The sequence below is a fragment of the Rhodococcus sp. A14 genome (assembly GCF_011603105.1).
Classification (GTDB): Bacteria; Actinomycetota; Actinomycetes; order Mycobacteriales; family Mycobacteriaceae; genus Rhodococcus_F; species Rhodococcus_F opacus.
Genome location: NZ_JAAOQS010000087.1, coordinates 1 through 40,378, shown reverse-complemented (window position 1 = coordinate 40,378; position 40,378 = coordinate 1). Strand labels below are relative to the sequence as shown.

Annotated in this window: 41 protein-coding genes, 1 pseudogene and 1 riboswitch; of the genes and pseudogenes, 25 read left to right on the top strand and 17 right to left on the bottom strand. The window is 68.3% G+C overall.

The features are described 5' to 3' along the window. The 5 genes from G9373_RS33200 to G9373_RS33180 all read right to left on the bottom strand — a co-directional run. Nucleotides 1-1,930 (bottom strand): condensation domain-containing protein (locus tag G9373_RS33200; protein ID WP_346842879.1); only part of this gene is annotated, 1,930 nt, incomplete at its 3' end. A 269-nt stretch (nt 1,931-2,199) separates the two neighbouring features. Next, on the bottom strand, nt 2,200-2,982 hold the full coding sequence (locus G9373_RS33195) for a polyprenol monophosphomannose synthase (RefSeq protein ID WP_133983877.1): 783 nt from the start codon (nt 2,980-2,982) through the stop codon (nt 2,200-2,202). Continuing rightward, a complete protein-coding gene (lnt, locus tag G9373_RS33190; protein ID WP_054246448.1) occupies nt 2,909-4,612 on the bottom strand; it encodes an apolipoprotein N-acyltransferase in 1,704 nt (567 codons plus the stop codon). The genes G9373_RS33195 and lnt overlap by 74 nt, the downstream gene beginning before the upstream one ends. Then, entirely contained in the window at nt 4,602-6,206 is a 1,605-nt protein-coding gene (locus tag G9373_RS33185; protein ID WP_167118976.1) for an amidohydrolase, read from the bottom strand. Before G9373_RS33185 ends, lnt begins: the two co-directional genes overlap by 11 nt. Before the next feature lie 12 nt (nt 6,207-6,218). Beyond that, nucleotides 6,219-6,725 carry an FxsA family protein gene (locus G9373_RS33180; RefSeq protein WP_005575303.1) on the bottom strand — a complete coding sequence of 169 codons (507 nt, stop codon included), beginning with the start codon at nt 6,723-6,725 and terminating at the stop codon, nt 6,219-6,221. A gap of 202 nt (nt 6,726-6,927) precedes the next feature. Here G9373_RS33180 and G9373_RS33175 point away from each other — a divergent pair, with 202 nt between their 5' ends. Continuing rightward, the gene (locus G9373_RS33175; protein ID WP_054246450.1) at nt 6,928-7,545 is read left to right on the top strand and encodes a hypothetical protein; all 618 of its coding nucleotides are present in this window, start codon (nt 6,928-6,930) and stop codon (nt 7,543-7,545) included. 27 nt (nt 7,546-7,572) lie between these two features. On the opposite strand, the gene G9373_RS33170 is transcribed toward G9373_RS33175, so the two are convergent. After that, nucleotides 7,573-8,232: a response regulator transcription factor gene (locus G9373_RS33170; RefSeq protein ID WP_005260679.1), complete on the bottom strand. Its 660-nt coding sequence runs from the start codon at nt 8,230-8,232 to the stop codon at nt 7,573-7,575. Nucleotides 8,233-8,409: 177 nt separating this feature from the next. On the opposite strand from G9373_RS33170, the gene G9373_RS33165 reads away from it, so the two are divergent. The 5 genes from G9373_RS33165 (at nt 8,410) to G9373_RS33145 (ending at nt 12,087) form a co-directional block, all read left to right on the top strand. Next, nucleotides 8,410-8,838: a CBS domain-containing protein gene (locus tag G9373_RS33165; protein ID WP_005246355.1), complete on the top strand. Its 429-nt coding sequence runs from the start codon at nt 8,410-8,412 to the stop codon at nt 8,836-8,838. Between the two features lie 11 nt (nt 8,839-8,849). After that, the gene (locus G9373_RS33160) at nt 8,850-9,134 is read left to right on the top strand and encodes a YciI family protein (protein WP_005575305.1); all 285 of its coding nucleotides are present in this window, start codon (nt 8,850-8,852) and stop codon (nt 9,132-9,134) included. Between the two features lie 123 nt (nt 9,135-9,257). Continuing rightward, nucleotides 9,258-9,929 (top strand): PAS and ANTAR domain-containing protein, encoded by a 672-nt coding sequence (locus G9373_RS33155; protein ID WP_054246451.1) that lies wholly within the window; start codon nt 9,258-9,260, stop codon nt 9,927-9,929. 237 nt (nt 9,930-10,166) lie between these two features. Next, nucleotides 10,167-11,720, top strand: a complete 1,554-nt coding sequence (locus G9373_RS33150; protein ID WP_167118971.1) for a hypothetical protein — start codon at nt 10,167-10,169, stop codon at nt 11,718-11,720. Between the two features lie 73 nt (nt 11,721-11,793). Beyond that, the gene (locus tag G9373_RS33145; RefSeq protein WP_005575311.1) at nt 11,794-12,087 is read left to right on the top strand and encodes a nitroreductase/quinone reductase family protein; all 294 of its coding nucleotides are present in this window, start codon (nt 11,794-11,796) and stop codon (nt 12,085-12,087) included. A gap of 49 nt (nt 12,088-12,136) precedes the next feature. Here the strand turns inward: G9373_RS33145 and G9373_RS33140 are convergent, their stop codons facing one another. After that, a complete protein-coding gene (locus G9373_RS33140; RefSeq protein ID WP_005575312.1) occupies nt 12,137-12,865 on the bottom strand; it encodes a TetR family transcriptional regulator in 729 nt (242 codons plus the stop codon). A 166-nt stretch (nt 12,866-13,031) separates the two neighbouring features. Between G9373_RS33140 and G9373_RS33135 the strand changes: the two genes are divergently transcribed. The 3 genes from G9373_RS33135 (at nt 13,032) to G9373_RS33125 (ending at nt 16,798) form a co-directional block, all read left to right on the top strand. Beyond that, nucleotides 13,032-14,558: an APC family permease gene (locus G9373_RS33135; RefSeq protein WP_054246453.1), complete on the top strand. Its 1,527-nt coding sequence runs from the start codon at nt 13,032-13,034 to the stop codon at nt 14,556-14,558. Between the two features lie 63 nt (nt 14,559-14,621). Further along, the gene (locus G9373_RS33130; RefSeq protein WP_120661131.1) at nt 14,622-16,277 is read left to right on the top strand and encodes an amidohydrolase; all 1,656 of its coding nucleotides are present in this window, start codon (nt 14,622-14,624) and stop codon (nt 16,275-16,277) included. A gap of 116 nt (nt 16,278-16,393) precedes the next feature. After that, nucleotides 16,394-16,798 (top strand): hypothetical protein, encoded by a 405-nt coding sequence (locus G9373_RS33125; protein WP_037205128.1) that lies wholly within the window; start codon nt 16,394-16,396, stop codon nt 16,796-16,798. 10 nt (nt 16,799-16,808) lie between these two features. Here G9373_RS33125 and G9373_RS33120 read toward each other — a convergent pair whose 3' ends face one another. Continuing rightward, nucleotides 16,809-17,972, bottom strand: a complete 1,164-nt coding sequence (locus G9373_RS33120; RefSeq protein ID WP_037205116.1) for a sensor histidine kinase — start codon at nt 17,970-17,972, stop codon at nt 16,809-16,811. A gap of 46 nt (nt 17,973-18,018) precedes the next feature. On the opposite strand from G9373_RS33120, the gene G9373_RS33115 reads away from it, so the two are divergent. The 5 genes from G9373_RS33115 (at nt 18,019) to G9373_RS33095 (ending at nt 22,456) form a co-directional block, all read left to right on the top strand. Further along, complete coding sequence (locus tag G9373_RS33115) at nt 18,019-18,786, top strand: TSUP family transporter (RefSeq protein ID WP_167118968.1); 768 nt, start codon at nt 18,019-18,021, stop codon at nt 18,784-18,786. 22 nt (nt 18,787-18,808) lie between these two features. Then, nucleotides 18,809-20,329 carry a TldD/PmbA family protein gene (locus tag G9373_RS33110; protein WP_005573636.1) on the top strand — a complete coding sequence of 507 codons (1,521 nt, stop codon included), beginning with the start codon at nt 18,809-18,811 and terminating at the stop codon, nt 20,327-20,329. After that, nucleotides 20,326-21,687: a metallopeptidase TldD-related protein gene (locus tag G9373_RS33105; protein WP_167118965.1), complete on the top strand. Its 1,362-nt coding sequence runs from the start codon at nt 20,326-20,328 to the stop codon at nt 21,685-21,687. The genes G9373_RS33110 and G9373_RS33105 overlap by 4 nt, the downstream gene beginning before the upstream one ends. Nucleotides 21,688-21,905: 218 nt before the next feature. Further along, nucleotides 21,906-22,112: a hypothetical protein gene (locus tag G9373_RS33100; protein WP_167118962.1), complete on the top strand. Its 207-nt coding sequence runs from the start codon at nt 21,906-21,908 to the stop codon at nt 22,110-22,112. Then, complete coding sequence (locus tag G9373_RS33095) at nt 22,109-22,456, top strand: ANTAR domain-containing protein (RefSeq protein ID WP_005573632.1); 348 nt, start codon at nt 22,109-22,111, stop codon at nt 22,454-22,456. Before G9373_RS33100 ends, G9373_RS33095 begins: the two co-directional genes overlap by 4 nt. Here G9373_RS33095 and G9373_RS33090 read toward each other — a convergent pair. After that, entirely contained in the window at nt 22,425-23,612 is a 1,188-nt protein-coding gene (locus G9373_RS33090; RefSeq protein WP_167118959.1) for a DUF418 domain-containing protein, read from the bottom strand. The two genes, G9373_RS33095 and G9373_RS33090, sit on opposite strands and share 32 nt — an antisense overlap. 81 nt (nt 23,613-23,693) lie before the next feature. On the opposite strand from G9373_RS33090, the gene G9373_RS33085 reads away from it, so the two are divergent. Then, nucleotides 23,694-24,278 carry a TetR/AcrR family transcriptional regulator gene (locus G9373_RS33085; RefSeq protein WP_005573628.1) on the top strand — a complete coding sequence of 195 codons (585 nt, stop codon included), beginning with the start codon at nt 23,694-23,696 and terminating at the stop codon, nt 24,276-24,278. 83 nt (nt 24,279-24,361) lie between these two features. Here the strand turns inward: G9373_RS33085 and G9373_RS33080 are convergent, their stop codons facing one another. Both G9373_RS33080 and cobN read right to left on the bottom strand, forming a co-directional pair. After that, complete coding sequence (locus G9373_RS33080; RefSeq protein WP_005260695.1) at nt 24,362-24,757, bottom strand: PPOX class F420-dependent oxidoreductase; 396 nt, start codon at nt 24,755-24,757, stop codon at nt 24,362-24,364. A 31-nt stretch (nt 24,758-24,788) separates the two neighbouring features. Then, on the bottom strand, nt 24,789-28,391 hold the full coding sequence (gene cobN, locus G9373_RS33075; protein WP_133983885.1) for a cobaltochelatase subunit CobN: 3,603 nt from the start codon (nt 28,389-28,391) through the stop codon (nt 24,789-24,791). A 55-nt stretch (nt 28,392-28,446) separates the two neighbouring features. Then, nucleotides 28,447-28,590, bottom strand: a riboswitch (cobalamin riboswitch). A gap of 6 nt (nt 28,591-28,596) precedes the next feature. On the opposite strand from cobN, the gene cobG reads away from it, so the two are divergent. Genes cobG through G9373_RS33060 form a run of 3 tightly spaced genes read left to right on the top strand, consistent with a single transcriptional unit; the run spans nt 28,597 to nt 31,880 of the window. Beyond that, on the top strand, nt 28,597-29,730 hold the full coding sequence (gene cobG, locus G9373_RS33070; RefSeq protein ID WP_133983887.1) for a precorrin-3B synthase: 1,134 nt from the start codon (nt 28,597-28,599) through the stop codon (nt 29,728-29,730). Between the two features lie 24 nt (nt 29,731-29,754). Then, nucleotides 29,755-30,381: a precorrin-8X methylmutase gene (locus tag G9373_RS33065; protein ID WP_064080971.1), complete on the top strand. Its 627-nt coding sequence runs from the start codon at nt 29,755-29,757 to the stop codon at nt 30,379-30,381. Next, nucleotides 30,378-31,880, top strand: a complete 1,503-nt coding sequence (locus G9373_RS33060) for a precorrin-2 C(20)-methyltransferase (protein WP_054246458.1) — start codon at nt 30,378-30,380, stop codon at nt 31,878-31,880. The genes G9373_RS33065 and G9373_RS33060 overlap by 4 nt, the downstream gene beginning before the upstream one ends. 5 nt (nt 31,881-31,885) lie before the next feature. Here G9373_RS33060 and G9373_RS33055 read toward each other — a convergent pair whose 3' ends face one another. Together G9373_RS33055 and G9373_RS33050 are read right to left on the bottom strand one after the other, a co-directional pair. Next, nucleotides 31,886-32,794 (bottom strand): serine hydrolase, encoded by a 909-nt coding sequence (locus G9373_RS33055; protein ID WP_054246459.1) that lies wholly within the window; start codon nt 32,792-32,794, stop codon nt 31,886-31,888. Continuing rightward, nucleotides 32,791-33,684, bottom strand: a complete 894-nt coding sequence (locus G9373_RS33050; protein WP_005562010.1) for a LysR family transcriptional regulator — start codon at nt 33,682-33,684, stop codon at nt 32,791-32,793. Before G9373_RS33050 ends, G9373_RS33055 begins: the two co-directional genes overlap by 4 nt. A gap of 147 nt (nt 33,685-33,831) precedes the next feature. Between G9373_RS33050 and bla the strand changes: the two genes are divergently transcribed. Beyond that, complete coding sequence (gene bla, locus G9373_RS33045) at nt 33,832-34,785, top strand: class A beta-lactamase (RefSeq protein WP_167118956.1); 954 nt, start codon at nt 33,832-33,834, stop codon at nt 34,783-34,785. 122 nt (nt 34,786-34,907) lie between these two features. Here bla and G9373_RS33040 read toward each other — a convergent pair whose 3' ends face one another. Further along, nucleotides 34,908-35,228 (bottom strand): serine recombinase, encoded by a 321-nt coding sequence (locus G9373_RS33040; RefSeq protein WP_167118953.1) that lies wholly within the window; start codon nt 35,226-35,228, stop codon nt 34,908-34,910. A 217-nt stretch (nt 35,229-35,445) separates the two neighbouring features. Here G9373_RS33040 and G9373_RS47845 point away from each other — a divergent pair, with 217 nt between their 5' ends. After that, nucleotides 35,446-35,568, top strand: coding sequence for a hypothetical protein (locus G9373_RS47845; RefSeq protein ID WP_005260704.1), 123 nt, complete (start codon nt 35,446-35,448; stop codon nt 35,566-35,568). Nucleotides 35,569-35,583: 15 nt separating this feature from the next. On the opposite strand, the gene G9373_RS33035 is transcribed toward G9373_RS47845, so the two are convergent. Beyond that, nucleotides 35,584-35,847: an ester cyclase gene (locus G9373_RS33035; RefSeq protein ID WP_081315351.1), complete on the bottom strand. Its 264-nt coding sequence runs from the start codon at nt 35,845-35,847 to the stop codon at nt 35,584-35,586. 14 nt (nt 35,848-35,861) lie between these two features. Here G9373_RS33035 and npcC point away from each other — a divergent pair. The 4 genes and pseudogenes from npcC to G9373_RS33015 all read left to right on the top strand — a co-directional run. Next, nucleotides 35,862-36,152: pseudogene (gene npcC / locus G9373_RS33030) on the top strand (hydroxyquinol 1,2-dioxygenase); the annotation flags it as partial. A 147-nt stretch (nt 36,153-36,299) separates the two neighbouring features. Continuing rightward, complete coding sequence (locus G9373_RS33025; protein ID WP_054246471.1) at nt 36,300-37,049, top strand: SDR family oxidoreductase; 750 nt, start codon at nt 36,300-36,302, stop codon at nt 37,047-37,049. 59 nt (nt 37,050-37,108) lie between these two features. Beyond that, the gene (locus G9373_RS33020) at nt 37,109-37,570 is read left to right on the top strand and encodes an Rrf2 family transcriptional regulator (protein WP_039950286.1); all 462 of its coding nucleotides are present in this window, start codon (nt 37,109-37,111) and stop codon (nt 37,568-37,570) included. A 68-nt stretch (nt 37,571-37,638) separates the two neighbouring features. Further along, nucleotides 37,639-37,833, top strand: coding sequence for a hypothetical protein (locus G9373_RS33015; protein ID WP_005246414.1), 195 nt, complete (start codon nt 37,639-37,641; stop codon nt 37,831-37,833). A 52-nt stretch (nt 37,834-37,885) separates the two neighbouring features. Here the strand turns inward: G9373_RS33015 and G9373_RS33010 are convergent, their stop codons facing one another. Together G9373_RS33010 and soxR are read right to left on the bottom strand one after the other, a co-directional pair. After that, nucleotides 37,886-38,188 carry a hypothetical protein gene (locus G9373_RS33010; protein WP_005565549.1) on the bottom strand — a complete coding sequence of 101 codons (303 nt, stop codon included), beginning with the start codon at nt 38,186-38,188 and terminating at the stop codon, nt 37,886-37,888. A gap of 166 nt (nt 38,189-38,354) precedes the next feature. Next, complete coding sequence (gene soxR / locus G9373_RS33005; protein WP_005565550.1) at nt 38,355-38,795, bottom strand: redox-sensitive transcriptional activator SoxR; 441 nt, start codon at nt 38,793-38,795, stop codon at nt 38,355-38,357. 50 nt (nt 38,796-38,845) lie between these two features. Between soxR and G9373_RS33000 the strand changes: the two genes are divergently transcribed. Further along, complete coding sequence (locus G9373_RS33000; protein ID WP_005565551.1) at nt 38,846-40,255, top strand: MFS transporter; 1,410 nt, start codon at nt 38,846-38,848, stop codon at nt 40,253-40,255. Nucleotides 40,256-40,378 lie beyond the last annotated feature (123 nt).

Genomic DNA, 40,378 nt, shown 5'->3' with positions numbered 1-40,378 from the left:
CACCCCGATGCGTGACCGCCACACCCTTCGGCCGACCCGTCGACCCCGAGGTGTAAATCACATACGCCGGATGATCCACCGACAACACACCCGCGCGGTCGGCGTCGGTGACCGCATCCGCCGGATAGGAGGCAACGGCAGACACAAACTCCGCGTCGTCGAGCACGATCCACTGGGTCGCGTCGGGCAAACCCTCCCGCAACGCGGCGGTCGTGATCCCGATCGGCGCCCCACAATCCTCCAGCATGAACGCGATCCGCTCGAACGGATAACCCGGATCCACCGGAACGAACGCCGCCCCCGCCTTCGCCACCGCCCACACACTCGACACCGACTCCCGCGACCGCGGCAACGCCAACGCCACCATGACCTCCGGGCCGACCTGGAGGTCGATCAGGAGTCGCGCGAGCTGGTTCGACGTCTCGTCGAGGGCGCGGTAGCTCAGGGCGGCGGACGTCCCGTGCCCGGGTGCGACGAGGGCATCGCCGTCCGGGTTGCTGCGCACGGCCCCGGCGAGTAGATCCGGCACGGTGACGGGTGCGAATCCGGCGCGCCCGGTGGCCGGCAGCAGGCTGCGGCGTTCGTCCTCGTCGAGGATGTCGAGGTCGCCGATCCGTCGTGGTCCGTCGGAGATGAGGAACGCGCCGAGGAACCGGCTGAAGCGGGCGTGATGCGCGGCGAGGGTGTCTTCGGAGTACAGGTCGGGGTTGGCCTCGAGGTCCAGGTTGAGGCTGGTGCCGGCGACCCCGTGATAGACGTTGACGGCGAGGTCGGTGATCGGTCCGGTGGACAGCAGTTCGAGCCTGCCGACGATGCTGCCGAGGGTGATCTCGTTGTGGAACAGCATGACGTTGATCAGTGGGCCGTAGAAGCCCTGATGATCGATGGCCGCGTCGCGACGGAGGTCGATGTGCGGGTACCGCTGATGCCGGAGCGCCGCGGTGACCTCCAGCCGGACCGCCGCCACCAGATCCGTGTTCGTCATGTCCGGGCGCACGTGCAGGCGCAACGGGACGACGTTGGACACCATGCCGCCCGAGCGGCGGAGCAGCGCGGTGGTGCGGGCGGTGACGGGCAGGCTGACCGCGACCTCCTCGCGTCCGGTCATCCGGGAAAGGTACGCGGCGAAGGCGGCGATGACCTCGAACGCGGTCGACGAGTCGTGGCGGTCCGTCGCAGCCTCGAGGTGGTCGACGAGGGCGTCGGGGATCTGGCCGCCCGTCGTGCGGCTCCGGGCCCGCGCGGGGGCGCTCCGGTCGACGAGGCTGTGCGGTTCGCCGATGGTGGACACCCGCTCGGACCAGTACTCCCGGTCGGCCCGGTAGCGCGCCGACGTCCGGTAGTCGTCGTCGACCCGGGCGACGTCGGTGAGTTCGGCAGCCTTGGACGGCCCGGCGGCGCGCCCCTCGACGGCTGCGGTGTAGAGCTCCGCGGTCCGGTCGACGAGGGTCACCGATCCCATGCCGTCGAGCGCGACGTGGTGGACCCTGCTGTACCAGTAGTGGCGATCCGGCCCGATGCGCAGAAGCGCCGAGGTCGTGAGCCGATCGCGGCACACGTCGAGCGGGGCGGTGTACTCCTGCCGCATCCACTCCTTGGCCGCGGCCCGCGGATCGGGCTCGTGCTGCAGGTCGACGAACCGGACCGATGCTTCCAGGGTCGGATCGACCAGCTGGTAGGGAACCCCGTCGACCTCGACGAGTCGGAGGAATGCGGAGCCGAGCTCACGGCCCGCGGTGATCATCGACTCCGACAGCAGCGGTACGTCGAGGGCACCCACCAGTTCGACGCACTGCGCGATGTTGACGGGTACGTCGGGATCGAGTTGCTGGGCGAACCACATGCCCTGCTGAGCGGCGGAGAGCGGAAATGCACCGTCCGGAAGGCGACCCTCGGTGGTCACGTCACCACTCGGCACAGCTTCGACCACCTTGTTCGTCCTCTTTCCCGCTCCGGCGGTGGGACGAACCCACCGGCCACCGAAGAAACTCATAGTGACCTGCGAACCTGGGAATTTACCGAACATTACCCGGGAGTACGCTTCAGGTTCCTATCGGACGTACGGTTCAGACCGTTTCACGGCGTCTCATAATGTGGACACCGCGCGGGTTTACCCACGTGGATCCTGTTTCCGGACCACAGATATAGCACTGCCCCACTCCTTCCCGGAAGGAGTGGGGCAGCGGTCGGTGCCGAGCCTCAGCCGGCTGTCACACCCTTGATCTTGGCGATTCGATTCCGCAGCCCCCACTGTGTGACCTTGAGGAGCGCCTCGCGGACGATCCCGCCGCTCATCTTGGATTCGCCGATCTCTCGTTCCGTGAACGTGATGGGAACTTCGCGGACGTCGAAGCCCTCCTGAATGGCCCGCCACGCCAGGTCCACCTGGAAGCAGTAGCCATGCGACTCCACCGCAGCGAGGTCGAGCTTCTCGAGCACCTCACGGCGGTACGCCCGGTATCCGCCGGTGATGTCTTTGATCTTCACGCCCAGGGCGAGCCGCGAGTAGATGTTCCCGCCGCGCGAGAGCCACTCGCGGTGCTTCGGCCAGTTGACCACCGTGCCGCCCGGCACGTACCTCGAACCGAGCACGAGGTCGGCGCCGGCGTCCACCTGGTCGAGGAGGCGATGCAACTGCTCGGGCGCGTGGCTGCCGTCCGCGTCCATTTCGACGAGGACGGTGTAGTCCCGGTCCAGGCCCCAGTGGAATCCGGCGATGTAGGCGGCTCCGAGACCGTTCTTCTCGGTGCGGTGCATCACGTGGATGCGGCCGGCGTCGTCGTTCGACGCGAGGGCGTCCGCGATGTCTCCGGTGCCGTCGGGGCTGCCGTCGTCGACAACCAGAACATGCGTCCGCGGCAGCGCCGCATGCAGGCGGCCCACGATCAGGCCGAGATTCTCCCGCTCGTTATACGTCGGAATGATCACCAGAGTCCGTGCGCTCGGTGCCCCGCTCTGCCCGGAATCGGTCTCCGATGCCATGAGGATCCTCCCTGCCGGCAACTGCCGGCGCCTTCTCGGTACTGCGTTGAATCAGTGGGCGAACTGTGCGTCGTCGTTGCACCACGGCGAACGCGACGGCAGCGACGGCGCCGACACAGAGGAGAACCTCCGGAATCGGGCCGAGCCGACTTGCCAGCGTAGTACCGGTGCGGAGCGGCACCTGCGACACCAGGGCCGCGGGTACGAAAAGTGGGGTTTCCGCCGCCGTGGACCCGTCGGGGCCGATGATCGCGCTCACACCGCTGGTCGCGGCGACGACGACGGCGCGACCGTGCTCTACGGCCCGCACCTGTGACATGGCGAGCTGCTGGTAGGTCATCTCGGTGTCGCCGAACGTGGCGTTGTTGGTGGGGACGGCGAGCAGTTCGGCGCCGCTGCGCACCGACTGCTCGAACGCCCGGTCGAACGCCACCTCGTAGCAGGTCGCGACCCCGACGGCGATTCCGTCCGCGTGGACGACCCCGTCCCCGTCCCCGGGAACGAAGTTGCCCGCCCGGTCGGCATACGAGGAGAAGTGCCGGAAGAACCCGCGGTACGGCAGGTACTCGCCGAACGGCTGGATGATCTTCTTGTCGTGCTGCTCCTGCGGTCCCGCATCGCCGTCCCACACGATCACCGAGTTGGTGGTGGTGCGGTCGGAATTCACGAGCACCGCACCCACCAGAATCGGCGCACCGATCGCCTCGGACGCCCGGGAGATGTCGGCGGCGGCGTCGGCGTTGCGCAGGGGATCGATGTCGGACGCGTTCTCCGGCCAGACGACGAGGTCGGGTTGCGGCGCCGCGCCCGACGCGACGTCGTCTGCGAGTTCGAGGGTGCGGTTCACGTGATTGTCGAGGACCCGCTTGCGTTGGTCGTTGAAGTCGAGTCCTAGTTTGGGGACGCTGCCCTGGATCGCGGCGACGGTGATCGTCCGGTCTCCCGAGTCCATGCCCGGCAGCGTCGGCCCCAGCGCGAGCGACACGACCGTCGCGGCGAGTGCGGCGACCAGACCGCCTGCGAGCGGCCGCGTCCAGTTCGTGGCGCCGCTCACCCGGGCCCGCACCGTCACGGCGACGGATGCCAGTCCGGCGCCGGTCAGCGCGACGGCGAAGCTGAGCAACGGGGCACCGCCAATGCTCGCGAGCGGTAGGAACCAGCCCTCCGACTGGCCGAACGCCAACCGCCCCCAGGGGAAGCCACCGAACGGCACGCTGGCGCGCAGCCACTCCGTGAGCGACCAGCACGCCGCGATCCACAGCGGGGCCCAGCGCAGCCGGGAGACGAGCACGGCGAGCACCCCGAACAATCCGATGTACAGCGACTCGACCGCGGCGAGGGCAAGCCATGGGAGGGCGCCGACGAACACCCCGATCCACGGGAGCAGCGGCACGAGGAAGCCGAGTCCCGCGAGGTAGCCGTAGCCGAAGCCCGCGCGCAATCTCGGTGCCGCACCCCCCGCACCGGTGAGGATCAGCGTCAGCAAGGCGATGCCGATGGGTGCGAGGAACCAGAGGGGGCGGGGCGGAAAGCCGGAGAACACGAGGAATCCCGCGGCCACCGACAGGACGGAACGTACCAGCACGCCGCGCTTTCCGGTGGTCCAGCGAGACGTGGTGCTACCGCTCATGGACGACGCTCCCCCGGTGCACCGAACGCAGCAGCACGGGTGTGGGCGCGTCGTCCTCGAGCCGCGGCAGGGCCGGGACCCGGGACCGGGGATCGGTCGACCACCGCTGCACGGAGTCCTTGGGGGCGCTGACCACGAGTTCACCGGCATCCCACACGGCGTACGACGCGGGCGCTCCGGGGTCGAGCGTCCCGGCAAGACCGTCCCGGACCCCGCCGGCCCGCCACGCGCCGCGCGTGGCAGCCGAGAACGCCGCGCGGGGGGAGATCCCGCTGCCGGGCGTGCGGTGGTGGACGGCCGCGCGCAGCATCGCCCACGGGTCGACCGGGGTGACGGGTGCGTCGGAGCTCAGTGCCAGCGACACCCCGGCGGAGGCGGCGACGGCGAACGGGTTGAGGGTGAGGGCACGCTCGGTTCCGAGGCGCTGCGCGTACAGGCCGTCGGTCCCACCCCACAGGGCGTCGAACGCGGGCTGGACGCTGGCGATCACACCCCACTGCGCAAGCCGCGCCGCGTCGTCACCGGTCAACATCTCGGCGTGTTCGAGTCGGTGCCCGGCCTTCGCAACCGCGGGACCGCCCAGTTCGTCGGCGACGACGGCGAACGCGTCGACCGCGGCCCGGACGGCGGCGTCGCCGATGACGTGGAATCCGGCCTGAATTCCGGCGATGGTGCAGGCGCGCACGTGTGCGGCGATCTCGTCGACTCCCAGGTAGCTCTTGCCGGTCCCGCCGGCCAGATCGGCATAGGGTTCGCTGAGCCACGCCGTGTGGGAGCCGAGGGATCCGTCGATGAACAGGTCGCCGCCCAGCGCGTGGGCGCCGGTGGTGTTCAACAGCTTTCTGGCCTCGTCGGCGTCGGCGACCGCCTCACCCCAGTAGCCGCGGACCTCGACACCGTGCGGGGTGGCGAGGAGTTCACGGAAATCGTCGAGTCCGGCGATGTCGGGGCCCCCGCACTCGTGCACTGCGACGATGCCGCGGGAGGCGATGGCGTCGAGGGCGGCGATGCGGGCGGCGGAACGCTGCTCGGCCGTCAGCAGCGAGCGCGCGACGGTGCGGGCGGCGTGGTGCGCCTCGAATGTCAGCGGCCCCTCCGGCGAGAAGCCGGCGGTGTCGCTCAGATCCGGGACCGACCGGCGCAGGGCCGTCGAGCAGACTGCCGAATGGACGTCGATCCGGGACAGATACACCGTGCGTCCGGGCGCGGCCTCGTCGAGTTGCGCCGTGGTGGGACCGGCGCCGTCCGGCCACGCCGATTCGTCCCAGCCGTGTCCCCAGATGACTGCGTCGCCGTGGGTGCGGGCGAAGGAGGCGAGCCGGTCCAGGCATTCGCGAAGCGATCCGACACCGACCAGGTCGAGTCCGACGATGTTCAGGCCGAGCGCTGTGACGTGCACGTGGGTGTCGACGAAAGCCGGGGTGACGAACGCGCCGCCGAGGTCGACCACGTCGGCGCCGGGGTGCAGCGCACGGGCCGCGCGGTCGTCGCCGATCCACGTCACGACGCCGTCGGTCACTGCCATCGACGTGGCGTCTGGAGCAAAGGAACTGTAGATTCGGCCGTCGACCAGCAGTTGTGTAGTCACAGGCAACCAGTCTGCCTGTTAGGGCAGAACGCGGGGATCACGGGTCGGGGTTCGGGGCTCCTCGTCGATCACTACGCCCTCGAAGACCTCGTCGACCACCTCCCCTTCGATCACTTCGCCGCCACCCCGCCGGGGTGCCCGCGCGAACGCTTCCGCCCCGGCCGCGACGGTGGCGGCACGCCTGCCTGCCAGCAGGACCACGACGGGCCGAAGTGCCCACCGGGTGGGGGGAACGAGGAAGAGCAGCCCGAGCACCGAGGTGACCAGGCCGGGGACGAACATCAGCGCGGAGCCCAACGCGACGAGTGCGCCGTCCGCGACCGCCGCACCAGGAGAGCCGTCGCCGCTCGCCGCCCGGCGCAGGCCGTCCATCACACGACGCCACTGCGACCGCATCAGCAACAGTCCGATCAGCGTTCCACCGAGCAGGAGGAGAACCGTCCACAGCACGCCGATCGCGTTACCGACCAGGACGAGAGCGGCGATCTCCACCACTACGTACAACAGGAACAGTGCGGCGTACATGACGCCCCCTTTCGGACGGCCGGGTCATCGAGGGTCTGGGTCAACCGTCTGATCGTTCAACGTTCGACGGCGCCGATTTTCTCCCGGCCGTTGATATCGAAGCGCTCACAATGCTAAACCTCAAGTTGACATTGAGAGTCTGCGCATGATGCAGTTCACTGCGATGGGGGTCTTCCGACCCCGCGCACAACGAGGAGCCGATATGACTCGTTCCACCGTCTTCCGCCGAGCCGCAATCGTTCTCGCGGCCGCAGCCGCCTTCGGCATGCTGTCTTCGGGACCGGCATCGGCAGCACCGGTCGCCGACTTCGCGAAGGGTGCCGCCGAACTGCAGGCGCTGGCCACCGAGGTCTCCCCCGCCGCGACGGCCGCCGTGGACGCTCTTCTCGGCGCCAGCGTGTTCATCCCGAAGGATGTGCTCGAGGTCGGACTCACCACACCGCAGGACTTCATGTACCCGTCCCCCACGCTCGGGTGCGGCGTCGCCGACAAGCCCGCGACGGTCACGCTGGCGAGCGCTCAGGGCGGACCGAACCTGTTCCCCCAGATCACCGCGAACCAACTCCGATTCCAGGCCATCCCCGCCTACGTGGCGATCCCGCAGTCGTCCGACCTCAGCGTCGCCTGGATCAACCTCACGACGTTCCAGGGCGGGATCGTCAAGCTCGACGACAAGCTTCCGATCATCAATACCCCGCTGCTGTCGAAGATCGTCGACACCGGCAAGGGAACCGTCCTCGCGACGATGTTCGGGACGGTCGGCTACGCCGACTCCGTCACGTGCACCGTGGTCCCGACCGTCGGCACCTTCACCGTCTAGCGGCAGTACGCTTCCCCACCCGCCGGCCTACGAGCCGGGTCGCACCAGGCCCGTCTCGTAGGCCAGCACCACTGCCTGGACCCGGTCGCGGACGTTCAACTTGGTCAGAATCCGGCCCACGTGCGATTTGATGGTCGACTCCGAGAGGAAGAGCTGACCGGCGATCTCCGTGTTCGACAAGCCGGTGGCGACCAGCTGCAGCACTTCCCGTTCACGCTCGGTCAGCACGTCGAGGACCTCCGGGTCACGAAGCGGACCGGGACCGTCGTCGAGGAACCTCGCCAGCAACCGGCGGGTCACCTTCGGCGACACCACTGCGTCCCCCGCGGCCACACTGCGGATCGCCGACACCAGGTCTTCCGACGGGGTGTCCTTGAGCAGGAAGCCGCTGGCCCCGGCCCGCAACGCACCCATGGCGTGCTCGTCGAGGTCGAAGGTGGTCATCACCAGCACGCGACTCGCGACCCCCGACTCCAGGATCTGGGCGGTCGCGCTGACCCCGTCCACCACCGGCATACGGACGTCCATCAACACCACATCGGGTTCGAGTTTGCGGACCGCGGCGACGGCCGCCGCTCCGTCGCTCGCCTCACCGACGACAGTGATGTCGTCCTGAGCGTCGAGCACCATGTTGAGGCCCATCCGCATCAGTTCCTGGTCGTCGACGAGTAGCACGGTGATCGGCACAGCGCCAACCTAACACCGCAGTCCCGGTGGGCGCCCGACCCGCACACCGGCCCGCGGGACACGGCGGTCACGAGTAGATAACCAAACCAAGACCGGCAGAAGCGCTGGCATACGCTCGAAGTCTGCCTATGATCGAATCGGCGGCCAGTCGGAGTGCCCACAGATCGGGGTGTCCAGATGCGAATCGCGGATGTGTTGCGGAACAAGGGTCCGGCCGTGGTGACGGTCGATCCGGAGATGCCGGTCAGCACACTGATCGGCGAACTCGCCAGGCACAATGTGGGCGCCCTGGTGGTAACGGAGAACGACGCCGTCGTCGGGATCGTCACCGAACGCGACGTCGTGCGCCGCATCCACGAGCGCGGCCCCGACATCCTGAATGCCCGGGTCGTGGACATCATGACGACATCGGTGTTCACCTGTCTCCCGACCGACACCGTGGACAGTCTCGCCGAAACCATGACCGAACGCCGGATCCGGCACCTGCCGGTGATCGTGGACGGGCAGCTGGTCGGCATCGTCAGCATCGGCGACGTGGTGAAGAGCCGGATCGGCGAGCTGCAGACCGAACGCGACCAGCTCGAGTCGTACATCGACCACGGCTGAGCGAGAACCTGATGGCCCTGTTCGTCGTGGAATACACGTACAGCCCCGAGACGTCGTCCCTGCGCGACGATCACCGGACGCAGCATCGTGGGTGGCTCACCGAACTCGTCCGCCGCAAGGTCATGCGTTCGACCGGCCCCCTCGCCGACGGCCACGGTGCGCTGTTCATCGTCGAGGCCGAGGACGAGGACGCCGTCGCGCGCCTGTTCGCGCAGGATCCGTTCGTACAGGAAAATCTGGTCGAGAAGGTGCAGATCCGCGAATGGACGCCCGCGATGGGCGAATTCAGCGAGTAGGACGCGCGTCACACCCAGCCGAACAGGGCTCGGCTCCGAATCCCTCTAGCGGATCGTTCTGCGCACGCCGCGACGATCGGCTGTACGAGTCGTCGTCGGGGCGAAGAATTGAAGGAAGTACGCATGTCCGGGTTCCCCCTCGCACCGACCGACAGTCTCGGCCACGACGCGTTCACCTCGCTGGTGGTCTCTCTGCCGCGCCCCGTCTGCGTGTACGACGACCGACGGCGACTGGTGTTGACGAACCCGGCCCTGGCCGACCTCGTCGGCTACCGATTGGACGAGTTCGATCGTGTGGACCTCGCCGGTTTGATGCACCCGTCGGACGCGCCGCGGTGGTTCGGCCTCGTCGGGGGTGTCCTCGATACCGGCGCCGCCCAAGCGGGCTATGCCCGCGTCCGGCACAGGAACGGGAACTGGCTGTGGGCGCACGGGGTCGCCTCCATGTTCACCTCCGCGGACGCCCGCTTCGTCGTGCTCGTGTGGCAGGACAGGACCGACGAGATCTGGGACAACCCCCGCTTGCTCGACACGGCGGAAGTCGCTTCGCTCGACATCGTCCGTTCGCGGGCAGTCATCGAACAGGCCAAGGGTGCGCTGATGCTCGTCTACTCCATCTCCGCCGACGCCGCCTTCGACCTCCTGACGTGGCGGTCACAGCAGACGAACACGAAGATCCGCGTCATCGCGGAGCAACTCGTTCTCGCATTCGGCGACGAAATCCACACGCCCACTTCGTTTCGCGACCGTTTCGACGCTCTGCTGCTCACCGCTCACGAGCGGCACCGCCGATAGGAAAGCCCGGGGCGGTCCCGCGACCTGGGGGCTCAACCCGCGGAACCTGGGCCGGCGGTGCCACCGGTGACGCTTCCGGCCCTGGGGCGTCGATTTCCCGTCTTCTCGAATGACTAAACAGTCGACAGGCACCTGCGAGTTCGCGCGGGAGGACATTTCCGGGAACCGGTGACCGTGTCGCCGCCGAGTTCGGTGGCTGCGAGCAGCGGTCCCGGCTCCACTCTCTAGGATGTCGCGGTGTCCACAGGATTGCTGAACGAACCGCTCGAGCGGTCTGCCCCGCCACCGGTACCGAGCCCGTTTCGGGCGCCGGCGATCCTCGCCGCGTCCGGCGCGGTGGTGGCGGCCGTGTTGTTCTGGATCGTCTCCGGCAGCCTGACGGACGACGCCTACATCAGTCTGTCGGCCGCCAGGAACCTCGCCGTCCACGGGGAGTGGGCGATCGTAAACGGACTGACCGCGAACACGTCGACGTCCCCGCTCAACGTGCTCGTGCTCGGGGCATTGACGTTCCTGACCCGATTGTGGGGCCCGGGCGATCCCCTGTTCGCGCTCGGAATGCTCAACGTCGCGGTCACCGCCCTGTTGGGCTGGGTGCTGGCGCGCACGTGCCGGCGCCTCGGCCTCGGGACCGTCTGGGCGGTGCTCGCCGGTGCGCTGGTGGTGTTCAACCCGTTCGTGTTGTCCGCGGTCGGACTCGAGGTGCTGCTGATCCCGGCGGCCGTCGCGGTGATGGTGTGGTTCGCGCTCGAAGGCAGGGCCGCCTGGTTCGGCGCGGCCGCGGGCATGGCGTCGCTGGTACGTCTGGACCTGCTCGTCTTCGTCGTGGTCATCGCCGCCCTGTCACCGGCGATTCGCACGCAACTGCGCCGCGCTCTCGCCGGCTTCGCCGCGATCGCCGGGCCGTGGTACCTGTTCAGCTGGATCGTCCTCGGTTCGGCTCTGCCCGACACCTTCCTGATCAAGCAGGGCCAGGCCTCCGATGTGGGCGGCTACAACTACCTCACCGGCCCGATCATGTACTTCGAGTCCAACCCGTGGCGGACTATGGCGGCATTCGGTCCCGCGGCCCTCGCACTCGTTCTGATTCTCGTCGCGCTCGCCTCGTACGCCAGGCCGGGGAAGCGACCGGTGCCTGTGCCGCTGCTCGCGCTCGGACTGTCCGGTGCTCTCTACTACGCCGCCTACGTCGTGCTCGACACCGTGCCGTACCACTGGTATTACGTGGCGCCCGCGACCACGCTGGCGATGTTCGCCGTCCTCGCCGCCGGCATCCACTGGAGCGCCGCGCGCAACGCCACGGACCGCGCTGTCGCCGGCACACTGGCCGGCCTGCTCGCCGTGCTGGGCGCCGGCGCCGTGTACTACGACGTCGAGAGCGGTCTCCCGTGGGACGCACCCCCCATCTTCGGTAACTGGGCGAGTGCGCAGGACTACGAGCGGGTCGGCCGGGCGGTCGGGACCCTCGTCGGGGAGGCACCGGTGCGATCCCCCGGTGAGATCGGGACCCTCGCGTACTTCTGTGAATGCGTCATCGTCGACGAATTCTCCGACCGCGGATTGGTGGTCGAGGACCGGTTGGTGCCCCGTCTCGCGGAGGCCACCGAACCGACGCGCACATTGCTGCGCGCGAACTACGCCTTCTTCGACTACCGGCTCGCACCCGTGAACCCCGCATTCGATCTCCGCTACCAGGAAGGCCGTGGTCCCGGCGGCCCGATGTCCTGGGACGTGTTCTCCGCCGCCCGCGGAGCCGGCCACTTCATCCTGGTGCCGCTCGCCGGCGGCTGACGTCGTCGCCCAGTCTGCCCTCGAAGACGGGGACCGTGCCTACCTGGTCTCGCTTCTGCCACCCGCGTTGGCGATGACGCGCCCGGATTTCGTCGCAGGCTGGGTGTGGAACATCCGTGGGAACCCACGGGTCCGGCTGCGGATGCCGGCGGGTTGGTGCGATGGACTCGCGCGAGAGATCACCGATCGTGCGGAGCTCGACGATGCCCGGGACGCTATCTGCGAGACGGTCAATGTGTTCGACTATGGCGAATGCGCCGTGCATCTACGCGGGTTGCCTACGCGCGCGAAGATCAAGGATCTGCACCGGTACTGGTTCGACACAGGTCGGCCACTCGTCATCGAGCTCCGGGATGCTCCCAGGTAATCCGGCGACTCCCCCGGCCCGTTCGGCCACGATTCGAGCCGAGCGCTTGTCACGACGTCGCGGATTCTCGCTTCGCGTCGAGTCGGTGAAGCAGGGTGCGAGCGCCGTCGAGGAGCAGTTCGAGTGCGTCGGGATAGGCGCTGCGGTCGGAGAGGTCGACGAGAAGACCCGCGGTCGCAGCGATGTGCGGATGCGTCTCGGCAGGCAGCTGCGCGTAGGCGGATCGCCACAGTTGCCGATCGGACTCGCGGACGTCCTCGGGTAGAGCGAGTTCGGCTCCGTCGAGGGCTGCGAAGGCCAGCATCTGGTCCACGAACGCGCGGTAGAGGCGCACTGCTGCGCCGTCGGGGAATCCCGCCTCGCGCAGTATTCCGAGGATCGTGTCGACGGCTGCTTTCTCCGAGGTACGACCGCTGACGCGGCTGGCCGACAGGACTGCCGCCTGGGGATGGTCCAGATACGCTGCATGCGAACGTATTCCGAGAGAGTGGAGGTCCCGCCACCAGTCCCCGGTGGGTTCCCACCCGTGGAACGACCGACCGATCAGCTCGTCGGCGATCGCTAACGTCAGGTCGTCGATGCCGCGGAAGTACCGGTACAGGGTGCTGGGGTCGGCCCCGAGCGCAGCCCCGAGGCGCCGGACGGACAGACCGGCACTGCCGTGGTGGCGGAGCAACCGCAGCGCCGTCTCCATGATCAGCTGCTCCGAGAGAACTGCACCCTGCTTCGTCGGCCTGCGCCTCTTCCTGGCCGAGTCCGAGACCACCTGCTTCGCCATCCCGGCTCCCTTCCGTCCACGGAAGCTTATGCCAACACCGTTGACGCTGCAATCGGCGACAGTGTTGCATGTCACAGGGAGCGAAGCCCCAGGCCGCGGACACGAGAATGCGGATCGGTGCGTGGCCTCTCATCCCTCCCATCCCTCCATCGAAAGCGACGCACACATGGCAGCAGTGAACAACGGCGCGGTCGACGCGCCGAGGGCGACCGCCCTCCGCAAATCCCTCGGCGTCATCGACGGAATTGCGATCGCCGCCTCGAGTACCGCGGCGACGACGAGCATCGGTGTCGGCTTGGGAGTCATCGCCGCCGTGGTCGGTCTCCAGATGCCGGTGGTGTTGGTACTGGCCTTCGTCCCGATTCTGGGAATTGCCAGCGGATACGCCCGGCTCAACAGGGTCGAACCCAATTGCGGCAACAGCTATGTCTGGGTAGGCCGCAGCCTCAGTCCGTGGCTGGGCTTCCTCACCGGTTGGATGGCCATCGTCGCCGTTGTCGTGTTCATGGCCTACACCACCGCGATCGCCGGGTCCGCGATCCTGCAACTCGCCGGCATGGCCGGCCTGCACAGCATCGGCGGGCTCACCCTCGATCCCGACTCCACGCTCCAGTCCACGATGCTGGGGCTGACGATCCTGGGGGCGGTGACCTTCACCGCCGTCCGCGGCGTCGCGGTCGCGGCCCGGCTGCAGAAGTATCTCCTCGTCTTCGAGTACGTCGTGTTGATCGGCTTCTGCACGTACGGGTTGTTCGCCGGGAGCCAGCCGTTCTCCCTCTCCTGGTTCGATCCCTTTGCGATTCCCTCGTTCGCCGTGCTGGCTCAGGGCATGGTGATCGCGGTCTTCTTCTACTGGGGTTTCGAAGCGGCGTTCAGCGTGAGCGAGGAGGTGCGCGACCCGCGCGACGCGTCCCGCGCCGGGGTGATCACCGTCTTCCTGGTCCTCGGATTGTTCCTGCTCGGTGCGGTGGCGTTCCAGCGCGTCCTCACCCCCACGGAACTGGCGGACAACGGGACCGTCGGGCTCGCGTTCCTCGGCGAGGCACTCGCCCGGCAGCCATTGGCGGCTCTCCCCGTGGTCGCGTTGATGTTCTCCGTCGTCGCGTCGCTCCAGGCCACCGTGATACCCAGCGCGCGTGGACTGTTCGCAATGGGCCGGGACCGCACTCTCGGCCCGGTGTGGACCCGCATCCATTCCCGTTACGGAACCCCGGCGGCCGGCACCGTGCTGCTCGGCGCCATCTCCGCCGTGGTCGCGCTGCTGGCCACGGTCATCCCCAAACTCAGCGACCTTCTCGGTGCGGGCATCAGTTCGATCGGCCTGGTGGTCGCCGTCTGGTACGGCCTGACGGCACTCGCCGCCGCTGTCCGGTTCCGCGGCCTCCTGCGCGAGCATCCGTGGGAGGGGCTGCGCGCGGTGGTGTTTCCCGCCCTCAGCGCCCTGGTGTTGCTGGCGCTGGGCGGCTACCTGGGCTGGATCTTCTACACCTCGGCAGATCATCTCGAATTCAGTGCGACCAACGGCTGGTTTCAGCTGCTGTTCCCGGTCCTCATCCTGATCTCGGGGCTGGTGGTGGCCGCGCACGCGAAGTGGGTCCGCCGGTCGCCCTATTTCGTCACCGGCCGCGGAACGGATGCCGGCGACGCCGACCTGCTCGGCGCGCCCACCGAAGTTCCCGTGACCACCCCCTGACCGATCAGCGCGACACAACCTGATCCGAATACCGACGACAGCACTTCCCGATAGGAGATTCCGATGTCAGCAGGACCCGCAGATCTGGTCTTCACCGGCGGATCGATTGCCACCCTGGACCCGGCCCGCAGCCGCGCCACGACGGTCGCCGTCACCGGTGGCCGGATATCAGCCGTCGGCCACGACGAGGTCCGGGAGCTGATCGGCACCCGCACCGAGGTCGTCGACCTCACCGGCAGGCTGCTGCTGCCAGGCTTCCAGGACGCGCACATCCATCCCGTGGTGGCCGGCCTCGAGTACGCCCGCTGCAACCTCACCGGCACCAGCGACGCCGCCGCCACCCTCGCCGCCATCCGCAGCTACGCCGACGCACACCCGGAGTTGCCGTGGATCGTCGGCGGCGGGTGGTCGATGGAGGCGTTCGACGGGGGCACACCCACCGCGCAACTCCTCGACACCGTCGTGCGGGATCGGCCGGTGTTTCTGCCCAACCGCGACCATCACGGAGCATGGGCCAACACGAGAGCTCTGGACCTCGCGGGCATCACTCGAGACACCCCCGATCCCGTCGGCGGACGTATCGAACGCGACGCCGACGGCGCGCCGACCGGCATGCTCCAGGAGTCTGCGATGGAGCTGGTCGGCTGCCACACCCCGCAGCACACCCCCGACGACCGGCTGAAGGCGCTGCTCCACGCCCAGCAGCACCTGCATTCGCTCGGCATCACCGCGTGGCAGGACGCGCTACTCGGCGACACCTCCGGGATCTCCGATGTCTCCGACGCCTACCTGACCGCGGCCGGCGACGGCTCCCTCACCGCGCGGGTTGCGGGCGCCCTGTGGTGGGATCGCGATCGGGGCGCCGAGCAGGTCCCCGACCTGCTCCGGCGACGGTCCCTTCTCCGCGTCGGGAGGATGCGGGCCGACACCGTGAAGATCATGCTCGATGGTGTCGCCGAATCCCGCACCGCGGCCATGATCTCCCCGTATCTGGATGGATGCGGCTGCGCGACAGCCCATTCCGGGACCAGCTTCGTCGACCCGGACGAGCTGCGCGGCTACGTCACCGAGCTCGACGCCCTCGGATTTCAGGTGCACTTCCACGCGCTCGGCGACCGGGCCGTGCGGGATGCGCTCGACGCGGTCGACGCCGCTCGGACGACGAACGGATTCCGCGACACCCGGCCGCACCTCGCCCACCTGCAGGTCGTGGACCCGGGCGACATCCCCCGTTTCCGCGCGCTCGGCGTCACGGCCAACATGCAACCGCTGTGGGCAGCCCACGAGCCGCAGATGGACGAACTCACCATCCCCTTCCTCGGGGACGAACGCTCCCGCCGGCAGTACCCCTTCGGTTCCCTGCTGCGCTCGGGCGCAACGCTGGCGGCCGGCAGCGACTGGCCGGTCAGCAGCGCCGACCCGATCCACGGCATCCATGTCGCGGTCAATCGCGTACTGCCGGGCCGGGACGGGCAGGGACGCCCGGTGTTCCTCCCGGAGCAGCGAATCGACCTCACGGCCGCACTCACCGCGTACACCGCCGGGTCCGCGTACGTGAACCACCTCGACGACACGGGGAGCATCGAGGTGGGCAAGCTCGCCGACCTGGTGGTCCTCGACCGGGATCCGTTCACCGGAACCGCCGACGCGATCGGCGAGACCCGGGCCGTCCTGACCTATGTGGGCGGTGATCGCGTCTACACGGCACCGGACGCCTGAGGACCAGCGGGAGGCAGCCCTGGTCGGCGGCGCGAATGCCGGTCGGCGGACCGTCGTGGCGCCGATCGGCATGCGCGGCCACACTGGAGGTGTCCCGCCGAAGTCAGGAGACAGTGATGGGCGACAACAGGCCGTTCGGGTTCGACCCCGACGATCTCGACCGCGTGATCCGTGAGGCCGGCGAGGAATTGCAGGGCGTCAAGGACCGGATCGTCAGGTTCCTGGACCAGGCAGATTCTCAGATTCCGTGGACGGGCGTGTTCGCGGACTTCGCCCGGTCGCCGCGCGGCGCGTCGAAGCCGGAAACGACGGGTGAGACCGGTGACGGTGTGTGGGCGATCTACACGCTCGACGGCGAGGGCGTCGCACGGGTCGAGCAGGTGTATGCCACCGAACTCGATGCGCTCCGCGCGCACAAGCACAACACGGATCCTCACCGGTCGGTGCGGTTCCTTCCCTATGGCGTCACCGTCAGCGTCCTCGACCAGCCGGAGGAAGCGACACCACCAGAGACGGAGTAGCCGGGGCCGCTCAGTCCTCGAGCTCGAGCGGCAACTCCGCGGTGACCCGCCAACTGCCGTCGGTCTGCCGTCCCGCCTCGAGGGTGCCGTGCAGCACGGCGACCCGCTCCCGCATCCCCAGCAGCCCGTTGCCCGATCCGAGCGAGAACTGCCCGGACGAGTTGCCGTTGTCGGTGATTTCGACGAGCACGTCCGTCTCGCGGCGCCGCACCCGCACCTTCGCGCGCGGACGTTCTCCGGCATGCCGCAGCACGTTCGTCAGCGATTCCTGGACCAGCCGGTGGACGCCGAGACTGACCGCCGGGCTGATGTCGTCCAACTCCCCCGTCAGCTCGAGTTCCACGGGCAGTCCGGCGCTGCGCATCATGTCGACCACCCGGGCGAGGCCGGCCGTGCCGTGCTGGGGCATGTCGTCGGTCGCCGGTTCGGTGCGCAGCAGCGAGACGGTGCGCCGCAGTTCCGCCAGAGCCTCCCGCCCGGTGCCGGCGATGTTGGTGAGTGCCTGCTTCGCGATGTCGGGGTTGCTCTTCAAGGCGTAGGACGCGCCGTCGGCCTGAACGATCATCACACTCACCGCGTGCGCGACGACGTCGTGCAATTCCCGGGCGATCCGGGTCCGCTCGGCCGCCACCGCGTCCTCGGCGCGACGATCCCGGTCGTAGTCGGCGACGACGAGGCGCGCGGCGACCTCTTCGTCGTAGGCCCGGCGGGCGCCGAGGAACTCCGCCGTGATCCAGGAGAGCGCGAAGACGAGGACCGAGAACAGTCCGGCCGCCAGCAGTTCCTGTTCCAGTAACCAGATCGACAGGGCCGAATCCACGGCGAGGCCCACCGCGTACATCGCGGCGGTCCGGCGGTCGACGTAGGCCACGAGTGTGTACAGGGCGACGGCGAGCGCCAGCAGACCGGGATGCTCGGCGTCGAGGTCACCGATCGAGTAACTGACGAACGTGATCGTGATCGACACCACCAGAACGGCACCGGCCGCCGCCCGCGGATACTTGCGACGCCACGCGATAGGCAGGCACAGCAGGAAACCCATGACCAGCTGCACCCACGGCGAGCGGTCTCCCGACGCGGTGAACACGAACACCTCGAGGGCGAACAGGATCGCCGCCAACATCGAGTCCGCAACCGTCGGCTTTCCTCGCAGCCACAGACTGAACCTCCGCATGTGCACAGCGTAAGTACCTCAGGGTGGGTGTGGTTGAGTCTGCACCATGAATGTGGGTGACTGGGCGCTTCTTCTCACCGCTGCGACGGCCGCCGGGTGGGTGGATGCCGTCGTCGGCGGCGGCGGACTGATCCTCATTCCCGCACTGTTTCTCGTCGCACCGCAGCTGACGCCGCAGGCGGCGCTGGCCACCAACAAGCTCACCGCGTTCACCGGCACATCCGCCGCCGTCGTCACGTTCGCGCGCCGCATCCCCATGAACTGGCGGCTGCTGGTTCCCGCCGGCCTGCTCGCGGCGGTGGCGTCCGCGCTCGGCGCGGCAACGGTGTCACGCATCGACAAGGACGTCTTCATCCCGCTCATCATGGCGGTGCTCGTCGGCGTCGCCGTGTTCGTGACGATCCGTCCGCAGCTCGGCACCACGCTGGCGAAGGATCCGCCGACAGGGCGGAAGGTAATCGCGGTCGTCCTGCTGTCCGCCGGTCTCCTCGGGTTCTACGACGGACTGTTCGGGCCGGGCACTGGCACATTCCTCATCATCAGTTTCGCCACGTTCCTGGGCACGGAATTCGTACGCAGTGCCGCGATGGCGAAGGTGATCAATCTCGGATCGAATCTCGGTGCGCTGGTGTTCTTCGCCGCCGCCGGCCACGTGCTGTGGGCGCTCGGCCTGGGCATGGCGGTCTGCAACGTGATCGGCGCGATCACCGGTTCGCGGATGGCGCTGAGCAAGGGCGCCGGATTCGTCCGGATCACCCTGCTGATCGTGGTGATCGCGATGGTGATCCGGTTGGGTTGGCAGCAATTCGGCTGAGCGACCGACTACGGTGGTCCAGGTGACGGCTCCACGACAGGTTGATCCGGAATTCCTTGCCCTCCCCCTGCGTTCGCTGGCGGACGCGGCACTCGCCGCCGCCCGTGCGGCGGGCGCGTCGCACGCCGACCTGCGGGTGCATCGGCTCACCAGCCAGTCGCTGCGGTTGCGCGACGGCGAAGTGCAGTCGGCGGTGGACACCACCGAACTCGGCTTCGCGGTGCGGGTCGTCGTCGACGGTACCTGGGGTTTCGCCTCGCATGCCGAGCTGACCCCGGCGACCGCCGCCGCGACCGCGGAACAGGCCGTCGCCGTCGCCCGGGCGTTGCGTGGACTGAACCGGGAGCACGTCGAACTCGCCGCCGAACCGGTGCACGCGGACGTCCGCTGGGTGTCCGATTACGACGTCGATCCGTTCGAAGTTCCCGCCTCGGACAAGATCTCGCTGCTCGGTGAATACTCCCGCAGGCTCCTCGCCTCCGACGGCGTCGACCACGTCACCGCCGGATGCCTGCAGGTGAAGGAGCAGACGTTTTACGCCGATCTCGCCGGCTCGTCCATCGTGCAGCAGCGGGTGCGGCTGCATCCGCAACTCGAAGCCACCACCGTCGACCAGTCGGCCGGTGTGTTCGAGACGATGCGTACCCTCGCTCCCCCCGTCGGCCGCGGATGGGAGTACGTCGCCGGCGACGGGGTGTGGAACTGGACCGACGAACTCGCCCGGATCCCGGACCTGCTGGCCGAGAAGGTGAAGGCCCCCACCGTGGTGCCCGGTCTCACCGACCTGGTGATCGACCCGACCAACCTGTGGCTGACCATCCACGAATCCATCGGGCACGCCACCGAGTACGACCGCGCCATCGGTTACGAGGCCGCGTATGCCGGCACGTCGTTCGCCACCCCCGACAAGCTCGGCACCCTGCGCTACGGGACGCCGATCATGCACGTCACCGCCGACCGCACCGAGCGGCACGGTCTCGCCACGGTCGGTTACGACGACGAAGGCGTCAAAACCCAGTCCTGGGACCTGGTCGCCGACGGGATTCTCGTCGGCTACCAACTCGACCGGGCGTTCGCGCCCCGTCTCGGGCTGGAGCGTTCCAACGGCTGCTCGTACGCCGACTCGCCCCACCACGTCCCCATCCAGCGGATGGCCAATGTGTCGTTGCAACCCGATCTCGGCGCCGATCGCAGCACCGACGACCTGATCTCCGGTGTGGAGGACGGCATCTACGTGGTCGGCGACAAATCCTGGTCGATCGACATGCAACGCTACAACTTCCAGTTCACCGGTCAGCGGTTCTACCGCATCCGCGGCGGGAAACTCGACGGACAACTCCGCGACGTCGCGTACCAGGCGACGACCACGGACTTCTGGGGTTCGATGGACGCCGTCGGCGGCCGCTCCACCTGGCAGCTCGGCGGCGCCTTCAACTGCGGCAAGGCGCAGCCCGGTCAGGTCGCGGCCGTCAGCCACGGCTGCCCGTCGGCACTCTTCCGCGGCGTCAACGTACTGAACACTCGGACGGAAGGCGGCCGATGATCGCACCGCAGCAACTCGTCGAGCAGGTCCTCGCCCGGGCCACCGTGGACGAAACCATCGTGATCGTCACCGATGCCAGCGAGGCGTCCCTGCGGTGGGCGGGCAACTCGATGACCACCAACGGAGTGTCGACGTCGCGCAGCTGGACCGTCATCTCGATCGTCCGGGTCGGCGAGGACGCGAAGGTCGGCATCGTCACGTCCGCGTCCGTCGACGCCGCCGACATCGACGGCGTGGTCCGCTCGGCCGAAATCGCCGCCCGCACAGCCACACCCGCGTCCGACGCGATGCCGTTGCTCACCGGCACCGACACCGACGAGCGGTGGGACGACTCGGCGGAGCGCACCGAGATCGGCGCGTTCGAACAACTCGCCCAGGATCTGAGCATGGGCTTCGACGGCAGCGACCAGCTCTACGGTTTCGCCCATCACCAGCTGCACACGACCTGGCTGGGCACGTCGACCGGGATCCGGCGCCGGTTCGCCCAGCCGACCGGGTCGGTCGAGATCAACGGCAAGCGCGGCGACGCCAGCGCCTGGGTGGGCACCAGCACCAAGGACTTCACGGATGTGGCCAGCGTGAAGTTGCTCCAGGACCTGTCGACACGCCTCGACTGGGCCCGCAACGGGGTGGAGTTGCCCGCGGGCCGTTACGAGACAATCCTGCCGCCGTCCGCAGTCGCGGACCTCATGATCTATCTCATGTGGACCATGGAAGGCCGAGCCGCGGAGGAAGGGCACTCCGCCCTGTCTGCGCCCGGCGGCACCCGCATCGGGGAGAAGCTGAGTGCACTTCCCCTCACCCTCTATTCCGATCCGGCCGCACTCGGCGTGGAATACACACCGTTCGTCGTCACCGGGTCGTCGTCCGAATCCGTGTCCGTCTTCGACAACGGGATGGACGCGGGCCGGGTCGACTGGATCCGTGACGGCACCGTCAACGCGCTCGCGTACCCGCGGGCGGCGGCGAAGGAATTCGGCGCCGACGTGACCGTGCCCGGCGACAACCTGATCCTCGACGCCGGCGGCTCGGTATCGCTCGACCAGATGGTGGCCGAGACCGAACGGGGGCTGCTGCTGACCACCCTCTGGTACATCCGGGAGGTCGACCCCGCCACCCTGCTGCTCACGGGACTGACGCGGGACGGTGTCTACCTCGTCGAGAACGGGAAGGTCACGGGCGCCGTGAACAACTTCCGGTTCAACGAGAGCCCCCTCGACCTGCTGCGGAGGGTCACCCAGGGCGGAGCCACCGAGCGGACGCTGCCCCGGGAATGGAAGGACTGGTTCACCCGAACCGCGATGCCGCCGTTGCGTGTCCCCGACTTCCACATATCGTCGGTCAGCAAGGCGCTCTGAGTCGCGGATCCTATGCGGACGCTCGTCTAGGTGACAGCTCGTACTGTTTCCGTTATAAATGCTGCAGACATCGCGCATATGAGATTGCTCACTCCAGAGCCGTTTCGCCGCGCATGTCATATTCAGGTCTCCAGAGAACGGGGCCGAAACTCACCGTAGCGCCGCGTGGCCGGCGCATGCGCCGAGTACGTCCCTTGCCCGTCTGACCAGGAGGTTTCATGCACTCCGTTACCACCACCCGCGAACTGCTCCACGACCACACCAAGGTCACGAGACGGTTCGCTCTCGCCGACGTGGCACTGACGACGTTCGTCTGCCTCGTCTGCGCCACCGGAATCGGCATCATCACCGGTTCAGTTCTCGCCGCCGCGACAGGAGGACTGATCGTCGTCCTCGCCACGGCCCTGATGGTGGCAGCGGTATGACCGCGCCGAGACATCAGCGAAGCACCACAATCCAGGAGATCACAGTGTCGAACGACGTACTCGAGGCTGCACCGCCCGCACATCCGATTCCGCACCGTCACCCCGACGGACGCGAGGTTCTCGCCACCGCGAAAGGCATCCTCATCGCCACCCGCGGTTACGGCGACGCCGAGGCGTTCGAGGAGTTACTCGACGTCTCCCGGCATCACCACGTCAGCGTGATGCGGGCAGCGAAGTCGTTGGTGGAGTTGGCGACTCGGCGACAGCCGTGCCCCTCCGTGACGACGCCCGCACCGTCGTACGCCCTCGAGTTCAAGGAATGGACGACACTGCTGGCGCGGTGACACCGTTCCTGTCCGCCCGGGTGAGACGCTGGTAGCCCCGGTGCGTGAGCCATTCGAGTGGCCCCCGATCGAACCGCCGCAACCACAGGCGTGACACGACGATCAGCGTCGCCGAGACGGCACCGAACAACACGATGGTCGCCGGAACGACGGTGGCGCCGTTCAACCGGGCCGCGAGGCCGAATCCCCAGCCGTAGCAGACGATCGAGCACAGGATGTTCTGCAGCACATAGCAACTGAGGGCAGTGCGGCCGACTCCCGAGAGCGCCCGACCGGCCGGGCCGGGTTCGCGTCCGCCCGCGTAGCGGTGCGCGATCGCGGCGAGTAGCCCCAACGCCACCACCGGAGCGGTCCCGTACCTGCCGAGGATCAGGCCTGCGTCTCCGCCGAACAATCCGAGCGCGAAGTCCAGCGGAAGTGCGATTGCCAGGCCCGCGACCATCAGGCGCCGACGCAAGTCGCCGAGGTCCGGGTCGAGGACGCGCGCACCGTAGAGGTGTGCGCCGACGAGAAACAGGGCGATCGACAGCGGCAGGATGAAGAGCACCTCGAGCCGGAACAGCAACACGTGGTCGGCGCGGAAGACGACGAGATCCCAGAAGCTGCCGTCCGCATAGGGGTTCGGTGACAGCGGCTGGGGCTCCCGCGCGGGCGCCGAGGACAACGCTGCGACGACGAGGCCCAGCATCGCCGCGTGGACGGTTACCGCACACGCCATCCAGACGCGTTGCGCGCGAATGCCTGTGGTCAGGATGAAGGCGACGATCAATCCGGTGAGGGCGTATCCGGTCAGGACGTCGAACTCGGTGAACAGCAGAAAATGCAGTGCTCCGTCGAGCATCAGCAGCCCCGCGCGCCACGGGTATCCGCCCGGCCACCGCCGGCCCTGTCGCTGCGCAGAACGCTGCTGGATGAGCAGTCCGACGCCGAACATGATGGTGAGCAGGCCGAGGAACTTGCCCTGCGCGAACTGCTGCAGCACAGCCTGCACCGGGGCCCAGCCGCCGGTGGCTCGTCCGGTGCCATCGATGTACCCCACCAGACCCTCGACGTTGGTGAAGATCCAGATGTTGGTGGCGAGAGTGCCCAGGATGGCCGCACCGCGCATGACGTCGAGCGCGGCATAGCGGTGGGAACTCGACAGTTGCGACGTCATACCTTCAGCCCCTCCAAGTACTTGTTAGTACGATCGTGCCAACAAGCGTTCATGCTAGCACGGTCGTGTTAACATGGCGGGGTGCCGAAGCTCATCGACCACGACCGAAGGCAGCAGGAAATCGCCGAGGCCGTGTGGCGGGTGATCCAACGCGAGGGCATCGGCGCCGTGTCCGTACGCGATGTGGCCGCCGAGGCCGGAATCTCGAGCGGATCGCTCCGACACGTGTTCGCCAGCAAGGCCGAACTCCTCGCCTATTCGATGCGGCTCGTCGCAACGCGTGTCCGCGAACGAGCACAGGCCCACGCGTCGATCACCGACCCGTGGCAGCGCGCCCTCGCGGTGCTGGACGAAGTCCTCCCGCTCGACGACCGCCGACGCTGCGAAATGGAGGTGAACCTCGCCCTCGTCGCGGAAAGCCCCGCCCATCCACTACTGAAAGACATCGCCCTCGATGCCCAACGGCAACTCCGTGGTGCCTGCGCCGCGATCCTGACCGGCCTCGCTCAGCGGGGCCTGATCGCGCCCGACATCGACGTCGACACCGAGGCGATGCGCCTGCACGCACTCGTCGACGGCGCGGCGATGCACGTCCTGCTCGGGGACACCGACACCCCGGAAACCGCTCAGCGGATGATCGCCGAGCACCTTCGCGCACTCGCCTGACCAGCGCGCTGCCGATCAACCGACCACGCGCCAGCACTGGACAGGTTCCACATCACGGCCGCCCACGCCGAGCGGAGACCTGATTACCGGTCCTCGGCCGTGACGGCGAGTCCGATGGTTCCGGTCTTTCCTCGGCGCAGGAGGCTGCCTTTCATCGTGAGCCAGCCGAGGATGCCGTACTTGCGGGCGATCACGTCCCTCGTGTGATCGGTGCCGGCGGCGTCGAGGATGACCGCGCGGGCGGGAACCTCGGGGCCTTTCGGCTTGCCGCGCGCATCGCACGCGGCCACCGTCACCTCCGGGTTGCGGCGGATGCGTTTGACCTTGTAGGAGTCGGTGACCGTCCACATCAGCAGGCGGTCACCGTCGGCGGCGGCCCACAGCGGTGTCGCCACCGCGGTGCCGTCCTTCCGAAACGTGGTGAGCAGGACGTACTTCGCGGACGACACCCGGTCGAATTCTGTGGTCACCGGCCCCATGCTAGACCGAACCGCGGAGCCGGACGGTTGCTCAGTCTCCTTCGAGTTCGCCTTCGGTCTCGAGGTACACCTGCCGCAGGCCGTCGAGGGTCTGCTGCTCGGGGTGCTCCCACATGTTCCGCTCGGCCGCCTCGAGCAGGCGTTCGGCGATGCCGTGCAGGGCCCAGGGGTTGGACTGTTCCATGAACTTGCGGTTCTGCTCGTCCAGCACGTACGACTCGGCGAGCTTCTCGTACATCCAGTCGGCGACGACGTTGGTGGTGGCGTCGTAGCCGAACAGGTAGTCGACGGTGGCCGCCATCTCGAACGCACCCTTGTATCCGTGGCGTCGCATCGCCTCGAGCCACCGCGGGTTCACGACGCGGGCGCGGAACACCCGGGACGTCTCCTCCGACAGGGTTCGGGTGCGCACCGACTCGGGCCGGGTGCTGTCGCCGATGTATGCCTCGGGCGACTTTCCGGTGAGCGCCCGCACGGTGGCGACCATGCCGCCGTGGTACTGGAAGTAGTCGTCGGCGTCGGCGATGTCGTGTTCGCGGGTGTCGGTGTTCTTGGCCGCCACGGTGATTCGACGGTATGCGGTCCGCATGTCGTCGGCGGCGGGGGCGCCGTCGAGTCCGCGGCCGTACGCGAACCCACCCCACGTGGTGTACACGTCGGCGAGGTCGGCGTCGCCGCGCCAGCTCTTGGAGTCGATCAGCTGCAGCAGCCCGGCCCCGTAGGTGCCCGGCTTCGACCCGAAGATGCGGGTGGTCGCGCGGCGTTCGTCGCCGTGCTCGGCGAGATCCGCCTGCGCATGTGCGCGCACGAAGTTGCTCTCCGCCGGTTCGTCCAACGCTGCGACGAGCCGGACGGCGTCGTCGAGCAGTGCCAGGACGTGCGGGAACGCGTCACGGAAGAAACCACTGATCCGGACCGTGACATCGATACGCGGCCGGCCCAGTTCCTCGAGGTCGATCACCTCGAGGTTCACCACGCGGCGACTCGCCTCGTCCCACACCGGGCGCACACCGAGGAGCGCGAAGACCTCGGCGATGTCGTCTCCGGAGGTGCGCATCGCGGACGTGCCCCACACGGACAGACCCACCGAGCGCGGCCACTCTCCGTGATCGGACTTGTAGCGGTCCAGCAACGATTCGGCCATCGCCTGGCCGGTCTCCCAGGCGAGCCGGGACGGCACGGCCTTCGGGTCGACGGAGTAGAAGTTGCGGCCCGTCGGGAGCACGTTGATCAGCCCGCGCAGCGGCGAACCGCTCGGCCCGGCGGCGATGAATCCGCCGTCGAGCGCGTGCAGCACCTGGGCGATCTCGTTGTCGGTCTCGCGAAGGCGGGGCACCACCTCGGTGGCGGCGAAGCGCAGGATCTTCGCGACGGTGGCGTCGTCGGTGAGGGTGTCGGCGGCGTCCGGTTTCCAGTCGGCGTCGTGCATGCCCTGCACCAGTGCGTGCGCCTGCTGCTCGATGTCGTCGACGCGGGTACGGGATTCGTCGCCGTCCTCGCTGAGGCCGAGCGCCTCGCGGAGTCCGGGGACGTTCTGCTCGCCGCCCCACATCTGCCGGGCGCGGAGCATCGCGAGCACCAGTTCGACCTCCGCGTCGTCGCGGGGTGCGGCACCGAGGATGTGGAGGCCGTCACGGATCTGGACGTCCTTGATCTCGCACAGCCAGCCGTCGACGTGCAGCAGCATGTCGTCGAACACGTCCTCGTCGGGACGTTCCTCGAGTCCGAGGTCGTGGTCCATCTTGGCGGCGCGCATCAGCGTCCAGATCTGCTGACGAATGGCCGGCAGCTTGGACGGGTCGAGCGCGGAGATGTTCGAGTGCTCGTCGAGTAGCTGCTCGAGCCGCGAGACGTCGCCGTAGCTCTCGGCGCGGGCCATCGGCGGGATCAGGTGATCGACGAGGGTCGCGTGGGCACGGCGCTTGGCCTGCGTGCCCTCCCCCGGGTCGTTGACCAGGAACGGGTAGATCAGCGGCAGGTCGCCGAGTGCGGCGTCGGTGCCGCACGACGCGGACATGCCGAGTGTCTTGCCGGGCAGCCATTCGAGGTTGCCGTGCTTGCCGAGATGGACCACGGCGTCGGCGCCGAAACCGCCGCCGGCGGCGTCCGCGGCGATCCACCGGTAGGCGGCGAGGTAGTGGTGGCTCGGCGGCAGATCCGGGTCGTGGTAGATCGCGACCGGCTTCTCCCCGAATCCGCGCGGCGGCTGCACCATCAGCACGAGATTCCCGAATTGCATTGCGGCGATGACGATTTCACCGGCGGGATCCTGCGAGCGGTCGACGTACAGTTCGCCCGGCGCCGGTCCCCAGTGCTCCTCGACGCCCTCGCGCAGTTCGGCGGGCAGCGCCGAGAACCACTCGCGGTAGCGGGCGGCGGAGATCCGGATCGGGTTGCCCTCGAGCTGCTCCGCGGTCAGCCAGTCCGGATCCTGACCGCCGGCGGCGATGAGGGCGTGGATCAGCGCGTCGCCGTCCTGGGCCGCGAGACCCGGCACGGAATCCGGACCGTCCGCCGGACCGAGGTCGTATCCGGCGGCCCGCATCTCGGTGAGCAACCGGATCGCGCTGGCCGGCGTGTCGAGACCGACGGCGTTGCCGATGCGGGCGTGCTTCGTCGGGTAGGCCGACAGCATCAGAGCGATCCGGCGGTCGGATGCGGGGATGTGCCGGAGCCGGGCGTGCCGGACGGCGATGCCCGCCACCCGGGAGGCGCGCTCGGCGTCGGGAACGTACGTGGAGAGACCGTCCGCGTCGATCTCCTTGAACGAGAACGGCACCGTGATCAGCCGGCCGTCGAACTCGGGGACCGCGACCTGGGTGGCGACGTCGAGCGGCGACAATCCGTCGTCGTTGGACTCCCACGACTCACGGCTGCTGGTCAGGCACAGTCCCTGCAGGATCGGCACGTCCAGCGCGGCCAGCGCGGCGACGTCCCACGCCTCGTCGTCACCACCGGCCGAGACGCCGGCCGGCTTGGTGCCGCCGGCGGCGAGCACGGTGACCACCATCGCGTCCGCCCGCCGCAGCGTGTTCAGCAACTCCGGTTCGGCGGTGCGCAGCGACGCGCAGAAGATCGGCAGCGGAGTGCCGCCCGCCGCGACGACGGCGTCGCACAGCGCCTCGATGTAGCGGATGTTCCCGGCCAGGTGCTGCGCGCGGTAGTAGAGAACGGCGATCGTGGGGCGGTCCGGGTTCCCTTCGGGAGCGAACGGCGCGACACCCCAGCTCGGCAGGTGGACCGGCGCCTCGAAACCGTGACCGGTCAGCAGCACGGTGTCCGACAGGAAGTGGTGCAGTTGGGCGAGGTTGTCGGCGCCGCCCTCGGCGAGATAGTTGTGTGCCTCCGCCGACACACCGGCAGTGACGGTCGAGCACTCCATCAGCTCGGCGTCCGGGGCGTGCTCACCGCCGAGGACCACCACCGGCAGTCCGCTGGCGAGGACCGCGTCGAGGCCCTCCTCCCACGCCCGCCGGCCACCGAGGATGCGCACCACCACCAGGTCGGCGCCGTCGAGCAGTCCCGGCAGATCCTCCTCGACCAGCAGCCGTGCCGGGTTGGCCCAGCGGTAGTCCGCCCCGCTGGCGCGTGCGCTGAGCAGGTCGGTGTCGGAGGTGGAGAGCAGCAGGATCACGTGTGGAGCCTTCCTGGGGGTGTCGCGCCCCGTGGCAGTGGTTCTGTGCGGAACCGTAGGTCGGAGGACGGCAGGTGAGGGTCTGGCTCACCCACCGGTTTCGGCGGGCTCACAGTGGCGCGACCGCACCGGATTCTCACCGGCTTCCTCTCCTGCTGTCGCAAGTGCTGGTGATGCTACCCGGGGCCGGACGTAACCTGGGACCATGGTCGACTCCCGTTCCCGCCCCGACGCATGCCCCGGCGCGCTGCAGGTCCACCAGGCCGCCGACGGTGCGCTCGCCCGGGTGCGCCTCCCCGGTGGTGTGCTGACCTCCACCCAGCTGCAGACTCTCGCGGAATCGGCCGGCGACCTCGGAAACGGCGAGATCGAACTGACCTCCCGCGGCAACGCGCAACTGCGGGCGGTCCGCGACCCGCAGGAGTTCGCCCGCCGTCTCGCCGGTGCGGGCCTCCTGCCGTCGGAGACGCACGAGCGGGTCCGCAACATCCTCGTCTCGCCGCTGACCGGCAGGATCGGTGGTGTCGCGGACCTGCGGGATCTGGTCGACGAACTCGACCGGACGTTGTGCGCGGACGCCGCGCTGGCGGACCTGCCCGGCCGCACCCTGTTCACCCTCGACGACGGGCGCGGCGACGTGTCGGCGCTCGGCGGCGATTTCGGCGTCCACGCGGTGAGCGAGACGGAGGTCGCCCTGGTCCTCGCCGGCCGCGACAGCGGCGCCCGGATCGCGGCGACGGAATCGGTGACGGTGCTTCTCGACGCCGCCCGCGTCTTCCTGGAGCTGCGCGATCGGCACTGGCGGCTGTCCGAGATCGCCGACGGGGTCGATCGGGTCCTGTCGGCGTTGACGCTCGCACCGACCGCCGACCCGGTGAGCGGGTTCGACGAGCATCGGGCACCGATCGGATGGCTCGATCAACCGGACGGCAACGTGACCCTCGGCGGCGGCCTCGCGTTCGGGATCCTCCACGCCCGGCTGGCGGAGTTCCTCGCCGCGGTCGAGAAGCCGGTGATCGTCACGCCCTGGAAATCGGTGTTGCTGTGCGATCTCGACGAGTGGTCCGCCGAGCAGGTGGTCCGGGTCCTCGCCCCGATGGGCCTGATCTTCGACGAGAACTCGCCGTGGCTGAACGTCAGCGCCTGCACCGGGCAACCCGGATGCGAGAAGGCGCTCGCCGACGTGCGATCCGACGCGCGGGACGCCGTCGCGAGCGGCGAACTCCCGGTGGAGGGCCGACAGCACTGGTCGGGCTGCGAGCGGTGCTGCGGGCGGCCCAAGGGTGAGGTCGCCGACGTCGTCGCCACGGAGACGGGTTACCGGGTGGAGGAGCCGTGACCGCGGTGCCTCTATCGTGAGCGGATGATCGAGTACATCCGAGACGGCGCGGAGATCTACCGCCAGTCCTTCGCCACGATCCGCGCCGAGGCGGATCTCAGTGCCTTTCCCCAGGACGTCTCGCAGGCCGTGGTCCGCATGATCCACGCGAGCGGTCAGGTCGACCTCGTGGACGACGTCGCGTTCACCCCCGGTGTCGTGAAGGCCGCCCGCGCGGCGCTGGCGGACGGCGCCCCGATCCTGTGCGACGCGCAGATGGTGGCGGCAGGCGTGACCCGGAAGCGTCTCCCCGCGGACAACGAGGTGCTCTGCACGCTGCGCGACCCCCGGGTCCCCGTGCTGGCGGAGCAGATCGGGAACACCCGCTCGGCGGCCGCGCTCGAATTGTGGGGCAGCAAACTCGACGGTGCCGTCGTCGCGATCGGCAACGCCCCGACCGCATTGTTCTACCTGCTGGACATGATCGAATCCGGTGCACCCCGGCCTGCCGCGATCGTGGGCGGTCCAGTCGGGTTCATCGGTGCGGCGGAGTCGAAGGAAGCGTTGATCGAGCACCCGAGCGGACTGGACTATCTGGTGGTCCGCGGCCGCCGGGGTGGCAGCGCCATCACGGCTGCGGCGCTGAATGCGATTGCGAGCGAGATCGAATGAGCTCCGACGAGCGGGTGACCGGCAAACTGTGGGGCGTCGGCATCGGACCGGGCGACCCGGAACTGGTGACGGTCAAGGCCGCGCGGGTCATCGCCGAGGCCGATGTGGTGGCGTTCCACAGCGCCCGGCACGGCAAGAGCATCTCCCGCGCGGTCGCGGCGCCGTACCTGCGGGACGGCCAGATCGAGGAGCACCTCGTCTACCCCGTCACCACCGAGACCGTCGACCACCCCGGCGGGTACCAGGGGGCGATGGACGAGTTCTACGAGGAGGCGTCGCAGCGACTCGCCGCCCACCTCGAAGCCGGCCGGTCGGTCGCGCTCCTCGCCGCGGGCGACCCGCTGTTCTACAGCTCCTACATGCACATGCACAAAAGGCTGGCGCAGCGCTTCGAGGCGGAGGTCATTCCCGGGGTCACGTCGATCAGCGCCGCCTCCGCCGCGCTGGCGATGCCGCTCGTCGAGGGCGAGGAGATCCTCACCGTCCTGCCCGGAACGCTGCCCCGCGGCGAGCTGACGCGGCGCCTGCGGGAGACCGACGCCGCCGCGATCCTGAAGCTCGGACGCACCTACCCGGCCGTCCGGCAGGCGTTGAAGGACTCCGGCCGCATCGACGAGACGTGGTACGTCGAGCGGGCCAGCACGACCCGGCAGAAGATCGACGCCGCGGACGACGTCTCGGACAGCGACGTCCCCTACTTCTCGATCGCCATCGTGCCCAGCCCGTCGAACGCGCGCCGCGACGACGCGGCACCGCAGGGCGAACTCGTCGTCGTCGGGCTCGGTCCCGGCGATCAGGCCTGGACGACACCGGAAGTGCAGCACGAACTGTCGCTCGCCACCGACCTCGTCGGCTACGGCCCCTACATCGACCGGGTCCCCGAACGTCCCGGCCAGCGCCGTCACTCCAGCGACAACCGCGTCGAGGCCGAGCGTGCCGCGATGGCACTCGACCTGGCCAAGAACGGGGCCCGCGTCGCCGTCGTGTCGTCCGGTGACCCGGGTGTGTTCGCGATGGCCGCCGCGGTGCTGGAAGTCGCGGCCGAGGAGCAGTGGCGCGGCGTCCCCGTGCGCGTCCTGCCCGGCATGACCGCCGCGAACGCCGTCGCGAGCCGGGTCGGCGCACCCCTCGGGCACGACTACGCCATCCTGTCGCTGTCGGACCGGCTCAAGCCGTGGGACGTGGTGGCGCAGCGCATCTCCGCGGTCGCGAGCGCCGACATGGCCTTCGCCGTCTACAACCCCGCGTCGAAGTCACGCACCTGGCAGGTCGCCGCGATGCGCGATCTGGTTCTCGAGCACCGCTCCCCCGACACCCCGGTGATCATCGGCCGCGACGTGGCCGGCGCGCAGGAGTCGGTGCGGGTCGTGCGGCTCGCGGACCTCGACCCGGCCGAGATCGACATGCGGTGTCTGCTCATCGTGGGCTCCTCCATGACGACCGTCGTCGAGAACGAACACGGAACGAGGGTGTTCACGCCCCGGCGTTATCCGGGCTGAGTACCTCAGTCGACACGGCCGGAGCGGAGTTCGGTCACCGCGATCCGGGCGGCGTGCCCGATCGCGGCATCGACCACAGGAAGCACGGGATCGGTTCGGGCGGCGCGAGTGAAGACGGCGACCGCGACGGGAGTCTCGCCGGGAAACGTCACGACGGCCACCTCGTTGCGGATGGCGCCGATTGTCCCGGTCTTCCCGGCGACGTCCACCTCGGAATACGGGAACCCGGACCGGATGCGGTGCTGCCAGATCTGCGCGGACATCACGTGCCGGACGAACTCGCCCTGCGGCCCGGGCACCGCGCTACCGGTCCAGATCGCGTCGAGAAGCGAGGTCATCTCCCGCGGAGTCGTCGCGCTCGCATACGACGGGTCGTAGGCGGACACGGTCCACGCCTCGTCGTTGTCGGCCAGTGCCGCGAATGCTTCGGCGGTGGTGTGCGCGTGGGCGTCGATCACCAGGCTGCGGTGCGCATCCGCTGTGCCGCCGATGATGCGCGTGCTCGTCATGTCCAACTCGGACAGCGCGCGCTCGACGCTCTCCAGTCCCACCTGCCCGAGAACGAGGTCGGCGGCGGCGTTGTCGGACACGGTCATCATCGACAGCGCCAGATCCCGCCAGCTCAGCACCACGGGATCACGGAATGTCGACACCCCCGTCGGCCCCGGAGTGCAGTCGGCCGGATTGATCCGGACGGTCGCGGTCGGCGACAACTCCCCGGATGCGAAAGCACGGCACAGGGCTACGAGTAGCGGAAGTTTGTAGACCGACGCCAGAACCACGAGGTCGTCCGCGCCGACCGCGATGTCACCCCCGTCGTCGATCGGGGTCCCGACGCGGCGGGCGTGCAGCCATCCGGTGCACCCGGCGTCGGCGAAGACGTCACGGATCCGCTTCTCCGCCGACGCGGTCATCGATCGGCCCTCAGCAGCACCCGGTCGAGGGCGGCAGCGGACGGTGCGACGTCGGCCCCGGAGCGCCAGACGATGCGCAGGCGCAGCGCGAGATCTTCACGCAGCAGATCGACCCAGGTCACACCCGGCATGACCGTCGGTGCCGTCGCCGTCACCCCGAAATGACCGCCCGCGGCCACGTGCGTGAGAATCTCTCGCGGACCCGGTGCGACCACGATGTCCGGGTCCGCACCCCGGGCCCGCCACAGGTCGACGAACAGGTCGTGGGCAGGCGGATTGTCCGACCGTGGACCGGTGGCGAGGGCCAGTCCGCGCAGCATCCGGACCTGCGCCTTCCTCGCGACCGCCGCCGGGTGGTCGTCCGGCACCACCACCCACCGTCGAAGCTTCAGCACCGGCCCGCTGTCGACGCCGGTGAGCAGAGCGGGATGTTCGACCACGGCGACGTCGAGACTGCCCGTGCGGACGGCGTCCACCAGTTCGGTGGTGGACGCCGTGGTCGTCACCACCCGGGTGGGCCGGGCCTCGTCCGCGTCGCGAAGAGCACGGACACACCGCACCACCACACCGTCGGCCACCGAGTGCGGGACACCCCACCGCACCACCGCATCGCGACCGCCGGCGATGCGGTGCGCCTCGTCCTCGAATCGGGCCGCGTCGGCAACGAGAAGCCGCGCACGCGGGAGCAATTGGCGTCCGGCATCGGTGAGCCCGACTCCTCGGGCACTGCGCTGGACCAGCTCCGCGCCGAGTCGCTGTTCGAGCCGCCGCACTCCCTGTGACAGCGGCGGTTGCGTCATACCGAGCCGGGATGCGGCGTTGCCGAAATGTCCCTCTTCCGCAACGGCGACAAAGAAACTCAGGTGGCGGAGCAGATCCATGGCGACCATTGAACCAGTTCCGACCGCCCCCGTCGGGCGACGCCACCGATTCCCGGGCACAAAACATTGCCCTGAACTGCGGCGATAGCGCACCCGACTCGCGACCACGCCGCTGTCGTCTTTGCGCTATGAGTGTCCGCATCCGACATTGGATCCATGCCCACATACCGAAATCATCCGAAGCCCCGGCGCACCGGTCGTCGCGGTGCCGTCACTCTCGCGCTGGCGCTGCCCCTGCTGCTCGGGGCGTGCACGGCCACCGCGGAACAAGCCCAGCCCACCACGTCGGTGGTTGCGGCGCCGGATCGGCGGCCCCTCGACGCGACGATCGACGCCCTGGAGGCGCAGCACTCCACGCGGATCGGAGTGACGGCAGCCAATCCCGCGACCGGCGAGGTCTACAGCCACCGGGGCGACGAACGGTTTGCGATGTGCTCGACGTTCAAGGCCTACGCGTCCGCCGCGGTCCTGCGCAAGACCGAGGACGGGTCCACGTCACTCGACAAGACCGTCGTGATCGAACCCGGCGACCTCGTCGAGAACTCGCCGGTCACCGCCGCTGCGGCCGGCACCCCGATGACCTTGGCGCAGATCGCCGAAGCAGCGCTGACGCAGAGCGACAACACTGCCGGGAACTACCTGCTCCGGGAGATCGGCGGTCCGCAGGCGGTCACCGACCTCGCCCGAGACGTCGGAGACGGGAGCACACGGCTGGACCGGTGGGAGACCGAACTCAACACCGCATTCCGCGACGACCCCCGGGACACGACGACACCGAACGGCCTCGCGCAGGGTTTCCGTGCGCTGCTCCTGGGAGACGCCCTCGACACGGCCAGCCGCGATCAGCTCCTCGAGTGGATGCGGGCGAGCAAGACGTCGGACAAGAGAATGCGCGCCGGGCTGCCGACCGGATGGACTGCCACCGACAAGACCGGTGGCGGCGGCTTCGGCACCGCCAACGATGCCGGTGTCGCGTGGAGTCCGGACGGCGCCCCCATCGTCCTCGCCATCCTCACCGACAGCCTCACGAATCAGGAAGACGCGCAGGGAAACAACCAGGCGATCGCCGACACCACCGCGGCCGTCATCAAGGGCTTGACTGCACCGTGAGCCATCTGAGCAAGGGCAGGAACGAACGGGCGACGGCAGTCTCGTGTACCGGTACCGAACGTCGCTCTCGACTGCACAGATGGGGCAATCGATGGTGCGTCGACGGACGGAGCGAGCTGTCGCTAGGTCACGACGTCGTGACTGCGCACCACCCGGCGCAGAGGCCTTCCCGTCGTGGCGACGCGCCGCCCGGCCACCGTCAACATCGGGCGCGGAATTCCGATGCCCATCACCGGCACGCCCGTCACATACCCTTCCCGGTAAAGATAATTCGACGCATCGGCCACCTCGTCCCGAGTCAGGGGCGAGGGCGCCCAGCCGACCGTCTCACCGATGGCATCCGCGTCCAGAATCGGACTTCGGTACCCTTCCGTCGCCTTCGCGAGAAGCCAACGCAGAACAGCGTCACGAACCGCCCATTGACGATCGGTAGCTGCATTCACATTTCAGTCCTCCGGTAGATGCCGTTGATGCTTGCATGCACCATAGCCACCGCACAGAAATAAGCAAGTTCGTGAGCGTTACTGCGGTTCTTGGGATCTCACGGATGATCGCTTCCGACAGGGCACCCCGTTCGAGACGGATGCCGAAGTGGACTTATCCACTTTCCTGGGTATGGTCAGGATCAGTTCGTGGTGGCCACTCGAAGATGGAGCGACAATGGCTGACAAATCCGCCGTCAAGAGTTCGAAACAGTCCGCACGCGCGCTCAGGGAGCGCCGGGCAGAGAAGCGGGCGAAGGCCCAGGAGTCGACGAAGATCATCCGAAAGAGGAAGGGCTGAAGCCGCATTGAAGATTCACGACGTGCTCAGCTGGCGATGAAGAGCACCACCGTCCCAATAGTCGGTGCTGGTAATGATGCGGTTGCCTTTCACTTCCAGCATCTGCACTCCGGCCAGGTGCACACTCTGCCCTTTCGGCTCGTACGGGCCCAGGCGGCCATTCAAGTGACCGGACAGTGCGTAGGTCACCGCCGCACGGTTGCCATCGATGAGCGTGTCATCGAGGCTCCATTGCGCGTCGGGAAATGCTGCGAAGAGCCCGGCGAGACCGGCGGCGATCTTCTCCGGTGTGCGATGGTCCGGTCGGAAAGATGCTGGCCGCTACCAACCGATCACCGATGAGGGTCGCGCACCTTCACTTCATGGTCACCGCGGATGGCCTGCGGACCCTCGTCACGCACATCTTCGTCGCGGGCGATCCGCAACTCGAACGCGGGGACAGCGTGTTCGGCGTGAAGGACTCGCTGATCAAGGACTTCGTGGAGCAACCCCCAGGGACACCCACCCCCGATGGGCGCCACATCGGCGACCGGAACTGGGCTCGATGCGAGTTTGACATAGTCCTTGCACCAGAACAGATTTGATTCACGCCGCCCTGGCTCCATACCTACATCCGAAGGACGACGAGGCCGGCCCGGCCCGTCCGGCACACAGAACGTACACAACCCTTGACTCGGACACCTATCATCCGAGTAAACTAGGACACTATAAATCCAAGTTAGGAGATGGGCATGAAGATCGTCATTTTCGGAACCGGACTCATCGGGAGTCAGGTCGCATCGACGCTGAGCGAGTCCGGGCACGACGTCGCGGCCCTCGGTCGCGGCGATGGTATCGACACCACCACCGGCAAGGGAGTCGCGGAGGCTGTGGACGGCGCTGACGTCGTCGTGGACCTCACCAACTCGCCGTCGTGGGAAGACGACGACGTCCTGGCCTTTTTCCGCGAATCGACGAAGCACATGCTCGCCGCCGAAGAGGCGGCAGGCGTGGGGCACCATGTCGTCCTGTCCATCGTCGGCGCCGATCGACTCCCCGACTCCGGATACATGCGTGCCAAAGTTGCCCAGGAGGATCTGGTCAAGTCCGGCCCCATCCCCTACTCGATCGTGCGATCGACGCAGTTCTTCGAGTTCATCGCCGGCATCGCCGCGGCAGGCACAGTCGGCGAGACGGTGCATGCGACCCCGGCACATCTTCAGCCGATTGCTTCGAAAGACGTCGTCACCCGGGTAGCAGAGGTCGCCGTCGGTGCCCCGCTGGGCGGCACAGTCGAAATTGCGGGACCTGAACCGCTTGGCATCGATGCACTCGTTCGACGGCTGTTCGCCTCGACCGGCGACCAGCGGACCGTGACGACCGATTCCGACGCCGGCTATTTCGGTGCCAAACTCGATGACGCTGCGATCACTCCGACACCCGGCGCCAATGCCTGGATCGCACCGACCACTCTGGACGAGTGGTTGCGCGAACACGCCTGAAACGATGACGCAGTACCACCCCGCACCACTGACACAGGGGCGTGGATAGAGTCGTGGCCATGAAGCTTTCCGGTGGTGTGGAGTGGGCACTTCACTGCTGCGTGGTTCTCAGCCAGGCCGAAAGCCCGGTACCCACGGCCCGGCTGGCCGAACTGCACGGTGTCTCGAAGACATACCTCGCCAAGCACCTGCAGTCACTCGCACGGGCCGGCCTCGTCCACCCCACCGAGGGCCGCGACGGCGGATACGTCCTGACCCGCGCACCCGAGGCCATCACCGTCCTCGACGTCGTCCAGGCCGTCGACGGAACCGAGCCCGCCTTTCGATGCACCGAGATCCGCCGGCAAGGAGTGCTCGCCGCCCCTCCAGAGCAGTGCCGCTCTGCATGCGGCATCGCGAAAGTCATGGCTGGTGCCGAACAGGCTTGGCGCGCATCACTATCGGGTGTGACTATCGCCGACCTCGGCGCGACGATAGACCTCGCCGGCCTCAAACACATCTTGGCGACGCCCACGACCTGAGGTCACCCGCGGCAGACGGAACGCGAGATTCCTGACTTCCCAACCGTGAACCGCCCTACGATCGATGGATGGAGACCGGAACCGACGAGACCAAGACCTGTTCGTTCTGCCGCGGTCCGATCGGATACGAAATCAAGGACGCCCATGCCGGCTTCGCGTCGCTCCCCCCGGGCAAGCGGTATCGCGTCTTCCACTGCATGAATCGATGCCCACGATCGGCGCCCGACGGCCTCGAATGCGGACACCGCCACGAGTACCTCTGACCCGTTCGTCAATGCCGTCCGGAAGATTCAACCCAGCGAGTTCATACGCCGCCTAGCCGCGTGAGAGTCCGGGCTGGGTCTGGATCTGTCCGGGGCCGCCCTTGAATCCGCCGGCCTTGCCCACGGTCCATTCACCGTCCGCACCGCACACCAGGGCACCGTTGCGGTCACCGGGCTTGCCGTACGTCACTGTCTCGTTTCCGTTCGAGTCCGTGTTCACGATCGGGCACTGCCCACCGGTGGGACCGTTCGGGCCGATCGGCTCGGCATGAGCGATGGACGCCGCCCCGAAGGCGCTCAGGATCGGAAGAGCGGCGAAAGCGGCGGTGGCAAAGGTTCGTCGGGCGTTGATCATTCAGTTTCTCCAGAGTGTCGGGGAAGTGTTTCGGTGACAGGTACAACTCTGCCCACTCCGGCTCCCGAACTGAAGCAACCCTCGGGGGGCTTCGCGGCACCCCTGGGAGTGTAATCACCCCACCCTGACGGAAATCGATGGCGACATACCGACTGGCGGGATCCGTTCAGAGCCGGTTCGGTCCCGACCCCTCTACGGCGAGTTGGTCTTCAGGATTGAGCAGATAGCACGCCTTCATCGACAGGCAACCACACCCGATGCATCCGGTGAGCTCGTGTTCGAGGCGCTCGATTCGCTTGCGCTGATCCTCGAGCTGCACCCGCCACAGCTTCGACACGCGCTGCCAGTCGCGGATCGACGGCATCCGGTCTGCCGGGAGCGTCTCGAACACCGTTCCCACGTCGGCCAGTGGGATCCCGAGCCGTTTGGCCACCACGATCAGCGAGATCCGCCGGAGCATGTGCCGTTCGTACCGGCGTTGATTCCCGGACGTCCGCGTCGACGCGATCAGTCCGAGCTGCTCGTAGTAGTGCAGCGCCGAGACGGCGACACCGGTCCGACGGGACACCTCCCCCACCGACAGCAGATCCTTCGGATCCAAAGACATCACACCAGCCCCTTGACCTCGAGTCCACTCGAGATTTTAGCGTGGAGTGCATGACAACGACCGCCCCGTCACCGGCCAGCTGGTCCGAACTGCTCGGACCCCGCTACCGCTCCACGTCCGCAGTCCTCGCCGGCGGCGTGGGACTGCACGCCGTCAACATCTTTCTGACGACGAGTCTGCTGCCCACCGCCATCGGCGAACTCGGTCGCGAATCGCTGTACGCGTGGAGCGCGACCGTCTTCATGGTGGCGTCCGTGATCTCGTCGATGACCGTCAGCCGGTTGCTCGCGCATCGCGGGGCGCTCGGTGCGTATCTGTTCGCTCTGGCTCCGTTTTTCGTCGGCACGATGATCTGCGCCGTCAGCCCGTCGATGGAGGTGCTCCTCGTCGGACGAGCGTTCCAGGGGCTCGGTGGGGGCTTGCTCGCCGGGCTGAGTTACGCGGTACTGCGCGAGGCGCTACCGGAATATCTGTGGGCCCGCGCGACCGCGCTGGTCTCGGCGATGTGGGGCGTCGGAACTCTGGCGGGACCGGCGATCGGTGGACTGTTCGCGCAACTCGGCCAGTGGCGTCTCGCGTTCGTCGCGCTGGCAGTAGTTGCCGCCGCCATCGCCGTGATCGCTCCCCGCGCGTTGCCGCGCACCGAGCGTGTGCGTGGCGGAGAACCCGTGCCTGCCACGTCACTCGTACTGCTCACCCTCGCGACGATCGCGATCAGCGTGGCGGGCATCCTCGGCAACCGGACCCACATGCTGGCCCTGATCGCGGCCGGGGCCGCGTTCATCGTTCTCTTCCTGGCCTGGGAGCGGCGATCACCGCGCCGAGTGCTGCCGCAGTCGACGTACACCCGGGCGTCGTCGCTGAAGTGGATCTACCTCACCATCGCGGTGCTCGCGTCCGGCACCGTGTCGGAGGCCTTCACACCCCTGTTCGGTCAACGGCTCGCCGGACTGGTGCCGTTCGCCGCGGGCTTCCTCGGCGCCATGATGTCGGTGGGATGGTCGGTGACCATGATCTTCAGCTCCGACATCTCCCGCCCGCGTGCGCAGACGGCGGCGAAGATCGCCGGACCACTGGTTCTCGCCGCCGGCCTGGTCCTCACAGCAGCCCTCTGGCGTGACCACGCCGGGCTGGGAGTGGTGATTCTGTGGGCGGGCGCCCTGGCCGCCGCCGGTGCCGGGATCGGCCTCGCCTTCCCGCACCTGATGGTCGCCGCGATGCGGAGCACCGACGACGAGCAGGAGGGGGCCAAGGCCGCGGCGGGGCTCAACACGGTCGAGTTGATCGCCATGGCCGTCGGGTCCGCGGTCGCCGGGGTGCTGGTCAACCTCGGTGCGCCCTCGGCCCTCGCCTCGGCACGTGTGCTCTTCCTCGGCCTCGGCGTCATCGCGGCAGCCGGCGTGTTCACCGCCTACCGCGCGACCCGGCAGGCCGAGCACGAGGACGCCCGACCGTCCTAGGGCATGTCTCCCAATAACTTGAGCCACTCGACGATGCCGGCGAGCAGGAATCCGGCGCGGTAGGTGAGGGCGAGTTTGTCGTAGCGAGTGGCCACCGCACGCCACTGTTTCGCCTTGTTGAAG

Coding starts and splice junctions, on each gene's coding strand:
- G9373_RS33195 (WP_133983877.1), bottom strand. CDS start 2,982: ATGGCATCGGAGACCGATTCCGGGCAGAGCGGGGCACCGAGCGCACGG.
- lnt (WP_054246448.1), bottom strand. CDS start 4,612: ATGAGCGGTAGCACCACGTCTCGCTGGACCACCGGAAAGCGCGGCGTG.
- G9373_RS33180 (WP_005575303.1), bottom strand. CDS start 6,725: ATGTACGCCGCACTGTTCCTGTTGTACGTAGTGGTGGAGATCGCCGCT.
- G9373_RS33175 (WP_054246450.1), top strand. CDS start 6,928: ATGACTCGTTCCACCGTCTTCCGCCGAGCCGCAATCGTTCTCGCGGCC.
- G9373_RS33165 (WP_005246355.1), top strand. CDS start 8,410: ATGCGAATCGCGGATGTGTTGCGGAACAAGGGTCCGGCCGTGGTGACG.
- G9373_RS33160 (WP_005575305.1), top strand. CDS start 8,850: ATGGCCCTGTTCGTCGTGGAATACACGTACAGCCCCGAGACGTCGTCC.
- G9373_RS33155 (WP_054246451.1), top strand. CDS start 9,258: ATGTCCGGGTTCCCCCTCGCACCGACCGACAGTCTCGGCCACGACGCG.
- G9373_RS33145 (WP_005575311.1), top strand. CDS start 11,794: ATGACGCGCCCGGATTTCGTCGCAGGCTGGGTGTGGAACATCCGTGGG.
- G9373_RS33140 (WP_005575312.1), bottom strand. CDS start 12,865: ATGGCGAAGCAGGTGGTCTCGGACTCGGCCAGGAAGAGGCGCAGGCCG.
- G9373_RS33135 (WP_054246453.1), top strand. CDS start 13,032: ATGGCAGCAGTGAACAACGGCGCGGTCGACGCGCCGAGGGCGACCGCC.
- G9373_RS33130 (WP_120661131.1), top strand. CDS start 14,622: ATGTCAGCAGGACCCGCAGATCTGGTCTTCACCGGCGGATCGATTGCC.
- G9373_RS33125 (WP_037205128.1), top strand. CDS start 16,394: ATGGGCGACAACAGGCCGTTCGGGTTCGACCCCGACGATCTCGACCGC.
- G9373_RS33120 (WP_037205116.1), bottom strand. CDS start 17,972: ATGCGGAGGTTCAGTCTGTGGCTGCGAGGAAAGCCGACGGTTGCGGAC.
- G9373_RS33115 (WP_167118968.1), top strand. CDS start 18,019: ATGAATGTGGGTGACTGGGCGCTTCTTCTCACCGCTGCGACGGCCGCC.
- G9373_RS33105 (WP_167118965.1), top strand. CDS start 20,326: ATGATCGCACCGCAGCAACTCGTCGAGCAGGTCCTCGCCCGGGCCACC.
- G9373_RS33100 (WP_167118962.1), top strand. CDS start 21,906: ATGCACTCCGTTACCACCACCCGCGAACTGCTCCACGACCACACCAAG.
- G9373_RS33095 (WP_005573632.1), top strand. CDS start 22,109: ATGACCGCGCCGAGACATCAGCGAAGCACCACAATCCAGGAGATCACA.
- G9373_RS33090 (WP_167118959.1), bottom strand. CDS start 23,612: ATGACGTCGCAACTGTCGAGTTCCCACCGCTATGCCGCGCTCGACGTC.
- G9373_RS33080 (WP_005260695.1), bottom strand. CDS start 24,757: ATGGGGCCGGTGACCACAGAATTCGACCGGGTGTCGTCCGCGAAGTAC.
- cobG (WP_133983887.1), top strand. CDS start 28,597: ATGGTCGACTCCCGTTCCCGCCCCGACGCATGCCCCGGCGCGCTGCAG.
- G9373_RS33065 (WP_064080971.1), top strand. CDS start 29,755: ATGATCGAGTACATCCGAGACGGCGCGGAGATCTACCGCCAGTCCTTC.
- G9373_RS33060 (WP_054246458.1), top strand. CDS start 30,378: ATGAGCTCCGACGAGCGGGTGACCGGCAAACTGTGGGGCGTCGGCATC.
- G9373_RS33055 (WP_054246459.1), bottom strand. CDS start 32,794: ATGACCGCGTCGGCGGAGAAGCGGATCCGTGACGTCTTCGCCGACGCC.
- G9373_RS33050 (WP_005562010.1), bottom strand. CDS start 33,684: ATGGTCGCCATGGATCTGCTCCGCCACCTGAGTTTCTTTGTCGCCGTT.
- bla (WP_167118956.1), top strand. CDS start 33,832: ATGCCCACATACCGAAATCATCCGAAGCCCCGGCGCACCGGTCGTCGC.
- G9373_RS47845 (WP_005260704.1), top strand. CDS start 35,446: ATGGCTGACAAATCCGCCGTCAAGAGTTCGAAACAGTCCGCACGCGCG.
- G9373_RS33025 (WP_054246471.1), top strand. CDS start 36,300: ATGAAGATCGTCATTTTCGGAACCGGACTCATCGGGAGTCAGGTCGCA.
- G9373_RS33020 (WP_039950286.1), top strand. CDS start 37,109: ATGAAGCTTTCCGGTGGTGTGGAGTGGGCACTTCACTGCTGCGTGGTT.
- G9373_RS33015 (WP_005246414.1), top strand. CDS start 37,639: ATGGAGACCGGAACCGACGAGACCAAGACCTGTTCGTTCTGCCGCGGT.
- G9373_RS33010 (WP_005565549.1), bottom strand. CDS start 38,188: ATGATCAACGCCCGACGAACCTTTGCCACCGCCGCTTTCGCCGCTCTT.
- soxR (WP_005565550.1), bottom strand. CDS start 38,795: ATGTCTTTGGATCCGAAGGATCTGCTGTCGGTGGGGGAGGTGTCCCGT.
- G9373_RS33000 (WP_005565551.1), top strand. CDS start 38,846: ATGACAACGACCGCCCCGTCACCGGCCAGCTGGTCCGAACTGCTCGGA.